Genomic DNA, 57479 nt, shown 5'->3' on the forward strand with positions numbered 1-57479 from the left:
TTCATTAAACAGCCTGGTAAAAGGAGACTTTTCACTTGTGGGCCGCAATGAAGATGCGATTGAGTTTAGAGATGTTAAGAAGTATTTCCTAAATGATATAGACACCTATAAAATTGTATTTATAGATGGTAAATACAGTTCGTATTTATCTGAAACCACACACGACGGGGTAGATGTATGTTTGTTAAGCGCAGCGCTTACCAAGCCTAAGTACAAGCCGGTAATCGATAAATACTTCGACAAAATTGTCAAAAAGGATAGTCTTACTTCGTTGAATACGGCTTTTGCCCGTGAAGGTGCATATATCTATGTGCCAAAGGGTAAAACGGTAAGTAAGCCTATTCAGATCGTACATTTTGCGACTGGTCTTGAGTCCAGCTTAATGCTTCAACCGCGCAACCTGGTTGTTGTTGAAGAAAACGCTGAAGTTCAAATCATTGAGCGTCACCAAAGCCTAAACAGCAATGCGGTATTTACCAATTCGGTAACCGAGATTTATGCGGCAGATCACGCTCGTGTAGATTATTACAAGATCCAAAACGATAAGGAAGCAGCCTCGTTGATAGACAATACACATATTGATCAGCAAACATCTTCTGAAGTTGCAGTACATACCTTTTCGTTTGGAGGAAAGCTTACCCGTAATAACCTGAATTTTTATCAGAACGGAGAGCATAACAATTCGATCTTAAAAGGGGTTACCATTATTGAAGATAAGCAGCACGTAGATCACAATACCTTGGTTCACCATAAGCAACCCAACTGCGAAAGTCATCAGGATTATAAGGGAATTTTTGACGATCGCGCAACCGGTGTTTTTAACGGTAAAGTAGTAGTTGATTCAGTCGCCCAAAAGATCAATGCGTATCAGTCTAACAACAATATTTTGGTTAGCGACAAGGCTTCGATCAACTCTAAGCCGCAGCTTGAGATTTTTGCGGATGACGTACGTTGCTCGCACGGATGTACCATCGGTCAGCTTGATGAAGACGCACTTTTCTATATGAAAACACGGGGAATTGGTGAGAAAGAAGGTCGTGCCCTATTGATGTATGCCTTTGCCAATAACGTATTAGAAAGCGTTAAAATCCCTCAGCTTAAGTCGCGCATCACCAAACTTATCGCCAACAAACTTGGAGTAAATCTGGGGTTTGAAGTTTAGAACACAAAGCTTCATTTTTCTTTAACGATCAAAAATTACTCAAATGGCTTCTGTAGACAGCTCTTTAACTCTTGATGTGGAACAAATCCGAAACGATTTTCCCATTCTAAAGCGAAAGGTTAACGACAAGCCTTTGGTGTATTTTGACAATGCGGCAACATCCCAAACGCCTCAGCAGGTTATTGATGTTATTGTTGACTATTACAGCCGCTACAATGCAAACATTCACCGTGGCGTGCACGCGCTTTCTCAGGAAGCAACTGATGCCTATGAACAGGCGCGAATCAAGATTCAGAAGCACTTCAATATTCCGAATGCCTATCAAACGCTTTTTACAGCCGGAACCACGCATGGGATTAACATCGTAGCTTCCGGATTTGCTTCGATATTAGAAGCTGGAGACGAAGTAATCGTTTCGGCATTAGAGCACCATTCTAATATTGTGCCCTGGCAAATGCTTTGCGAGAAGACCGGAGCGATGCTCAAGGTTATTCCAATGCTTGATAACGGAACGCTCGATATGCAGGCTTTTGATGCCTTACTTTCAGATAAGACCAAACTGGTTTTTGTCAATCACGTGAGTAATGCATTGGGAACTGTAAATCCCATTGAAGAAATAATTAAAAAGACCCACGCCGTAGGCGGAGCCGTTTTGGTTGACGGGGCTCAGGCAGCACCACACATCAAGGCAGATGTGCAGGCGCTTGACGTAGACTTTTATGTGGTTTCAGCTCATAAAATGTGCGGACCCACCGGAGTAGGAATGCTCTATGGTAAAGAAAAATGGCTTGAGAAACTACCCCCATATCAGGGTGGTGGTGAGATGATCGATCAGGTGACTTTTGAAAAAACCACCTACGCCGGTTTACCTCATAAGTTTGAAGCCGGAACTCCAAATATTTGCGGTGGAATTGCCTTTGGCGCAGCTTTAGACTATATGAACGCCATCGGTTTTGAACGTATAGCCGCGTATGAGCACGAGCTGCTCGAGTATGCTACAGCAAAACTGAAGAGCATTGAAGGTTTACGTATTTACGGAGAATCTTCAAAAAAGACAGCGGTCGTTTCTTTCAATATTGAAGGCGTACACCCTTACGATATGGGGACCATTCTCGATAAACTGGGAATTGCAGTTCGTACCGGGCATCATTGCGCGCAACCCATTATGGATTTTTATAAAATTCCGGGGACGGTGCGGGCTTCTTTTGCTTTCTATAATACTAAAGAAGAAATTGACAGCCTTGTTGCCGGCGTGGAGCGTGCCCGCAATATGTTGATATAATTTTAAGTGTTCTCAGTCTGCTATTTCGATGATTACGAGTAATTTCGTAGTAAGTCGTGAGGATGGTATTACCTTGAGGAGTTTCAATAAAACAAAATAATATGAAGGCAATTTGGGCGGTATTGACTGTATTACTGGTGTTTACAGTCTCTTGCAAATCAACCGATAAAAACAGTTTAGGTCCTCAGGGTAGTTTTGAGGTTCAATCCATAAAAAAGGATTCGGTTGCAGATAAAGAAATGACTATTAATTTTAATGCCGAAAATGGTCAGATTAACGGTAAGGGTGTTTGCAACAGCTACAGCTCTACCTACGTGGTAAGCGGCACTAACATTAAGTTTTCGCCGGCTATGTCAACCAAAATGATGTGCCCGGAAGGAACGACTTTAGAGTATAATTTTTTTCAGGCATTACTCAATGCCAGTAGTTATAAACTAAAGCGCGGTAAACTCACATTGTTTGATGCAGACGAAGCCGTTTTACTAACCGCAAGCGAGAATTAAAATACTGCTGTATTGCAGATTTAAAATTGAAATTTGATGAAAAGTATTCCCGAAATACAACAGGAAATAGTAGAAGAGTTTGAGATGTTTGACGACTGGATGCAGCGTTATGAGTATATGATTGAGTTGGGAAAATCGCTGCCACTCATTGACGAGAAGTACAAAACCGAAGAATACATCATTAAAGGTTGTCAGAGTAAGGTTTGGGTTCATGCAGATCTCAACGAGGATAAAATCGAGTTTACGGCAGATAGCGATGCGATTATAACCAAAGGAATTATCGCGATTTTGATCCGTTCTTTTTCTGGTCAACCCCCGCAGGAAATATTAGATGCAGATACCTCATTTATTGATAAAATCGGTTTGAAGGAGCATTTATCACCTACCCGTGCAAACGGTTTGGTGAGTATGATCAAACAAATCAAACTATATGCAGTGGCTTATAAAGCCAAAGCCGAAAATAATTAGGAAATGCAATGGGATAACGGTTTTACACTTACTACAGGTCTTTGTGGACTCGTATTTGTTATAACAGCCGTTGTTTTATACCGGTTTCCGCCTAAAAATATCAACTATTTTTACGGCTACCGAACCGCAAAGTCTATGAAAAGTCAGGAACGCTGGGATTTTGCCCAGAAATTTTCGGCTTTACGAATGCTTGAGGTGGGTATTTTTTTGATTATTTTGACAGGAATTTCAGCTTTTACCGGGATTTTTAATACTAACGGAAAAACAGCTGTTTTTGCTGGTTTGGTTTTAATAGTGCTGGCTGTAGTTTACCTTTTTGTAAGGACTCAAAAAGCAATCGACAAAAAATTTAAAGATTAACGTTATGAGCGAAACTAAAGAAATAGATACTCAGGAACTCGGCGAAAAAGTCGTGCGTGTACTTAAAACCATCTACGATCCGGAGATCCCGGTTGACATTTACGAGTTGGGATTGATTTACGATGTTTTTGTAAACGAAGATTATGAGACCAAAATCCTGATGACCCTTACCACGCCTAACTGTCCGGTTGCAGAAACCCTTCCGGTTGAAGTAGAGGAGAAGGTTAAAACCATTGATATGGTTAAGGACTGTGAGGTCGAAATCACTTTTGACCCACCATGGAGCCAGGATTTGATGAGCGACGAGGCCAAGTTGGAACTGGGCTTGTTGTAATGAACAAAGTATTTGTTTTTTTATTGTTTTGTTTCTCTGGATTTTCAAGCTTAGCACAGCTAAGCTGCGATGATTTTAAAGAAGGAGTTTTCATAACTGAGCAAGAGAGCCCTGTTCAATTTAAAATCGAGATTGTTAGAACGGCCACGTCTCAAACTGAACGAATTATTGAGCCATCCAGAGAATTAATAGAGTCGGGCTATCCCTACCAAAAAGTTTCGCATATCACTTTGAAATGGATTGATGACTGTAGTTATCGTATGATGTATGATAAAGAAAAGGGATCTTTATCTGAAATAGAGCAATTTATTAATGACTCAGGAGGCGCTCTTGTACAATTTACCGATATCGATGGATCCTGTATTTTTTATAAATCTTCCATGAAAATCAATGGAGAATTGGAGTGGATTAGTGGTAAAATGTGTAAGATAAAATAAGGATATGGAAGAAATTGTAAACCGCGTAGCCAATAGCAAGCTTAAAACCTTCAATTTGGAGGATTTATACCCTGCCGGCAAACGCGAACAAATCGACATTTCCCAATGGTTGACCGAAGGTTTTATTTTACGGGAAAAAGACTTTCGCGATAGCTTAAAAAATCACGACTGGTCTGCTTACAGCGACGCTTACGTTGCCTTGCATTGCAGTACCAATGCCATAGTGCCTGCCTGGGCCTATATGCTGGTGACCACTTATTTGCAGCCTGTGGCAAAAAAGGTCGTGGTAGGAAATCTTACCGATTTAGAAACCGTTTTGTATACCGAAAAAATTGAAACACTAGACGTATCGGTTTACCAGGATGAGTATGTGATCGTCAAGGGCTGTTCTAACAGGCCTGTACCTCAAAACGCATATATTTTACTTACCCAAAAGCTTCAGTCTGTTGTAAAAAGTCTGATGTTTGGCGAGGCCTGCTCTTCGGTACCGCTCTATAAATCTAAATAGCACTAATGCAAATGCCCCATAATTTATGGGGCTTATTTATATTTACTTCTTTAACCAACATCTTAAACAATGAAAAAACTAGTTCTATTCGCTTTGGCGATATTGAGCTTTGGCTATGCTCAGGCTCAGGAAAAAACCGAAGAGGAGCTGCGGGAAGAAATGAAGCCTAAAAAGGCCGAGATCTCAAGGCTTCAAAAAGAAGTCAGCGCGCTGCAGTCACAAATTGATAACCTTCCAGGGTGGAAATTTGGTGCGTTTGGTACTGTGGGAGCTAATTTCAGCCGTTTTAACAGCTGGTATTCTCAGGGAACACCTAATGTGTCTTCAGCTAATATTGCTGCGACCATGAACGCGTTTGCTAACAAAAAGGAAGCAAAGTATTTTTGGAGAAATGCCTTAAACCTCAATCTGGGCTGGGTAAAATACGACGACCGCGATGATCCGGATGACGATGACGGCTTCCGCAATGCGACCGATGTGTTTAACATTACTTCGCTTTACGGGTACAAGTTAAGCGAAAAGCTCGCGGTTTCTACTTTAGGCGAATACCGAACAACCATTCTCGATAATTTTAACGATCCCGGCTATCTCGATCTGGGGCTGGGTATGACCTGGACGCCAATAAATAATCTTACGGTTGTGGTACATCCATTAAACTACAACTTTGTGTTTAGTAGTGGTGAAACGGTATACGAGTCTTCTCTGGGTGCTAAAATCGTAGCCGACTATACCCGTCAGATCGGTAAAATTGCTTTTAAATCCAATCTTTCGGCCTTTCAAAGCTATAAAAGCAGCGATTACTCAAACTTTACCTGGATTAATAGTTTTAACTACAAACTGTTCAATCAGATTGGGGTAGGTTTTGAAGTAGGTCTGCGTGGCAACAAGCAGGAAAATCTTGAAAATGCTATTGATGAGTATGAAGCAGATGGTATGGTGGGAACCGAACCAACGTTTGACTCCATTGACAATCAGTTGCAATCCTACTATTTGCTGGGACTCACCTATTCCTTCTAAAAGAAGTGATATAAAAATGAAAAAGCCCGATAGTCAAATACTATCGGGCTTTTTTTGGATTTTGTGTTTCTATTCCTGCTCTTCGCCGGTATACAAATCGTATTCCGGGTACAGGAAATTATTGTACGGAAATCGCGTGATGTGTATCTCCCGAACCCGCTCGTAGACCTTCTTGCGAAAAGCCTCCATATTGTCTTTGTTTAATGCCGAAATAAAAATGGCATCGCCGTTCGCACGCGACATCCAGGTTTGTTTCCAGTCTTCAAGTGTGAAATGCTCTTCGGTACGCTCGGTTACCAGATCATCGTCATCAATGGTTTTGTGCGTAAAGGCATCAATTTTATTGAAGACCATAAGCGTAGGCTTGTCTGCACCTTCGATCTCGTCCATAATTTGATTTACCGAAGCGATATGATCTTCAAACTGCGGATGTGAAATGTCTACCACGTGTAACAGTAAATCAGCCTCACGTACTTCGTCTAGCGTACTTTTAAAGGATTCTACCAGTTGCGTGGGCAACTTGCGTATAAATCCTACCGTGTCGCTCAAGAGGAACGGCAAGTTGCGTATCACCACTTTTCTAACGGTTGTATCAAGCGTTGCAAAGAGTTTGTTTTCGGCAAATACTTCACTCTTACTTATGGTATTCATCAGGGTAGATTTACCCACGTTGGTATAACCTACCAGAGCCACACGTACCAAAGCTCCGCGATTACCGCGTTGTATGGCCTGCTGCTTATCTATTTTTTCGAGTTTCTTCTTCAAAAGCGAGATACGGTCGCGTACGATACGGCGGTCAGTTTCAATCTCGGTTTCACCAGGACCACGCATCCCGATACCCCCACGCTGGCGCTCTAAGTGCGTCCACATCCCGGCCAGTCGAGGCAGCAGGTATTCATATTGCGCCAATTCTACCTGTGTGCGTGCGTAGCTGGTTTGCGCCCGCTGCGCGAAAATATCAAGGATCAGATTAGTACGGTCAATAACCTTACACTTGAGGATCTTTTCGATATTCTTCTGCTGCGCAGGACTCAATTCGTCATCAAAAATCGCTGTGCCCACTTCGTATTGATCTACATACGCACGCACTTCTTCCATCTTACCTGTACCAATAAAAGTCTTGGGATTAGGCGTGTCTAATTTCTGAGTAAAGCGTTTAAGCACTTCCCCGCCCGCAGTGTAAGCCAAAAATTCAAGTTCGTCGAGGTATTCTTTAGATTTTTCCTCGTCCTGATATTGGGTAATGAGACCTATGAGAACGGTCTTTTCGTATTCTATATTCGTTTCTTCAATCATATATGCAAGTAAGTTGCAAAGGTACGGATTTAGAAGCTAAGGGTTTCTTAAATTAAGCCATTCAAAAAAGAACCGAATGCCTCAAAATAATCTCAGTATCGCTTTTTACAACCTCGAAAACCTGTTTGATACCATTAACGATCCCAATATTCTGGATGATGCGTTTACTCCAGATGGAGAATTGGGCTGGAATGCTTCGCGCTACGCGGAAAAGCTTACTAAGTTGTCTCGGGTTATTGCTAAAATCGGAAAGGCTGAAACCGGCACTGCGCCCGCTATTCTGGGTGTGGCAGAGGTCGAAAATAAAAAAGTACTGCGCGATCTCGTTACAACCGAAGCTTTAGAGCATCTGAATTATGATTTTGTACATCACAATTCGCCGGACGAGCGGGGTATAGATACGGCCCTTTTGTACCGGAAGGATGTTTTTGAAGTTTTTGAAAGCCGAAGCTATAGCCTCCATATCAAGAATGACGAAGGCCTTCGTGATTTTACCCGTGATATTTTATACGTTCACGGAAAGCTGGATGGAATCGAAGTTTTTGTTTTGGTCAATCACTGGCCGTCCCGACGGGAAGGTGTTGAACTTTCTAATCCCAAACGCATCGCGGCTGCAAAACGCAACCGGGAAATTATAGCCGAAATCAAAGCCCGGCATCCTGAAGCCCGAATTCTGATTATGGGTGATTTTAATGATGATCCGCAAAGTGAAGCAGTGCGCGAGCACTTGGTATCAACTGATTTTTACAATCCGATGATTTTTTTGCTCACCCGCTATGCCGGGTCGCTTACCCATCGCGGAGACTGGTATTTGTTTGACCAGATTATCCTTTCGCCCAACTGGATGAAAGCGTACGACAACCCTTTGGAATATGTAAAATCGGTCATCTACAACCCCGAATATTTAAAGGAACCGGAGGGCCGCTTTAAAGGCAATCCCTTGCGCACCTTTGCCGGTGATAATTATCTGGGCGGCGCAAGCGATCACTTTCCGGTATATGTGGTGTTTAAGAAGTCTTAGACTTCCTTTTTAAAGAAGATCACAACCGAATCAGCCAGCAAATCGTGAATGGCTCGTCTTTCGGGATTTCCCGAAATTGTAAGTAATGATATCCAGCCTAAAAGTGATTTTAGTACAAAACGCAGCACTGCCAGAAAGATGTTGAGATTCTTCGACGGATTTGAATGTCGCTTAACCCTTAGATCGTTTAGAAAGTGCCCGAGGCTAAAACCAAATACACTGACCATTACAGGCTCGTAAGCCAGAAAGATAAAAACAAAGGCTACTATTTTATAGTAATCAGGAACGCTTTCAAACCTTGAGAATACATCCGTAAACAAGAGCATTAAAAGAATGATAACCACGGCGTCTACAAAGGCTGCCTTAACGCGGTTAGATATATGAGGATATACCTGAATACTCATTTTATCCTGAGGTGCTGCATCCATACTTAATTGGTTTTAGGAGGATTTTTCTTTTTGCCCCCGTCTTTTTTAAGGGTCGGTTTATCGGCTTTTGGTTTTTTTTCGGGCATCGGGCCACGCATATGAATGACGAGACCATTAAGGAAATTACGTAAAAACTGATCGCCGCATTCCACGTATTTCGGGTGGTTTTCGTTCCTGAAAATAGCACCCAACTCGCTTTTGGTTACTGCAAAATCAACCAGGGCGCAAATTTTCACAATATCATCATCCCGCAATTTAAGGGCGACACGTAGTTTTTTAAAAATATCATTATTAGATAAGGCCATGGCTTAATGTATTTAGCTCGTATTATCGATTTCAAATTACCCGGTAAAGGTAGAAATAAAAACTCCTCATTTTCAGAGGAGTTTTTAGGTTGGCTAATAAATACGGGTTGTTTGAAGAGGCGCTGATTGAGATTATCTGCTTCGTTGATATATAGGCACTTTAAGGCCTATATATACATCTGCTCCTTTAGAGCTTTCAGAAATCAAATTTGTAAGAATCGTACTTGAGCCTAAAGTCAAAGGCCCTGCTCTAAGTCCAAATCCCCAGGCAAAACCATCATACTGTCTCATACTTAATGGCATATAAGCACTAAACCATTTACTTTCAAAACGAGGCGAAAGAGTTGCTATATTGGCAATTCTGCTGGCTTGTTGGGATTCAGGTGAAACCAATGATAGTGATGTTTGCAGGTTCAAATAAAATTTATTTTTGAGATGGTAATCTGCTGCAATATGCAAGGCTGTGGGTAAACTGATTTGTGAAGTTTCTACGGTCTCCTGACCATCAAAATTGTCCTGTAATATTTCATCAATATCTTTCTCATTAAACTCAGCTTCAGTAATGACTGTATTGGTAGCAGAATACTTGCCGATAGTGCTTTCATCATAATTTATAGAACCTAAATCTGTAACCGAAAGCCCTAATTTAAGTTTGTACTTATTGAGACCACGATTGCCCAGATTAGCGTTTTCGGGTCGCCATTCATAAACCACTCCAAAGTCTGCCCCAAAACCTGATGATGTATCGGTAAAGTCAAAATCCTCTTCATCTGTTGTCTGCCCGTAGTTTACGTTTCCGTTTACCGTAACATTTGCATTAGTGGAGGAGTACTGGCCTGTAAGATTTGAAGAATTAAAAAATGCACCACCACCACCGGCTAAATACTTTAACGTTGCTCCTCCTTTAAGAAAGTGGGATTCTTTGTCCATTAATACTCTTCCGTAGACTAAACCTACTTCAGCATAGGCGTGTAATGTTCCGTTAAGGTTGTTAAGGTCAAAAGTAAAATCTTCTTCAGAATCAAAATCGTCTGCGATGCGTTGAAAAAGTTCACCGTTTACATTATGTAAATTGTAAATACCACGTACACGTGTGATAAGGCCTATGCTACTTTTTGGATTCAGATTAAACATAAACGAAGGTCCCATTACGTCTACATTTGAATAGAAATTGTTAGAATTTGTAGGATTTAAATCAGCATCTTCTTCAAAATCAAATCCATCGTCGTCGGCATTAAGGCTGCTTGAACTGATGCCCGCATAATCATTGCCAAAGCTGACCCCGGCCGAAACTAAATTGATATCTGCACGCATTCTGGAGTCAAAAACATTTGCAGGGTTATACATGACCCCGTGAATCCCGGAATAGTTATCTATGCGGTGGCCTATATAATTTTGCGCTCTGAGGTTTATAGATAAAGAAATACTAAAAATCGCCAGAAAAAGTAATTTTTGTTTCATAAGCTTAAGTATGTAATTCAAAATTAAAGGTTTGTATCTGAGCTAAAAATACCCAATATCTGGTATTTTAAGATAATCTTAAGAATTTTAAAAGTCATACTTGCGCTCTAGCGCATAACGCAAAAGTTCGCCCTTGCCCTTTAGCTCCAGAATGCGCATCATATTTTTACGATGCGTATCTACAGTGTGTACACCTATAAAAAGTTCGTCTGCAATTTCCCGGGAAGTTTTACCCAGGGCGATGTGCCGCAGAATTTCAACCTGACGTTTGGTAAGCAGCCCGCCTTTTTCGGAAGCGTTGTTTTCAGCCTCAATAAGACTTAAGTCGATTTGAGAATCAAAAAAGGTTTCTCCTGAAGCTACTCTTTGAATGGCCTGTTTTAGGGTTTCAAGGCTTGAATTTTTAAGTACATAGCCCGAAGCGCCGGCATCCAGCATTTGCTTAATGGCTTCGGTCTGATCAAACATGCTAAAGGCGATCACACCGGTATCCGGAAGTTGATTTTTAATATGTTTTGTGGCTTCAATGCCGTCCATTTTTGGCATTCGGATATCGGTTATGACCACATCTGGCTGGTATTTAAGTACCTGAGTAACCAGATCCTCCCCGTCATTTGCGGTGCAAACCAACTTAATTTCTTCCTGCTCGGCCAGTAGTAAGCTGATGCCGTCTATTAGAGATTGATGATCTTCTCCTATTGCTAATTTAATCATAAGGGTAAGTCTATAATTACAGAAGTTCCTTGACCGGGTTCAGATTCTATTTCTAAAGTTCCGTTGAGATGGGCTACGCGTTTATCAATGGCGTTTATACCCATACCTTCACTGCGTTTGCTGATGTGTCTGGGATCAAAGCCCACGCCATCATCTTCAACCATAATATTGAGTGAGTCGCCATGGTTTACCAGATGTATGGTGAGTGTTTTGGCCTGAGCGTGTTTGATCACGTTAGTTATAAGTTCCTGGATGATGCGAAAGAGGCTTAATTCAAGACTGTTTTCGAGGCGGGTGTCCATTCCGTGGGCCTGTACATCTATTTGCAGCCCGTTTAACTGCGAGATTTTGTGCGCCAAATCTTTAAGGGCTTTAAGTAATCCCTGATTGGCAATCACCCCACTGTTCTTGGCGTGTGCAATGGTGCGTACTTTAGCATAAGCCTCATCAAGCAGGGTATTGGTTTTTTGATACAGATCTTCTGAAGGAGCGTTTTTAAGCGCTTCAAAATGCATACGTACATTCGTCATTAAAGCCCCAAGATCATCGTGAAGTTCCCCAGCTATACGAGTACGTTCTTTTTCCTGACCTTCAATCATAGCGTCTATACTGGCAAGTTCCTGATCTTTCAACAGGTTGGCAACTTTTTGGCGTTCCAGGTTTTTTTGCTGTTCTGCCAGTTTGCGCTTCTTTTGACTGTTTTTATAAACGAGAAAACCAATCGTACTGATTATCAGTACGGAAAGAATAAGAACTATTAAGAGGGTTCGCTTTTCTTGTTGTAGCTCCTGATTTTTTCGCTCTTTTTCTTTGGTTTGATACTTTACATTCAGTCTTGAGATTTGCTGCATATTTTCCTCATAATCCAAAAGACTTTTGAGGCGAACTGCTTTTTGTAGTGTCTGGTAGGCTTTGTCATTTTCTCCAAGAAGATTGTAGTTTTTTGAAGAGTAATAATTGATATAATAATTTGCTCGTGTGGTATCTTTACTGTTTTTGTAATAAGTAGAACTATCTATAAATTTTAGAGCAGTTGAATAACGCTCTTCTCGCCGCGCGATTTCAGCTTTGTGTATAAACGATCTAAAAACGATAAACCGAAGAAAGGGTTTTGACCTGCTCAGGTTTATCGCTCGGTCATATAACTCGTCAGCATAATCCAAATCCCCTTCAAATTCAAAATAAACCGCTTTTGAGGATAGGTAATTGGGCTCCAGATTGGGAAAATCTGCCAGACGGGAAATGAGTTTGTCAAAATCACTAAAAAATTCATTTTTAAGAGGCAAACTTAACGATACGTGTTTAAGATTATAGTTGAGCTGATGCATCTTAAGGTAATAGCGGTCCAGATCATCTGAAATCAGATTTTGGTAGGTGTCAAGGTATTCCAGATACTGCTCATTGCTTTGTTCGACCTGAACATTAAAAACTTCAAGAATTGAAATTAAAGCGAATTTCTGCAAGTATAAGATTGAATTTTCCTTGGAGTACAGATATACTGAGTTGAAAAATTCAAAAGACTGTGCAGTATTAGGGTTGCTGTAGATCTTTTGATAGCCTAAAGCTAAATTTACCAAAGCCTCATTAACAGACGATACCTCTTTAGTTCCCTGATCATTAGAAGCAGGTTGATTTTCAGCATAGTACAAGGTTTGTGCTAATTGCTGTGCGGGGCCAACCAAATCATCACGTAATAAGAAAGCATTTTTAGCGGCTTCTTGATATTCCATTTGGAATAAGCTTGAAAAATAGTTTTCCAAAGCGTCATTTCCATAACTCCAGGAACCGCTTAAAAGAATAAGTATACAAAAAAACTTTTTTAAATAAATCAGATGATAAAGTTTTTTGAATTGGGACATCTTTTGCCACCTATAAGACTCTCTTCATCATCAGGCAATGAAGAAGGATTGATTACCCTGTCATGTATTTTTTGTTCGATTTTGATATCATCTTCGTATTCTGTGATTGTAAAACCTTCGCGGTAGTAGTATTCATTATCAAAAATGCCGGTTTCATTCATTTCCTGTTTACTCATAGCCTTTACCTCACGTTTTACGTATAAATAGTTTTTAGGGTATTTTGTAAGATTGAGCTCAGGGAAATTTGTGACATCATATTCATAGCCACCGCCCATAATGCCTACTTTGATTTTAAGCAAGGCACCATCCTTTTCAACATAGTTTTCAGTTTTAAGATCAAGCAGTTGTGCATCCTGAATTTTGAGATCTACGGGGCCTTTGTAATTGAGAATACGAAGTTTTAAGCTTTGAATATGGTAAGCGTTAGAATTCTCCTGACTCTTTTTTGCTTTAAACTTTCCATAAACCATGAAAAAGGTACCATAGAGCTGACTTGAATACAGGGCTTGATAATCTTTATCATTTTCTAAGTTGATGTTATTTATTAATTCTGCCATAATCTGATTTTTGTTAGCTATAATGTTAATAGTTAATACCGTTCTTTAAAATACCCAATACCCGGTATATTTAATGTTGCAGCGTATCTATAGTCATCAATCCCTGAGCCTCTTTGACCTCCTGTTTTAAGTGATCGAGGTAGAGGATGCCGTTTAGATGATCTATTTCGTGCTGAAAAACCACCGCGGTAAAATCTTCAACCATTTCAATCTCGTGCGTGGCATCAGGCTTGTCGTATTCTACCAGAATGGCATAGGCGCGGCTTGAAAGCGTATCGCGCCTGCCGGGAATAGAAAGACAACCTTCGGGGCAATCCTGTTTTTTCTTGGAGTATTGTTTAATTACTGGGTTGATGATGACTTCAAATGGAAATCCCTCTTTGTCAAAACGCTGCACCCACGCGATATTTTTGAGAATACCCACTTGTGGCGCGGCAATGCCGGCACCCAGAGACAGGCTGTCGCGTACCGTGGCGTACATGCGGGCGATGAGGTTTTGAAGCACCGTGTCTTTGGGATCTACCTTTACATATTCGCTGGGGGTGCGCAGCAAAAGGGAATCACTTTCGTTAGTGATTTTAAACACACGCATAGGCGTAAGCGAATCGGCAGCCATAATCAGGTCAATCTGTTCGGCACTGAATTGAGCAGGAATTTCAGGCTGCTGCTTTTTAGTATCACAGGCGAAAAAGCAAACAACAAGCAAGGCAAAAAGTATAGTTTTAGTCAAAATCAGGGAGTTTTAGTTTCTTAAAAGTACCACTTTTACTCCGTATCAGATTTTAATCTGCCGTAATGCTAATATTGTCAAGCTGATAGGTGCCATCTGAAGCCTCAGCACCGCTGCCGGTATATTTAAAAGCGACATAGCCCGTATCTCCGTTTGCGCACGAAAGCTTTACAATCCCCGAACTGTACCAGTCGCCAAAAAAATCCTGATCGCGTATCACAAAGGCATCTCCCAATACAAGCCAGGTTGCCTGCGTAATCCCCTCAGGAGTGCCGTCCCAATCGGTGCTAAACAGTACGTCGAGCTCACTGTTATCGGCAAAACTGCTGCTCGTTTCAAACCGGATTTGCACTTCAGAATAGCTAGTAAGATCAATAGGCGGAGTGATTAGCCAGCCCACACTCAAGGGGTTACCCGATTGATAGGAATCGATTTGTGCTGAAATCCCCTGCGAGGCATTCGTTCCCGTTGCAGTATATGCTTCCCAGGCCTGCGTGCCGTATTCGATAAAGTTCGTCCACCCGTTGCCCGTGATAGACGTATTGCGGGTTTGCGTCTGAAAGTTGTCTTTAAAGATCACCGTACCGCCTTCGGTTTCAGCGAGACCGCACTGCAACTCCGCCGGGTCGCAGCGGTTGGTGCTGGAAAACGAAAGCGCCTCCACGGTATTGATGCGCAAAATGTAAAAATCATCGTAAAAATCGCGGGACAGAATGCCGCTGATGCTGCCGCGACCTTCCGGAAGGGCGACCGATTTGAATTTGGCAAAGGTGCTGGTGCTGACTAAAGTCGTGCCGCGAGGCTCACAGGTTTCAAGCAGGCGTATGCCGTCAAATTCATCAGTAGCTTCACCGGCAAAGGTTTTAGGGCTTTCGCCCAAAACTTCCCGGCGGTTAAACTGCGCATCTTCAAGACTTATGTACAGATTTTCCAGCTCGGGAGAAAAGTTTGCAATTGTAACGGGCAACGGAATTAATTCGGCAACTTCGGTACTTCTAAAAAGCTTTTTAGGAATCAGCGAAGCCGGAATTTCAGTAATCCCGTTCCCGTCACGAATGCCCAGTTGTACCACCCCATTTTCTTCGGCTACCGCCAGACCATCCAGCTTTACGTAGACTTTTCGCCCCGCCTCATAAACGGTATACAAGGCATTTTGATTCAGTTGAAGCGTAATGCCGGCAGTTGGATTTTCAGGAGCATCCTGAATGATGAGTTCGCGGAAAAAATTTCCCGCCACATCGCTGCTCGTGACATAGCCTGTGATGTAAGCATCCGTATCCCGATAGCTGATGACCGGTTCGCTGCTTTGCGCCAGATTGCCTAAAACGGAGGCAATACTCACCGCTGTACCATCCGGTACGATTTCATTTTCGTTAGATTCGGGCACTTCAAACTCGGTTTCCACACAAGCCGTAAAAGCAAGTAGCGTGATGAGCTGGTAAAATATAGGTTTCATCTAGTTAAATTTTATCAGGAATTAGGGTTCAGTTATTTAATTATTTAGGCGGGTAATGACCCTTATTTGCCAAATGCCCATTATGGGCTTTCATAGCTGGTATTATTTTTTAGTTTGTTTGTTAGGCTTTCGCAAAAGCAAAATCTCAAAAGCGTACATATACATTGACATAAAAAGTGGTCCCGTAGCCTGTAAAATAGCGGTTGCCAAAAAGCGGCAACTCCCGGTTGGATTCCTCAAGCAGACTTCGGTAATCGCCCACACGCGAATCTTCAAAACCACCGGTTTTATAACTCGTATTTAAAAGATTATTGACCAGACCAAAAAACCCGATGGTGTAATCCTTTACCCGCCAGGATTTACCACCCACCAGATTTACCAAATTGTACGGTGGTATTTTTTCCTGCTGAAGCAAAACACGGGCTTGTGCGGGATCGTAATCGTTAAAAGGCAGCCCGTCAAAATCGGTACTAAAGGCGCCCGAACGCCGTAAATAGCTCACGTCAATATAGGCTTGTGCAAAGCGGTTGAAACTGGCGCCCAGCCACCAAAAGTCGGGATCGCGATAGTCAAACCCCAGTTGATAGGCCTGCTCCGGGCCGCCGGCAACGTGGTAATTTTTCAGTTTGACGTTGCCATCGCCGAAAACGATGGGTTGCTGCGCAAGCGTTGTGGTATAATAGACCTGAGGGTCTGAGGTGTATTGATAGTTTCCGTAAGCGGCTACGGCTTTAAAAGTTAGCGTGGGTAAAGCTTTGAACTCCACTCCGAACTCTGCTCCCAGATTGCGGCGGTTGATGCCGCTCGTAATTTCCTGAACGAGGGCATTTCCCTGCTCGATTTGCGGAGATTGCAACGAACCGGTGTAGAAAAAAGACAATTCGCTTCCCTGTTTAAAATCGACAAGGTAACCGGTGAGCCTGAGCTTGAGAGACGGACTTCGGTAGATGTAGCTTAGGTCGAGATTGGTGATTTGCTCTGCGGAAGGCTCATCGAGTATGTCGTTGTTTTGCCGGGCATTGGTAAACACGGTAGCGTAGGGCAGTGGTTGGGTGAGCAAACCGGCGTTGAGCAAGGCAAAGTGCTTACCACTGAATTTATAGGTGAGTCCGCCCTTGGCACTTGGCGTGGAAAAATCAACAGCATCGCTTTTGCCTAAAGACCGCTTGCCCGGATAGTATCCGTTTTCATACAAGCCTTCGCGTTGATACCGGGTTTGTTGCAGCTCGATAGCGGCATAGGCGTCTATTCGTTTTAGGGTGGCCTGCAGTTGCACAAAAGCCTGAAGTTCGCTGGCCAGTATCCTGTAATTATACTTGTAGCGGTCGCCTTCCTGCACGAGACGGTTTCGGTTTTGTAGGTCGCTTTGTGCCAGATCTCCACCGGTTGTGGCATCATCTTCGGCAAAACTGTCGATATCCAGCCATACGCTTCCGCCCAGAAGATCGTCGAGCTCGGCGTAGTTTTCACTCTTTAATCGCGTAGCCGAAAGCCGCGCGGTGAGTTTCAGCTTTTGTGATAAATCAGTATTTAAAATCGAAGCGATTTGCAGCATTTGATCCTGATTTACATCATTCTGAATGGCATAAACAGCATTAAGACCGGTTTCTGAAGCGACACGATTTGCGTGATACAAAGCGCCCCAGTCAAGCTGACCATCCCCTACAAATGCCTCGCGGGCGAGATAGGCATTCTGGTAATTGGCCGCAGTGGGATTGGGAAAGCGCAGGAAATAGCCCGGCAAATTCTGATAGTAATTAGGCGCCGGGTTGCGGGCACCTCCCAAAAAAGTTTCTGTGCCATCTTCGGTTTTGACGAGGGTGCTTCCGGTGTTGTCAATACGTGAATTGCTTGTTTTTCCCCATTGATACGCCACACTGGTGGTGAGTGTGTTGCGTGAACTGAACTTCCAATGGTGCGAAAGGATCACGAGGGGTTCGTCAATTTCGCGCAGGCGGGCATTGCGTAGTTTTCCATCCTGATAACCCCAGTTGGGATTGTATTGATTGCCTTTGAGGTCAAGCACTTCCTGAGTGAGCGCAGTGCTTCGACCCCTGCGATTTGGGGTGTAGATGGCAGTCAGGTTAAGGCTGTGCTTTTCGGAAAGCTGTTTTTCAACCGCTGTAAAAAGAGAATTGGCGTCATAAAGCGTTCCCTCAATATACCCTTCATTACCAAATCGGCGCGATGCCAAAATGGAATACGCCCAGCCGTTTTGCGACAAACCGCTGTTGTAACTGGCCATTATACGCCCGGTGTAGCTGCGGTTGGCCTGGGCATAGGAGATACGGCCTCCGCGACCTAAAGCAGTGGCGTTCATATCAAAATGTAAAGTACCTGCCGGACCGCCAAAACTGTAATCGCCGGGCGCGATGCCGGGAGTAAACTCGCGGTTGCGCATCACATCGTTAAGGCCGCCCCAATTGCTCCACTGCGGTCTGCCGGTGCTCAATTTGTTGAGCTTGATCCCGTTGATGAGCACACTGCTATACTGACTGTCGATGCCACGCGGTCTGAAAAAGGTACTGCTAAAATCAAAAGCGGCGGCATTGCCAAAGGCATCATTGGTCGCGCTAAGCAGGGGCGAAAGAATATCGTCGCGCTGCTCTTCGTTGTTGAGTTGCAGGTCTGATAAACTGATTAAGGTAAGGTTTTGATTGGCTTCGGCTAGGTCGATCTCTAACGGAATGTAATCGAGTTCGATACTGCTTCCGGGATTGAGCGCTACCGGTAACTGAAGACTGAGATAACCCGAAGCGCTAAAGTTTAAGTTGTAATCTCCCGCCGGCAATTCGCCCGTAAGTTCAAAACTGCCGGAAGCATCGGTTGTGGTCTCAATCGATGTGCCGTTAAGCTGCACACGTACTTCAGGAATTCCCGCAGCGGTGGTTGCATCTTTCACACTTCCGCGAATGCGAAATTCCTGCCCCTGAGCGAATGAAACGCCCAACAGATACAGGCCAAAAGCCCAAAATTTGTACACACTGAAAAAATTAAATTTTCAAAGGGGGCGTACCGTATCTAAAGTAGAAATTAATGTAACTTCATCAGGCTTATTTAGTTAGAAAATGCAAAAAATTCGATTAAGTGTTTCGGCCCTGCTTTGCTGTATCATGTTTGAGGTGCTTTACGCTCAGGAAAAGCGGGATTTTCAACTGGTCACGATTGCTTTTTACAATCTGGAAAACCTTTTTGATACCGAAAACGACCTGATCACCTTTGACGATGACCGTACCCCTGACGGGAAAGATCACTGGACACCCGAAATCTACGCCGATAAACTCGCTAAAATGGCCGAAGTCCTGCGGCAAATAGGTCCGGATGAGACTACAGACCCTCCCGCGCTTATTGGCGTTGCCGAAATTGAAAACCGAAAAGTGCTGGAGGCGCTGGTCACTCAAAACACCCTGACAGCCTTTGATTACGGGATTGTGCACTACGATTCGCCCGATCGGCGTGGAGTTGATGTGGCTTTGCTGTATCGAAAAAGTCTTTTTAAGCCCTTAAGCAGTAAAGCTTTTGAGTTGCCGCTTTACGATCCTGAAGAAAATAATAAACGTATTTATACACGCGACCAACTTTTGGTTAGCGGAGATTTGGCTGGCGAACGCGTTCATATTCTGGTGAATCACTGGCCTTCGCGAAGTGGCGGCGAGGAGCGCACCCGGCCCAGACGGGAGGCTGCTGCAGCTTTAAACCGAAAAATCATCGATTCAATTTTGATTATAGAGCCTTATGCGAAGCTTGTGAGTATGGGTGATTTAAACGACGATCCAAAAGACGCCAGCCTTAAAAAGGTGTTGAAAACCAAAGGCAAAATCAAGCAAACCGGATTACTTGATCTCTATAATCCGATGGAAGAACTGGCCAAACAAGGTCTGGGCAGTCTGGCCTACCGCGACAGCTGGAATTTATTTGATCAGATCATTCTGAGCGCGGCCTGGCTGGGGCGGGATTATTCCGGGTTTAGTTTTTACAAAGCGGGTATTTTCAACAGGAAATTTTTGCAAACCCCATCGGGAACTTATAAAGGTTATCCCTTTCGCAGTTTCGCCAACGGAAGCTATACCGGCGGATACAGCGATCATTTTCCGGTTTATGCGTGTTTTGTGAGGGAGGTTAGGGAGTAGCGTTAGTGTCCTCTTCTTCAGGATTGGTCGCTAATTCGAGCGCTTTTTTTTTATCGGCCTCCAGTTGCTTTTCTTTTTCGCGTAAAGCTTCCATCTCTTCGGTATGGGCGAGTTTAGCGTGCGAACTGGGAACGATTCGATGTTTTTTAACGATGGCATACTGCACGGTAATTTCGGCACCAAAAAACAAAATGAGACAGGTATAATTTACCCAAAGCAGCACTAAAACTATAGAAGCCGCACCGCCGTATACAGATGCGGGATTGCTGCTCGAAAAATAAATGCCTAACAATTGCTCACCGATTAAGAACAGGATTGCGGTAATGCTCGCGCCCAGGATGGTGGTTTTGTATCCCATTTTTACATCGGGCAAAATTTTAAACATCGCGGCAAAGAGTGCGGCGATGAAAAGGAACGATACCAAAAACCGCAGAATATCAGCAAAAATTACGGTCACCTGAGGGGCGAAATTGCTGAGGTATTCGGTAAGAATGTTGAGCAGTACGGTGACCACAAATGCGACCAGCAACATAAAGCCGAGAACGAGCACCATCCCAAAAGCAATAGCCCGGTTGATGAGCATACGTTTGAAGTTTTGCTTTTTTTCGGTCACATTCCAGATGGTATTCATGGTCTTTTTCATCTGGAAGAACACTCCGGTAGCACCATAAATCAGTGCGGCAATGCTGATGATGAGCGTTACCCAGTTGTCGTTTTGCAGGGTTACGTTGCTTATCATCTCTTCAATAGATTTTGCGACTTCGGGCGAGATAAAACGTGCAATCTCGTCGTGAATGCGGCCCTGTACGGCTTCGGCACCTATAAAAGCGCTTGCGATTGAGGTCACGATCATCAAGAGAGAGGGTAGTGAAAACAGCGTGTAGTAGGCAATTATGGCGCTTTGGGCAAAAGGATCATTACGGTCCCAGGCCATATAGGTCTCCTTAAGAAACTTAAAAAGGTCTTTTGCGTTTTTGGTAATACGACCGGTTAAACTACTCATCACCCAGGTAAGGTATTAAGATGTAATCCAGCTCGTCAACACCTTCGATGCTTAACGTAAGTTCGTCTGTACGGTCAGGATATCTGCGTAACAGTGTTGGGATCACATTGCCGTTGTAATTGGCAGGAAGTTCTTTTTGGGTTTCCTGAAACTGCCGATCACAGGCCGCCGCGATTTTAGCATAATCATTCAGGCTGATATTGATTTCCTGATGATAACCTTCATCATCAATACCGTCAATGGTATCATCTTCAGAAACCGGATCGTAAATAAATTTGTTTTGGCTGATGGAATAGGTGTTGCCTTTCGTGTCGATATAGGTGTACGTAGGAGCGTTAGGCAAAGTTTTTTTGGTAGTGGTAAGGCCGGGTGTAGCTCCACAGCCGGTAAGAAAAACCAGAATAAAAAAACCGAAATAAAATTTTGCTGCAGTACTCACGTTGTCTAGGGCTTAAGTGTCGAAATTACGAAAGCAGCCGCAGCAAATTCGGGCGTTTAGGCTTAGTTTAACGTTTTTGGAGTCAACTTTCAGAAATAATTGTAGTTTTGACAAATTTGAAAAAATACCCCTTAAATGTCAGACTTTTGGTTCTACTTCAAAATTGGTCTTGAGCACGTGCTCGACTATAAAGCTTACGATCACGTTCTTTTCCTCATTGTACTAACCGTTCCTTATGTATTTAAAGACTGGAAGCGTGTATTTTTACTGGTAACGCTGTTTACCCTGGGTCATACGGTATCCTTACTATTGGCTACTTACGGTGTGGTGAGCGTAAACCGAAGCGTTATTGAATTCCTCATACCGGTCACCATTTTTGTAGCGGCATTGTATAATGTGTTTACCGCCGGGAAGGGTGCCAATAAAGACAAGTTGGGCGTATTGCTGATTACCGCACTATTCTTCGGTCTTATTCACGGTTTGGGATTCTCTTCGTTTTTTATACAACTTACGGCGCATTTATCAAGCCGATTGCTTCCGCTAGCCGAGTTTGCACTGGGTATTGAAGCGGCTCAGATCATTATCGTACTCATTGTACTCATTTTGGGTTTCCTGGGGCAGACCATTTTTCGGTTTTCAAGACGCGACTGGATGCTTTTCATTTCAGCGGTGGTAATTGGGATGGTAATACCTATGTTAATAGCGAATTATCCGTGGTAAACCCTGTTTTTTGGGATGAGAAGCAGACTAAGTTTTTTATCTTCGCAAACTCAAAGAATCGCACACATGTAGTGCCGGTATCTTAAACTCTATGCCTTCAATCACAAAAGACAAACAGCTCAAATACGATATTGCTTACTTACGTATGGCGCGCGAATGGGCGAAGCTTTCCTATTGTCAGCGTAAGCAGGTTGGGGCATTGATTGTGAAAGATAAAATGATTATTTCAGACGGGTACAACGGTACGCCTACCGGTTTTGAAAACATCTGTGAAGATGACGAAGGCTATACCAAGTGGTATGTGCTTCACGCTGAAGCTAATGCGATTTTAAAAGTCGCATCATCTACCCAGTCCTGTAATGGTGCAACCCTGTACATTACGCTTTCGCCGTGTACCGAATGCAGCAAACTGGTGCATCAGGCCGGGATCAAACGGGTGGTCTATAATGTAGGTTACAAAGATCCCAGTGGGATTGATTTTTTACGAAAAGCGGGAGTTGAAGTGGTGTGTATAGAAAACATTGACACCTAATGGGAGGTTATCAAAAAAAATACCTGCCCATATTTTTCTGCATCGCGGTAGTGATAGGTATTGCTATAGGCAGTAAACTCAATTATGGCGCTGCATCTTCCACGATTTTAGGGGGAAATTCAAAAAAGGAAAAACTCAACCGCCTCATTGACTACATCGATTATGAGTATGTAGACCCCATTAATACAGACAGTATTGTTGACGTTACCGTAAACGGAATATTAGAAAATCTCGATCCGCATTCGGTATATATTCCCCCAAGTGAACTTCAGGAAATCACCGAAAGTATGAAGGGTGATTTTGTAGGCATAGGGGTGAGTTTTTACGATTATAAAGATACTATTACCGTAACGCGTGCTTTACCCGGCGGTCCCAGCGAAAAGGTGGGCATACGAGGCGGAGACCGTATCATTGCTGCTGACGGCAAGTCACTTACCGGTCGCACGGTTTTAGGGGATACCGTTGTGAGTCAGTTAAAAGGTAAAGCAGGCACTGTGGTTAATCTTACGGTGCGCAGACCGGGGAATGACAATTTGCTCAATTTTAAAGTAAAACGGGATGTGGTGCCGCTTAAAAGTGTAGATGCATCGTATATGCTCACCGATACCCTGGGTTATATTAAGATCAATCGCTTCGCGGAAAGTACTCCGGATGAATTTCATACCGCATTGCAGAATTTAAAACGAAAGGGCGCCAGAGAACTGGTTTTAGATTTACGCGGAAATCCGGGCGGGTATATTTCGGCTGCAGAAAAAGTAGCTGATGAATTTCTGGAAGAAGACAAACTCATTTTATTCACCAAAAATAAAACCGGAAAGATCGAAAATACCTTTGCTACAGACGACGGCGATTTCGAAAACGGTCAGGTCTATGTGCTGATTAATGAGAACTCGGCTTCTGCCAGTGAGATTGTAGCCGGAGCTCTGCAAGATAACGACCGCGGAGTGATTGTGGGAAGAAGGTCTTTTGGCAAGGGACTCGTACAGCGTGAGATGGATTTAGGTGACGGTAGTGCCGTGCGTCTTACGATTGCCCGTTATTACACGCCTACCGGAAGAAGCATACAGCGCCCTTATGATGAGGGTAATCAGGCGTATTATGAAGATTACCTGAAGCGCTATAAAAATGGGGAAATGCAAAGTGTAGACAGCATCAGCACAGCCGATAGTCTTCGCTATGTCACTCCCAAAGGCAAGGTGGTTTACGGCGGTGGCGGTATCATCCCAGATGTATTCATTCCGAAGGATACTAATTACGAAAAGGAAGCCATTATTTATGCCTTACGCTCAGGGGCTATGTCACGCTTTGTGTTTGAATTGCTAGAGAAGCGCCGCGTGTATTACAACAGCTTATCTTACGAGAGTTTTGAGCAGGAAGTGGAGATTAGCGATGCGGATATCAACGCGTTTGTAGGATATCTTAACGCCCGAAATCTAAAAATCAGGATAAAAGACTATAAAAACGATTTAAAGCGTTATCTTAAAGCCGTGATGGCGCAACAGCTTTTTGGAAATACTATTTTTGAAAAGCTCATTAATGAGGAAGATCCTGCCATCGCAAAAATTAAGGAGTTAAGCCGTAGTTGATATGATCATCATCGCATCTATTTTCGTTTTTTGCATCGCTGCAGTATTTCGATTGCTTGATAACAGTGCGGGCATTCTCATCTCAAACGGAATTTCGGTAAGTCCGTTTTACCTTTCGCGAAAGGAGATTAAAGAGCAGATGAAAAAAATTCGCGATAAGCCTCTACGGAGAAAGCTGAAGCGTACCTTGCTCTTTCAGCGACTTCATAAGCTGTTTCTTTTGCTTGCCCTGGCTACTTTTATTGCGGGTATTGTCTACGAATTTATCAACCCTACGCTGGTTTCCCTCTTATAAATTACGATTTCCCGGAACGGGCCTTACGACTTTTTTCAGCGATTTTACGGGAGATCATCAGGATAAGAACGAGTAATGCTGCACAAAGACAGGCGATCACCGAAATTACGGCGACCATACTGTTTCCCTCAAAAGGTGCTGCGTAGTCAATTTTGGTAAGGTTAAAAATCATCAGTGCACTGGCAAGTCCCAGAAAAATATAAAGCGCTATTTTCATCTGTTTAAAATTTTGTCATCCGCAGATAATCACATTTTGTATTATCTGGTCGGATCTGGTTTCTAAATGCCCATTGCGGGCTTTATAATTTAGCCTGAATTACAACCGGAAGATACAGGAGGCTTAGAACAATCCCTGAATATTGGTTGTAAACAGCTTTACAGCCATCGCCAGCAAAATTACGCCAAAGATTTTGCGTATAATGCTAATTCCCTGTTTTCCCAGAATTTTCCCAATTTTACCCGAAGCTTTCAGTACGAGATACACAAACAGAATGTTGATGATGATCGCAACAATAATGTTTTCAACTTCATATTCTGCGCGTAGCGAAAGCAGAGAGGTCATCGTCCCGGCACCTGCTACCAGCGGAAAAGCCAGAGGTACCACACTGGCGGTTTTGGGGGCATCGTCCTTATAGAGTTGAATACCTAGAATCATTTCGAGGGCGATGAAAAAGATGATAAAGGCACCCGCAACTGCAAACGAGTTCACGTCTATACCTATCAGATTCAGGATTTCTTTACCAATAAACAGAAACATGACCATCAGAGCCGCCGCCACAATAGATGCTTTTTCACTCTGAATATGGCCTACTTTTTCGCGTAAGCCAATGATAATAGGGATACTGCCTATGATGTCAATAATGGCAAACAAAATCATGGTTGCCGTTGCGATTTCTTTAATGTCGAAGTTCATACTTGTGCTTCTTTTTTTGAGGGCGCAAAATTACAGCTATTTCTTTGAATATTAATCAGTTTTGGGTCTAGATTTAACATAGACTTAATGTGGTGATTTTATACCTGAGCACTTATAGTTGCAGCCGGTAAAATGCTCTTTTAGGATGGTGCAGACTTAAGCCCTAAGTCTTAGAGGTATTCTCGCCTAAAACGTATCTTTGTCGCATGTTTCAGATAGATAAAACCATAGTTTCAGAAGAGGTTATACAGAAGGATTTTGTGTGTAATCTTTCAGCCTGTAAAGGTGAATGTTGTATTGCGGGGGAAGCAGGAGCGCCTCTGGAGCCCGATGAGGTCGCTATTTTAAAGGATATTTATCCTAAGGTGAAGCCTTTTTTAAGACCCGAAGGGATTAAAGCCATTGAAGAACAGGGCACGCACATCAAAACCGATCTTGACGAACTCGAAACTCCGCTGGTAAACGGGGCAGAGTGCGCCTACGTTACCTTTACTAAAGATGGCGTGGCTTCCTGCGGTATCGAAGATGCGTATAATGCCGGTGAGGTAGATTTTAGAAAACCCATTTCCTGTCATTTATATCCCGTGCGTTTGCAGGAGTATTCCAAATTTACCGCGGTAAATTACCACAAATGGCCTATCTGCGACGATGCATGCACACTGGGTAAAGAATTGCAGGTGCCGGTTTATAAGTTTACTAAAGATGCTCTGATCCGTAAGTTTGGCGAAGCATGGTACGAGGAACTGGAAGCGGTGGCTGAACATTTCAGAAAAGAAGATGCAGAGTAAACTTCCGGGCGATCAGGCTTCCATATTTGCTGAAATGACCGGCCTTGCTGTTGAGCATAACGCGCTCAACCTGTCTCAGGGCTTTCCCGGCTTCTCACCAGATACAAAATTGATTGATTTGGTAAGCCAGGCTATGCGAGACGGCCACAATCAATACGCCCCGCCTGCGGGTCATTTACGCTTACGCGAAAAGATTAGCGAACTTATAGCTGATTTACGTGGGAAGACTTACGATCCCGAAAATGAAATCAACCTGACTGTAGGTGCTTCGGAAGCGCTTTATGTTGCGATTACAGCATTTGTACATCCCGGAGATGAAGTCATCGTGCTCAAACCTGCTTTTGACAGTTATGAGCCTACCATCAAGTTGCAGGGAGCCACTCCGGTTACCGTGCAACTGGAAGCGCCTTACCTACAAATCGATTGGAATGCCGTTGCCAATGCTGTCACCTCAAAAACCCGAATGATCATCATCAACAATCCGCATAACCCAAGCGGAATGGTCTTTAAAGACTCTGACTTAAAGCAGTTGGAAGCGATTGTTAGGGATACTGACATTTTGATTTTAAGCGACGAGGTGTATGAGCATATGGTTTTTGACGGAAGAGTTTACCGGAGTGCAGCTTACTATCCCGGCATTGCCGAGCGGGCGTTGATCACGGCCTCTTTTGGAAAAACCTTTCATACTACTGGTTGGAAAATGGGGTATTGTCTGGCGCCAAAAGACTTGATGCGGGAATTTAGAAAAGTGCATCAGAATCTGGTTTTCAGCATTCACCATCCCACCCAAATCGCCTTAGCGCAATACCTGGAAGAACCAAAGCATTATTTGGGCTTATCAAAGTTTTATCAGACTAAGCGGGATACGTTTCTAAATGCATTAAATCAAAGCCGCTTTACCTGGACTCCGGCAGAAGGAGCGTACTTTCAAATTATGGACTACAGCGCGATTACCGATGAACCCGCAGTGGATTTTGCCAAACGCCTAACTCGCGAACATAAACTGGCGAGTATACCGGTTTCGGTATTTAATGTTAATCACCGGGACGATCATCTACTTCGTTTTTGTTTTGCCAAAAAGGAAAAAGACTTGCTAAAAGCCGCAGAAATTTTAAATTCGATCTAGCAAACGGTCTCCTGATCCAAATGATAGCATAGCCCGAAGCGTCGGGGTCCTAAACTTTAGGTTTTTAGAGAAATAATGTAAATACAAATTGGCCTCATAGTTCAACGGATAGAATAGAAGTTTCCTAAACTTTAGATCCAGGTTCGATTCCTGGTGAGGCTACAACGATCCAGATTCCCCTCCCTACGCTTCGGGATTTCGGGGCTGGTGAGGCTGCAATAACTTCTCTTAAAATGACTCATCCTGATTGATGCCGGATATATGAAGCTTCAATCAGAACGAATAAAAAACAACTCCTGTCTCATGAAGAGATGAAGGTTTTAGTTTTTAAAACTGTGTTTAAATAATTCCGGATTAATTACCAGCATCGCCCAGCCCCAGTTGTTGGTATTATCGGCAGTCGTTCCACCTTTAATGAGGCTCATGCTTTCTGAAGCAAACATGTGTGAATACCCCAATTGCAGCTTTACGTTTTTAAGAAGCGGTTGGGTGTAAACCAGATCAATTTCGGTCCCCAGATACGAATCGGCATCATTAGCAAGCGTTGCATTAGCGGCAAAATAATGACCGGCGAGTATCAGATTAGACTGTTCTCCGGTTTGAAAGGTAGCACTCGCGTGCAAATCGTTTAAACCTACCGAATTGGCATGATTGCCCACATAAAAGTAGTCCATCAGACCATTAAATTTGTGGTTGGTACCATACAGCGGGAAGAAAGAACGACGGTCGGTACTGCCCTGATCTGAGCCACTCAGCAATTCGGCACCTATCCCAAGAGTCGTTTTTCCGGTCTTATAAGCTGCATCAAGTGCAAGCTGATAGGCAGACAGGCTTTGATCCATGGGATAGGCATCACCAAATTGATAGTAAGCACTTCCGGTTATAGCCAACGCTTGTATAGGAAAACTGAAATAGGTACCCAGGGTATGGGTATAGTAAACGCCATCGGGCTGGGTGCGATCGGTATCACTAAACCCCTGAAAACCGGTGTTAAGAGCCAGAATGCTTAAGCTCGATTTTTCCCAGCTTTTCTTAAAATAGGCGTATTGAAGACTTTTGTAGGTAAAGTAACCGGGAACATCATAGACGTTGCCCAGAAAAGGTTCGCCCTGCTGACTAAAGGCAAAGCCCAGATCAAGCATAAGACCATCTTTTTTATACTTTAATAATGCGGCATCGTGAAAACGTCCCTGCATCGCCCAGTCGAGTCCGCCAAAAATGCGCTGGTCGTCATAAGAAATTACCTGCCGGCCCAGTTTAGTCGACCAGTTGGTCCCCAGTTTTAGTTCTGCCCAGGCCTGAAAAAGCATAAAGGAGTCGTTGCCGTCTGATGGCAAAATCTGGCGGGTATCGCCCCAGGTGCTCACATCCTGAAAAGCCACAAAGAGTTTAAGGGCTTCTGCGTCATAGCTGAAGTTAAGCCGCGCACGTTGTCTTACAAAAGCTGCGGGCTCGGCATCGTCTGGAAAAAGGCTTCCAAAACCATGTCGGTATTCAAAGCGCTGCCTCAAATCGGCGTCCAGTTTAAATTCCTGTGCAGTCAGGCTTATGGGGCTTAGACATAAAAAGAAGAATACAAGTTTTAATGTTCTCATGGCTTTCAGGTGTTTTTGTGCGACCAAAGATATTCAAGAAATCAAATATTAAGTATATATACTTAATAAAATGTTCTATCAAACCGTATTTTTATGAAAACACCTAAATAAAGACTAATTGATTACGTATATAAACGTATTAATACGTAGTTTTTTATATATTTACAATATAACTTTTAAGTAGTATCGTCATGAAGATTCCCAAACTTGTATTAATTGGTGCCGGTCCCGGTGATCCCGAACTCATTACCTTAAAAGCCGTTAAGGCGCTCAAAGAGGCAGCAGTGATCCTCTACGATGCCCTGGTAAATCCGGAGCTTTTAGACTATGCAAAACCCGAAGCCGAACTCATTTTTGTAGGTAAACGCAAGGGATGTTATGCCTATGCTCAGGATCAGATACACGAACTTATTGTGCAACGCGCTTATGCCAAAGGGCTGGTGGTGCGCTTAAAAGGAGGTGATCCTTTTGTATTTGGAAGAGGTTCTGAGGAGCAGGAGTTTGCTTTACAACACAAGTTAGAGGTCGAAGTTATACCTGGCATATCTTCAAGTATGGCGGTACCGGCGCTTCAGAATATTCCGCTTACGCAACGCGGGCAGGCCGAAAGCTTCTGGGTAATTACCGGAACCACGCGGGACCATCGGCTTTCTGACGATATCAGGCTGGCCGCAAAAAGCAATGCCACGGTAATTGTGCTTATGGGCACAGCCAAACTCGATGAGATTGTTACGGTTTTTAAAGCGGAAGGCAAGCATGATCTGCCGGTTGCCATCATTCAAAACGGAACCCGAAAAGACGAACGGGTGGGTATAGGAACTGTACAAACCATCGCCGAAGTTTATCAAAATCTAAAGTTGGGTAATCCTGCAATCATTGTTTTGGGGCATGTAGTTGCCCACCGGGCTAAACTTCAAAACCTGCTTCAGGAGCAGGAGTTGAGCGTGCAGGTTTAGAGAGCTTCGGTCAGCTGGGTGATTTTTACAAAACCATCCTTTGGCCCTTCACATAGCGAACACCGGTAATCTTCGGGCAACGACTCAAATGCTACGCCGGGCTTTATATTTTGCAACGCATCTCCATAGCGCACATCGTAAAGCGTCATACACGCATTGCACTGGTAAACCTCGACTTCAGTTTTAGGCTTTTCATCTGTAATTTCAGGTTTTTCGGTACGTGTGGTGTTGCCCAGATTTTCAAAGTAAAGCCGGCTCAGTTCCATAAGCAAACCAGGCAATTCTGCCTGATCCACATCCTGAACGTAAACGACGTATTCACGGGTATTGGGATCAAAATCCCGCGCATAGGTGATGTTAAAGGTATCGCGGTAGGCAAAGTCTGCCGGGATGTTTTCAGCTTTATTGACTTCAATAACAATCGAGGTAAAGTAGTATTTACTACTTAGGTATTCGGTTATGCCAAAGGTCAATCCGTAGGTGCTGATGTCATTTTTGTTGAATTCGTTGACCAAAAATTCCTTCAGCCGAAGGGCTTTATCATTGGCCACAGGCACATGCCAGTTAAGCTCAAGCATACTGTGGCGTACATTTATACCGAAAAGACCCAGAAATTTTTCCCATTTCAGCTTATCCTCTGCAGGAATTCCTTTTACAATAAAGGATTTAAAGGGAGTAAGCGAGATTTTACCTATTTGAGATTCGGTACATAAATCGCAAAGGGCTTTTAAAAAAGCGATATCATAGCGGTTATTTCTCCAGTACAAACCCAGCCAGTAATTGCCCGAAGCCAGGCGGTTCATTCCCTCGTAATAGGGAAAGGGCTGAAAGTCTACCTGCAGCGCCTGAGAGATGGTCCTGCTGTTTAGGCTTATCGAATCGATCACCAGATCAAATACCATGGTGGCGTTACCGGGTTCTTCGCGCAGCAGTTTTTCTATAGTCAGAGCTATGCGGGCCAGATCCCAGCTGTAAATCAAAACCGGGTATAGTTGCTGTTCTTCCCAGTGCGGTAACCTGAGATACAGGTACCAATAATCTTCGTGTTCTGAAGCTATAAAATTAAGATGCCCCGTAAACAGCGGAACGAGCCTTTGCCTGGCGTCGGTGATATTGATCTTAAGTTTTGGGGTGTCCTGAAACTGCTCCAGAATATACAAATACCGGTCTGCGGTAAGCCAGGCTGTGCTGCCAAAAATTCCGCTTGAGACATACGAAGACACAATGTTTTCAACACCTTCACTGTGTGCGGGTACGACTTCCAGATTTTCAGTTTTGAAATCTTTTTTTTGATCTTCGCTCAGAAACAGAATGTCCTGCCGAGAGCCAAAGGCAATTGTAGATAAGCCGTTGCGCTCTGCCACTTCAAGAATGCTTTTCAATTCACCCGGGGCAAGCACCCCGCCTTTTACGATGACTCTGGAATAGTTTTTCATGACACAGATTGGGTTGATTCGGTTAAGAGTTCGCGAACTTCTGTCTTGCAGCTTCCGCAGCCCAGACCGGCGCCGGTTTTGTTGCAAAGTGCCGTAAAATCGGTACAGCCGCCTGCGATGGCATCGGCGATATTGCCGGCTCCCACCTGACTGCACGAGCACACCAGGCGACCCAGAACGGGAGCTTGTTTGGCACTGCCGCGCAGCAATTGATCGCGTTTTTCAGCAAGTTCAATTTTGCTGTCAATCAGGTTTTTAAATTCGGCAAATTCTTTCTTATCCCCCATAAGCACAGCACCTACCAGCAAATCGTCTTTGATAATGCACTTTTTGTAATAATTGCGGGCCACATCCATAAAAATCACCTCCTCATAATCGGGGTCGTTTTTAGGGATGCTGATATTGCCAATGCTGCAGAGATCAAGATCTTCAAATTTCAGTATGTTCATAGGCACCGAACCTTCATAGGAAGTGCTGATATCACCGGATAAGTAATTGGCCAGGATTGCTGCCTGCTCTTCGGCAGCAGCGGTGATCCCAAAAGTCTGATTGCGAAACTCGGCTATTTCGCCCAGTGCAAAAACCGAAGGATCTGAGGTTTGCAAAAATTCATTGACCTTCACGCCCCGTCCCATAACAAGACCGGCTTTGCGGGCAATCTCAATATTGGGCTGGGTGCCAATGGCATAGACAATGGCGTGTGCTTCGATCAACTTACCGCTCTTTAGGGTAACCTCGATGGTTTTGGGTTCGTCACCCGGAAAAACGGTGCTTACCTCGTTGTCAAAATAGACCGATATACCGCGCCGCTGCACATCAATCGCCAACAAGCGACTGGCAACGGTGTCAAGCTGGCGTTCCATCAGGTAGGAGGAGCGTTGCACGATGGTAATGTTTACCTGTTTATGTCTTAATGAGGCTGCTAGTTCGAGCCCAAGGAGGCCGCCTCCTACAATGACCACACGCTGCTGCTCCGGAGGAATGCCCGTTTGTGCCAGATAATCCTTAAAACGGTCGGCATCTTCCTTATCGCGCATCGTAAAGCGACCTTCCAGATCCAAGCGTGCGTCAGGCGGAACAAAAGCACGGCTTCCGGTAGCCAGGATAAGTTTGTCATAGGTGTGGTAAATGCCGCGACTGTCTTTTAGGGTTCGGGATTTCCGGTCAATGTGTACGACCGGGTTTCCGGAATGGATTTTAATGTTCAGGGCTTTGAGCTGATGACTTTTGGCCTTGAGGAGTTTTTCCCAATTGAGTGCTTCGGTGATATATTCGGGCAGTAAAACACGGTTGTAAAACGGATGCTCTTCCTTCGAAAAAACACTGATTTGATCGTCTTTATTCAGGTCGCGGTAATTCTGTACAAACCGAAACGCTGCGGCTCCCGAGCCCACCACCACAATTTTCTCCGGTTTCTTTTGGTGCCTGGCAACCTTAACCGCTGTAAACTTAAAATCGGGTTCCTTGCTCTGTGGGTCAACCATATTCTGAGTCAGGTTGTTGGTGCGGTTGAGGCTCGAGTTGAGCTTTTTACCCCAATGCATTGGTAAAAATACAACTCCCTTACGTATGCTGTCGGTAAGCCAGGCGGTCACCCGTACGTTACCGTTCTCGCTGCTCACTTCGCAGAGATTGCCTTCGCGTATGTTGAGGGCGAAAGCATCAGCGGGATGAATTTCAAGCACGGGTTTGGGATAATGGGTACGTAAGCGGGAAACCTTGCCCGTTTTGGTCATCGTATGCCATTGATCGCGCACCCTTCCGGTGGTAAGTATAAACGGAAAAGCCGCGCTGGGTTTTATCGAACGGTTCGTTACCGTTGCCGGAATATTAAAAACGGCCTTCTGTGAAGGGGTGTAAAACTTGCGGTCTTCAAAAAGGCGCGGAGTCCCGGGATGGCGGTATTCATTTACGGGCCACTGAAAGCTGCCTTCGGTTTTAAGACGGTCGTAATTGAGATACGAAATGTCGATACTGGTACCACGGGTCATGGTGCAGTATTCCTGGTAAATCTCTTCGGTATTGTAAAAATTAAAACCTCTGAAGCCCATTTTTTGGGCGAAATCACATAAGATTTCTACATCAGGACGGGCTTCTCCCGGCGCATTGACTGCTTTGGGTAAATAGGTGATGCGCCGTTCAGAATTGGTCATGGTGCCTTCTTTTTCGAGCCAGCCTGCCGCCGGAAGCACCAGGTCTGCATAGGCCAGCGTATCAGAACGGTTAGAGATATCCTGAACGACTACAAAGCGGGCATTTTTCAGGGCTTTTTCTACCCGGTTTACATCGGGCAGGCTTACTGCAGGATTGGTGCAGATGATCCAAATAGCTTTGAGTTTTCCCGTTTCGAGCTCTTCAAACATTTGAGTAGCGGTGTAGCCGGGTTTGGGTGAGATAGACTCTACTCCCCAAAATTGTGCGACCTCACTCCGGTGCTCGGGGTTCATAAGGTCTTTGTGTACCGCCAGCAGATTGGCCATTCCGCCCACTTCACGGCCACCCATGGCGTTGGGTTGCCCGGTTAGGGAAAAAGGTCCGCAACCGGGTTTTCCTACCTGTCCGGTGATGAGGGAGAGGTTAAGCAAAGCGAAATTTTTATTGGTTCCTACCACGCTTTGGTTAAGGCCCATCGCCCACATACTGATGAATCCTTTGGAGATTCCAATCCAGTCTGCGGCTTTTTTAATGTCTGCCATAGGAACGCCACAGAGTTTTGAGGCTTCCCGAAGCGACAACTTGTTTACCTGCTCTTTGTATTGATTAAAGCCTTCGGTATGGTTGTTTATAAAGTCTTTGTCAATCAGTCCCTGCTGAAGCAGGCGCCTGCCTATCGCATTGTATAAAATGATGTCTGTGCCCGGTATGAGCTGCAGGTGCAAATCTGCGGCTGCAGCCGTATCGGTACGTCGCGGGTCTACTGCGATAACCCGCACATCGGGATTTTTCTCTTTGTGCTGCTCAAGCCTGCGGTAGAGAATGGGATGGCAATAAGCCGGGTTAGCACCGGTTATCAAAAAGCAATCGGCCAGTTCAATATCTGCATACGAAATAGGTACAGAATCTTCCCCGAAGGTTTTTTTATAGCCCACAACCGCGCTGCTCATACACAGCCTGGAGTTAGTGTCAATATTGTTTGTGCCCAGAAATCCCTTGACTAATTTGTTTGCGATGTAATATTCTTCGGTAAGGCACTGTCCCGAAACGTAGAAGCCCACACTATCGGGCCCGTGTTTTTCGATAATGCTTTTAAAAACCTGAGCGGCACGGTCCAGAGCGGTGTCCCAGTCTACGCGCTCCAGCGGGTGTGAGCGGCTCCAGCGCATCTGTGGGTACAGCAACCGGTCTGAAGTATCATTTACCACATAATGCAGGTTGCGGCCTTTAGAGCAAAGCATCCCGCGGTTTACAGGATGATCGGGATCACCGTCTACCTGAATGCGGTTTTTGGCGTCTTTGGTGATGAGCAGACCGCAGCCCACGCCGCAATACGAACAGGTAGATTTTAAGACTTTTTCGGGCATGGTTTGTGTACTTACAGGATATTTATAGAGCCTGAAGGCTTCAGCAGCAGCTTTTCGCTTTGCCTGCTGAAGCCCCCGGCCAACTCTAAGTTTATTGTTTTTTCCAGATAATCAAAGCAGCAGATTGTGATTTACGAAAAATGGAATCTGATTCAGAAAAAATGCAGAAAACGGATTTTAAGCAGGTGAATTTTATGCATTTGATGGCACTAACTGCTCGGGTAAATCGTAGCTGAGATCTTCGGCTGCAGATTTTTCGTCAGCGGTTGAAAAGCGTATGGCAAGTGCCAAAACTCCGGCTAGAAATACTAAAATACCAATGAGAAAGTAACCGCTTGATACGGCTGTGGCTGCTGCTTCTGCCTGAGCCAGTTTTACCACTTCTTCAGCTGCACCGGCATTGGCATTTATGGCTGCCTGCTCAGCCACGGCGGCTTTCGATTTTAAGAGCAGGGCGGCGAGAAATGCACCTACGTTACCCCCGGAACCAACAATACCTGAAATAGAACCTATAGCTTTTTTGTTGATAAACGGAACTACCGAGAAGGTTGCTCCTTCAGCCATTTGTACCGAAAGACTAAAGGCTACCAAAAAGACAATACCCACAATTAAACTTGTGATGGCCGAAAAGGTAACCAGCATAACTCCCTCCAGGGCAAGAATAGCAACCAAAAAGAGCACCCGGCCGCGCAATCCCTTCAGCTTACCAAATTTATCTCCAAAATAGCCTCCCAACGTACGGGCAAATAAATTCATCAGAGCAAAGGAAAGCACGATATTACCGGCGGTGATACGATCAAGGCTGAAGGTGTTTTGAAGGTAGTCATCCATAGTCCCGTAAACGGTTAATTCGATGCCAAAACAGGCGGCATAAACCACAAAGAGAATCCACACCCGGTAATCTTTTAAAGCTTCCATAAAGCCTACTTCGTCCTTTTTACCGGCTTTTACTTTTTTACCGGCTGCGCGGAGTTCGCTAAAATTACCTTCGGGCGTATCCTGAGTAAAGAAATAATACACAATGCCCATCAGGAAGCAGATAATTCCTGCGATGATAAGCGAGTACCTCCAGGCATCTGCTTCAGCAACACCCATACCGATCACGGCAGCTGCAATAAGCGGCATCCCCAGACGGTTTGCACCACCACCCAGATTACCCCAGCCTGCCGAAGTGGCGTTGGCGGTTCCTACGATGTTAGAGGCAAACATAAGCGAGGTATGTACCTGTGTGATTACAAAGCTGGCGCCGATAAAGCCTATAAATAACCGGCAGATTAAAAACTGAAGCGGAGTTTGTACCAGCCCGCACAGGATAACGGGTATTGAACCCAGCAGGAGCAACCATGTATAGCACAATCTAGGGCCGTATTTGTCGCAAAGTTTACCTATTAGCAAACGGGCAAATACAGTACCTGCAACGGCCAGAATCACAGAATTCCATTTTTGATTGGGAGAAAGCCCCAGATCCCGCACGACATCGGGCATAAAAGGAACAATACCAAACCATGCGAAGAAGCATAAAAAGAATGCCACCGAAGTAATCCAAAACGTTCGCATAGGAACGCTGGTAAAATCTTTCAAATTAAGGCGGGTTGCCTTTGCGGAAGTGAATGTACGTGTCATAATTAAGTGTTTATACTTACAAAAGTAAGTAGTAATACTTAATTATAATACGTAGTCTTGAAGAAATACGAATATTAAAATTTCAATCCGTTTTATTATCAATTTCTGAAAATGCAGATTGAAATAGTTAGAGATTTACATCAAATTGAATTCGGAAGCCTTGTTTGCCAGCTCCATAAGATTCTTAACCTCAAGCTTTTTCATCAAATTGAAGCGGTGAACTTCTGCCGTACGCTTACTGATGTTGAGGTCTTCGCCAATTTCCTTGTTGCTTTTGCCTTCAAGTACCAGTCCAAGGATCTGGTGCTCGCGTTTGGTAAGGCTGTAGGCATCAACAATAGAGGCTTTGGGTTTTTGAACCGGAGCTGCGGCCTTGCCGGTCACAAAATTGTTGATGATGATAGAAGACAGCTCCCCGGCAAAATACTTATCCCCCTGTTGTAAGGTGTGCAGGGCTTTTAAAAATTCCTCCTTGCTCGAACCTTTTAGCAAATACCCGTCTGCACCGGCCTGTATAGACTGTAGCACATACTCCTCACTTTCATGCATAGAAAGCACCAGGGTTTTGAGATCAAGTCCCTCATCGCGCAGTTGCTGCACGACTTCAATACCGTTAAGCCCGGGCATTCGGATGTCGACAATAAGTAAATCGGGTTTTTGCTTGCGTACGACTTCGATGGCTTCCCTGCCGTCTGAAGCTTCATCAATTACCAGAATATCCTGCTGGTCTTCAAGCAGTGCTTTAATGCCGTCGCGTACCAGGACGTGGTCGTCTGCAAGTACGACTTTGAGCTTCTCGGTTTCCATATTGAGCGTTTAATCTATGGGGATGTTGAGCACAATGCGTGTTCCCTTTCCCGGCTCCGAATTTACGAAAAGTCTTCCGTTAATGTAGTTCATACGCTCGTGCATAAAGGTCATACCCATTCCGCCGCCTTCGCGGTTCTCAAGGTCAATTCCGGAAGGGTCAAAACCTTTGCCGTCGTCGTCTATGGTAATGCTGAGCATGCTTTTGCTGTGCCTTACGCTTACCATAATAATTTTAGAGCCTGCGTATTTTAAGGCGTTGTTGATTGCTTCCTGGGTAATGCGGTAGGTGTTAATCTCTACCAGACTGTCTAGCCTCAGGTTAAAATCGGTCTTGTTGTGCAATTGGATGTGCTTGCCGGTGAGGTTGCTGAGTTCTTTTGTGAGTTTTGCCAAAGCGGGAATAAGCCCATGGTCTGTAAGCTCAGGCGGAGTAAGGTTAAACGTGGCGGTGCGTATGCCTTTAATAATATCCAGCGAAAGGTTTTTAAGATGGGTGATTTTGGCCTGTGCCTTTTCAGGGTCTTTAAGGTCTATGCTTTCGAGTGTAAATTTAAGCCCCGTAAGCATCTGGCCAATGCCGTCGTGCAGATCACGCGCAATGCGGTTTTGCTCACGCTCCTGGTTTTCTATGATTTGGCGCGAAACGTTTTTCTGCTGGCTGATGCGCTCTTCAAAGTGGGATTTGGTAAGCCGTTCAATCTCATCATGTGCCTCTTTTCGCTTGGTGATGTCTATAAAAATGATGAGTAACTGATGATTTTCTTTATGTTTTAAAAACGGAAGCAATGACATTTCAAAATAACGGCGGTTCCCTTCTTTTGGGGTGGCGCTGATCTCTCCCTGCCAGCCGGTGCGTTTGTGTTCGTTTAAAAGTTGCTCCAGACGCTGCTTTTCGGGCTCGTGGGTAGAGATAACATCAGAAAGTCTGGATTGAGTTTCGAGATTTTTGGGTTTAAAGAGTTTGATAAAGGGGTCGCCCGCGTGCAGAATGTTTCCGTTGAGGTCTGTGCGTACAAAAAACAGGGTACGGTCCATCGCCTGGCTTAGTGCCTGGTATTCCCAAAGTAATTTTTCTTTAGATTCGGCTAAAGCGTCGGCGTCACGGGCCATTTTTTGAGCCTTTCGCTCTGCGGTAATAAGATCAAACATCCCGGTGCGTACCGCTTTCGCCGTAGGCCAAAAAATAAAAATGAATTCAGCCAAAAGAAGCAGTAAGGTAAGTCCCATTAGCAGGACCTCAAGGGTGCGCAACCGCTCAATCTTGGCATCGGCCTCATATTGGTATTGATTTACAATACGGTCCATCAGCCTTAAAAACGGGGCTTCATTGGCCAAAATGGTGTTTAAAGCGCTGAGACTGGTTACATCTGTAGTATTTTCTGCGGAAAGCAATTGTGCCGAAGCTGCGTAGACCGACTCAAAATACGGATTGATCTGATCAAAAAGCTGGTTGATGCGGGCTGTATTGACTGCCGGAATATGCAGGCTGTCACTGCCGTTTTGCAGCGCGAGATGGCTGTTGTGCCAAAGCGTGCGGGTGGCGCTCAGACTATCTTGCAGGGCCTGAATCTTCGCGCTGTCACTGGGGCGGGTGAGGAGCAGGGCTTCTTTGGTAATCTTTTGACTCAGCATACGCTGGCGCCCTGCGATGTTGATGACGGTAGAGTCTGCCGTTTGATCGTTTAAAAATTTACGAACCAAAACCTGGCTTGCCACTACCGATAGCGCAATAAGGCTTAGTGCGATGATGTAAAGCTTCCGGAGTTTGGAAAAGGTTTTTTGGTCTAATGTGGCCATCTGCAATTTTTAAGTCAGGGCCTTGGTTACGAGTTCGCGGGTCTTTGGACTTAGGTCAAGGGAAAGCGCGGCTTTGTGCCCTGCCTCAGACATTTTGGCCCAGGTTTTCTGGAGGATGTCAATGACTTTTTCTTCCGGATGCCCTTTGGCAAAATCTTCAAAATAATAGTCCAGAAAAACCAGACAGATTACGTCTTCAAGTTTTTGAGAATCCTCATCTTTTTTGAGCAGTTTCTTGCGGATCAAAAAGGCCACGCGATCCCGGAATTCTTCAGTAAAACCAAGGTTTTCAAGAATACCCGTGGTGATAGAGGCGTGCATCTTTTTGAGGTCTTCGCGCCATTTGAGATATCCGGTACGATTCATAGGATAAGAGTCCCGGGGTATCTGCCAGCGGCAAATATGCTGGGCGCGGGCTGCGATTTGCAAGGTTTCAGGAGCCTCGGGATCAAAATCCTGCAAACGTGCGCTCATACGTCTGGAGTAGAGCAGTTCTTTAGGAATTTCCTCTCCGTTTACGAGTTCGTAATTGGGATCTTCTGCGTTTTTAGCGTCTATGGCGGCAAATGCCTGCTCCAATACTGTCATTGGCCTGGTTTATTTATCACTAAAACCAATATACACCATATTATCCTGAATTTTTACGGGATAGGTCGCAATTTGATAGCTTTCGCCATTAAGGTTAGAGCCGTCTTCAAGTGAAAAGGTTTTTTTGTGAAGCGGACAGGCCACTTTGGGTATGCCGTCTGTATCACCGGTCATTCCCCGGGATAAGACCATCTCAAGTTTGTGCGGACACAAATTCTGACAGGCATACCATTTTGAGGTCAGGCTGAAATTGAAAACTGCGATCTGAAGTTTGCCATGTTTTACGCAGGCTCCTCCATTTTCGGGGAAATCTGAAGTATGACCTACCCTGACCCAGCTCGTGGCGGTGTCAGGAAAAACGCTGGTATAGTTATTTAGTAATTCTTCCATGTTAAAAGCTTCAGGTTATTACCAGGGGCGTGGCATTTTTTGATCCCGAAGCGACACAAATTCTACCGTGTCGTCTACGTCGTCTGAGTTTACAAAATGTTTAAATCGGGAGGCCAGTTTAGGATCTTCAATAGCCTGTTTCCACTCGCATTCGTATTTGTTTACAAGTCCCTGCATTTCGGTTTCGAGTTCTTCGGCGATGCCCAGACTGTCTTCAATAACTACCTGTTTCAGATACTCGATACCTCCGTCCAGTTTTTCAAGCCAGGGTGCTGTGCGCACTAAAGGACCTGACGTGCGTATGTAAAACATCAGGAAGCGATCAAGATATTTAATGCAGGTTGCATCATCCAGTTGCTCGGCCAGTAAAATGGCGTGTTTGGGAGTTGCCCCGCCATTACCGCATACGTAGAGATTCCATCCACCATCTACCGCAATGAGTCCAAAATCCTTGCCCCGGGCTTCGGCGCACTCGCGAATACAACCGCTTACGCCGCCTTTCAGTTTGTGCGGGGAGCGTAAGCCACGATAGCGGTTTTCAATCTCGATAGCAAAGGAGACCGACTCGTGCATACCGTAACGGCACCAGGTTGAGCCTACACAACTTTTAACCGTACGCAGCGATTTTCCGTAGGCGTGACCACTCTCAAAGCCGGCGTCAATAAGTTCTTTCCAGATCAGCGGAAGCTCGTGAAGGCGCGCTCCAAAGAGGTCAATACGCTGACCGCCCGTAATTTTGGTGTACAGGTTGTATTTTTTGGCTACTTCACCCAAAACGATGAGTTTCTCGGGGCTGATCTCGCCACCGGCAACACGTGGAACTACCGAGTAGGTCCCGTTACGCTGTATATTGGCCAGAAAACGGTCGTTAGAATCCTGAATTACCGGTTGTTTATTTGCCGTATCCATATAAACACTCGAGAAGATCGAGGCTATTACGGGTTTGCAAATTTCGCAACCGCAACCGCTACCCAGACGGGCAAGGGCCTCTTCGAAGGTCTTGATTAGTTTGATTTTGATCAGATCATAAAGCTCTTGGCGGTTGTATTTAAAATGCTCGCAAACGGTATCTTTTACTTCTTTACCCAAAGCCTTAAGGGTCTCATTGACGAGGTCGACAACCATAGGCTTGCAGCCACCGCATCCGGTGGTGGCTTTGGTGCATTTTATTACGTCTTTAAGATCAGAGCAGGTACCTTCTTCAATACTCTTGCATATACTTCCTTTTGAAACGCTTTCGCAGGAACAAATCTGAGCGGTATCGGGCAAATCGAGCACGCTGCCTAGGATATTGCTGTCTCCACCCCGGGAACCTAAAATAAGATCTTCGGGATTTAGGGGCAGCTTCATCGCATTATAGTAAATCTGAAACAGGCTGTTATAATCGGAAGAGTCACCCACCAGAATACCACCGTACAAACGGGAACCATCGCGGGCAACATTGATGCGTTTATAAATGCCGTTGCGTTTGTTAACATAGGTGATAGCTGCTACTTCTTCATTTTCTATAAAAGGATCTCCAAAGCTTGCCACTTCGGTGCCTATAAGCTTAAGCTGGGTAGACATATCAATTGAGGCAGCCATACTTTTGCTGCCGTCTGTAAGTTGGTGTACTGCAACATCGGCCATTTCATATCCGGGAGCAACCAGCCCGTAAATACCATCATTATACAGGGCTACTTCGCCTATTGCATATACGTGTGAATCTGAGGTTTGCATTTTTTCATTGACTACAATGCCACCCCTTGGGCCAACCTGAATCCCACAGGCACGTGCCAGTTCATCTCTGGGACGTATTCCTGCTGAAATGATTAGCATATCTACATCCAGATGGGTGTCATCTGCAAATTCCATACGTTCTATGGCTTCGTCCCCGGCAATTTGCTGGGTGGCTTTACTGAGGTGAATGCCTATACCCAGACTTTCTATTTTAGCCTGAAGTATCGCGCTTGCGGCATCGTCCAGTTGGCGTGGCATCAGGCGTGGTGCAAACTCAATCACATGGGCCTCAAGCCCCAGTTCTTTAGCGGCATTTGCGGCCTCAAGACCTAAAAGTCCACCCCCAAGAACAGCCGCTTTAGCACCCGACTTAAGTTTGGCAGCGTAGGCCTTCATCGCATCGAGATCTTCAATGGTACGGTACACAAACACGCCCTTTTTATCTGCTCCTTTTATGGGTGGAACAAATGGCGCTGAGCCTGTGGCCAGGATTAGGTTGTCGTATTCATATACGGCCTGCTTGTGAGTCGTTACCGTTTTAGCCTCCAGATCAATGGCGGTAACCAGTTCTGAGGTGTGAAGTGCAATCCCTTTAGAGGCATACCAATCCCTGCCGGCGAGGAGGAGCTGGTCTGCGGTTTTATCACTAAAATATTCACTAAGGTGAACCCGGTCGTAAGCAGGACGCGGCTCTTCTCCAAAAACAACGACCTGAAAGGCCTCAAAATCAGGATGTGCAGCTAGTTTTTCGCAAAACTTATACCCTACCATTCCATTACCAATAACGATGACTTTTTTCATGAGCTACGTATTTAAAGTTCAAATATAAGTATAAATACTTATTTTAGTACGTATTGATTTCTAAAAAATTACGGACAGGTTTTACAGAATTGATAAGAAATCGGTCTGTAATTGAGTTTTTGGTGGAAGTATACCGCTTGAGGGCCTTATCTACTTAATTTGAAAACCTTCAGTTATAAGCACAAAGCTTCTAAGGGTTAAAAATAGCAGCTGTATTTTCCGGGTAAAATTTACCCGATACGCATAGCAATTACCCGGTTGATTATTCGGTATGGAAATGAGAATTTTTTTTAAATATATGATAGTCAGTATTTTATTCTAAATTTCAAATTCTTGCGATCTTTTGGAGGAATAGTTGCTAACTAATGAGAAACTTAAATCTCTAGTAATGGCTAAGTCTTTAAATACCGCCCGTCGTATTAATACCATTTTGGCACTGGCTGTGGTTTTTCTGCTCGTTTTGGCTACAAATCGCATTGATCAGCATCACTTTAAAACCGCTCAGGCCAACATGAATGAGGTGTTTGAAGACCGGGTGCTGGTGCAGGATTACATTTTTTCAATTTCGCGGGAATTGCATACCAGGCAAATGAAACTCTACGGTGCTGTGCTGCAAACCACGAATTCAGGTTCTGAACAAACAGAGAACGTTTCTCAGATTCTTTCCAAATTTGAAGCGACCAAGCTTACACCGGCCGAATACAATCTGCTTAAACAGTTTAAAAGCGATTTCAGTACTCTGGAAGGGCTTGATCGAAACCCTTCAACACAGACTGATGTTCAACTCCGGAAACGAAAAAGTGACCAACTCGCTGCCCTTCAGCAAAATTTGCTGGAGCTGAGTGAAATTCAGGTACGCGAAAGCAGGCGTCTTACCCGAGAGTCCCAAAAATCCCTTGATGTAAGTAATCTGCTGGCGAACTTGGAGATTTTCTTTTTGATCGTCATCGGGATCGCCCTGCAGGTACTTATTTTTTATAAATCGAAAAAGCTCGCGAAACAAAGCGCTGCTTAGGATAGGAGCACACGGGTATTTTAAGGCTAAAGTTTTGGTCTTACACAAACAGGATGTTTAACTTAGACGATCTCTAAGATCGGCTTATGAACAGCATAGAAGCAGCTTTGAAAGAACGTATAAAAGAATTGACCTGCCTGTATGAGGTTTCTTCCATTTTGGTAAATGCTGATGAGACCAATCACGAGGAAACCTACAGCAGTATTGCGCAAAGTATCAAGATTGGATTTCAATATCCGGAAGATACCGAAGTGGTCATTGAACAGGGGACGTTTTCCGTAAAGACCGGAAGCATAAAAACCGATAAAAAGCTCAGCAGCGCCATTCAGCTTTTTAAAAAACAGGCCGGTTCCATCTGTGTATATCTCAACAAAACCGAACTTGATTTTTTACCGGAAGAGCAGCCGCTTATAGACAACATTGCTTTAAAAATAGGTGACTATCTCGAGCGTTTGGCGATCAAACAAAACGAGTTGCTGCTGCGGCAGCAGATGGAGCACGCAGACCGGCTTACGATTATTGGCGAACTCACCGCCGGTATTGCACACGAGTTAAATACGCCGCTTGCAAATATTCTGGGCTTCGCCGAATTGTTACGCGATAACCTGAGTGATCACGATCCTGCTGTTTCCGACGTAGATAAAATCATCAAAAACGCTATGTTTTCGCGTGAGGTGGTCAAAAAACTGATGTTTTTTGCGCACGCCATTCCACAGGAAAAAAGGGAAGTGAACATTATCCCGGTAGTACGGGATGCACTCGATTTGCTCGATGCCGCTTTTAAGAAAGAACAGGTGCGATATGATTTTTATGCAGAACAGGACCCCATTAAGCTCAAGGTAGATGCGGTGCAACTGACTCAAATAATCATAAATTTGGTGATTAACGCGATCTACTTTTCCCCTAAAAAAGGCCTTGTGGGCATTAAGATTACACAGCAGGATGAAGACGTGGTCTTTGAAATCAGCGATGAAGGACCGGGGCTCAGCCCGGAAGCGCTGGAGAAAGTTTTTCAGCCGTTTTTTACCACCAAGCCCACGGGTGAAGGCTCAGGTCTTGGTTTAAGTGTGGTGCACGGGATTGTAACCAGCCATAACGGAAGTATAACGGCTCAAAACAGGCCAGATCAGGGTGCGCTTTTTACCGTGCGCCTGCCCAAAGACGAATATGCAATTAAATAAAGAAAACATATTAATTGTAGACGATGATCTGCATATTTTAGAACTGATTCAGCGGCATCTGCACCGCTGGAATTACCATACCTATCGTGCAGTTTCGGTTAAGGAAGCGGTGAATATTCTTAGGGATTCGCAGGTCGATTTGTTGATCACCGATTTAAAAATGCCGCAGATTGACGGCTTTGAACTCATCAAATTTGTTTCTGAGCATTATCCCGATTTGCCCAAGCTTATCGTAACCGGTTTTCCTTCGGTACAGGATTCCCTCAAGGCTATTAAGTCTGGCGTGGCCGAATATCTGACGAAGCCTTTTACACGCGACGAACTCGAAGAGGCCGTTACCAAAGCACTTTCGGCTTCCCGTGCAAAACCTAAAAAACCAACTCAACCGGTGCAGCGCGATGCGTATGGCGAAATCATTGGTTCTTCAGAAGAAATGAACGAGGTTCTTGAGGTGATCGACCGGGTTAAAGACAATAAGGCTACGCTCTACATTAGTGGCGAAAGCGGCACCGGAAAAGAACTGGTTGCCCGTGCCGTACATTATCAGGGTAAGTTTGCCGCGGCTCCCTTTGTGCCCGTGAATTGCGGTGGAATCCCAGAGACTTTACTGGAGGCTGAATTGTTCGGCTACAAAAAAGGAGCCTTTACCGGGGCAGAAAAAGATCGTAAAGGCGCATTTCAGTCCGCACAGGGTGGGACTATTTTTTTAGATGAAATCGGGAACGCTTCATTGGCTGTACAGGCTCGTTTGCTAAGGGTCTTACAGGAAAAGGAGGTGACTCCACTGGGTTCGCACAAACCCGAAAAAATTGATGTACGGGTCATCGCGGCTACAAATAATGATCTGGCCGAGATGATCAGAAAGGAAACCTTCCGGGAAGATTTGTATTACCGCCTGAGTGTGGTGGAGATTCATATTCCGTCCCTGCGCAAACGCATGACAGACCTGCCGCTACTGGTAGATAAGTTTTTGCTCAAATACGGTTTAGAATACAAAGACCGTTACCTGAAAATAGAACCCGAAGCCTTAGAAGTGCTGAAACGCTATTCCTGGCCGGGCAACATCAGGGAGCTTGAGAATGTGGTGCAGCGCGCGGTGATTATGTGTGATAAAAGCATACAGGTTAAAGACCTTCCCGATCATTTAAAGTATGCTATTGATATGCCGGAAGATACACTTACCTCTCTCGCTGAAATGGAGCATAAGTACATCAAAAAAGTGCTTCGGGCTACCGGAAACAACAAAACCAAAGCTGCAGAAATTCTTCAGATCACCCGAAAAACACTACGCGAAAAGCTTAAGGATTAGCGGGTAATTCTTACCCGGCCGGATCTTTTTTACGCACATGCTGTAAATTCTGTTTTCAGCTTATTTAAAAATAAGTTGCTGAAATTCAATAATTTATAATTTTATTCGGCTAAATGGCCCAGGTAGTGGCATACGGCTTGCTCTTTAGATGGTATTACATCTAGTAAGTAACCTTAAAAAAATAGTCGTATGAAAACATTTATAGCAATTGCCGCAATGGCACTGGGATTAACAACTCTACAGGCACAAAACACGTGTGAAACTCCGCAATTAAAAGCAGGCGATGTGATTAAGATCGCAAGCCCTTCGCACGCTACCTACTCGCACATCAACTTCCCCAAAAGTAATTTTATCATCAAGCGAGGGGGAATAGCCAATCATAAATCGCTAATCAACAAAGAGGTTGAGGTAACCGAAGTAAAAATGGAAAACGGATGCGTTGCTCAGATCGAAGTAAAACTCAAGGACGGCAAGAAGTTTTTTAATGTGGTGCGTGAGGTAAGCATCGATGTGGAAGATGCCCTGGCTGCCGGAGAAATCAGGCTATTAAAATCCTAACGAAAATTGGTGACGTAAAGTGATTAGTTCTTTGCGTATAATAGAAACCCGCTAATATTAGGTAATTAGCGGGTTTTCTTGTTTTATAGCATTTACTCTTTTAATCTTCGGGCTACATACCCGCGAATAACTTCGGTTGTTATACCAAAGGCAACATGCGCTATCAGTTCATTAATCTGAACGTTCAGGGGTATATCTGTGGGTTTATCTTTTAGTCCTAATAGAGGCAGCGAGGTCTCGTGGGTACCTATCCAGGTTGTAGCACCGTATGCAGCGCCTTCAAGAATACTTATTTCACCTTTATCCCTTTTGGCATAGCCGTAAGTAGCACCCAGACTGGCTCCAAAAGGTATGTTTACCAGTTGTTCTGCCAGTTCGTGATTGGTCTCACTGATGCGCTCACCGGTGAGTTTTACCGAAAGATCATCTACCAGCTTGACCTGAGCAGAGCGTGTATTGGGTTTACGCACAGGTAATACTTTTTCAATGGCGGTTTTAACCAGTGTGCCTGCCAGCCCGCCTAAAACTCCCGAAATTAAGCCTCGGGTAACGTTTGAGGAGAACGAATCTTTTTCTAACCAGGCTTCTACAGCATTACTCATAGTATTGAATTTTGATTTAAATTTATAAAGAGATGCGGTAGTAGTGTGCTGGTTTAACAGCTCTTTCACAGCAAATTATTTTAACATTTTAGAGGCAGTGTCTTTTTTAAAATTAGCTTTACTTATGTATTTAATGTTTTAGCATAAACTAAGTCTATTGCTTAATTCAAATATGTAATCTGAATGCGTATTAAAATTGCAAACTTAAAAGTATATTGCTCGATACAGATTTAATTTAAGGGATGTCGCACAACCGCCTTTAAACAAAATTGAATTACATCTAACCCTATGTCTATGAATTCTGAAACGCTCTTTAATGCCATACGCTCAGGTGATGGTGCACAGATCAACCAAATTTTAGAAGATCAGCCTCAACTTGTTGATGCTGTTGATCAACGCGGATCGAGTCCGCTTTTGCTGGCAAGTTATTACGGGCATCGGGATTTATGTGAACTATTAATTGCGCGTGGGGCCAAGATAAATGCCAAAGATGCCAGTGGTAACACGGCACTTATGGGGGTTTGTTTTAAGGGGTATACTCATGTGGCCCAATTGCTGGTAGAAAAAGGTGCTGATGTTAATGTTCAAAATTTTAACGGGGCCACGGCGCTTATTTATGCAGCCACGTTTAACCAGAAAGAATTAGTTGAATTGTTATTATCCTATAATGCAGACGTAAATCTCAAAGATGGTCGGGGGCTAAAAGCCGTTGATCACGCACGTATGCAGGGACTTAACCAGATCGAAAAAATTTTAGAAGATGCCTCGTGATCCTCTAGATCAACTACATAGTATTCGTTTTAGAAAACCGGGCATTGGCTCAAAATCTGTACTCAACCCTGATCAGGAAAAGGATTTTTCAAGATTTTTGATCAACGCCTTAGGTCCTGATGTGTTTGTAATAAGCACCGGTCTGGGTCTCGATGTTTATTATACTTATAAACAGAATTGCTCTGCATTTATCACTAAAAACCTTTGGCTTTTTCAGGAAACACAAGAGAACAATAGACCTGTAATGCTTACTGAAGAAAACCACGGTCGGGATGTGTTGAACTATTTCGGTACCGTCGTAAATACGTTGGTTTCTTATCCGCTGTTATTGCTATCTTGTTGTAAGAAGTTTATGAAGCAATACCACGGGATCCCACATAAATCAAGATTACATATCTTATTATATTCTTCCTTTCAGTATCATTTGCACGGCCTAATTACAGATGCTAAGGTGCCTTATGTGGAAAAAATCAAAAAGCTTTTAAACGAATCTGATGCTTTAGATTTTGAGAAGTTTGGTGACCATGAAAAACTGGTCAATCAGTATCGAAAATCACAAAACCTCAACTAACGGGTAAGATCTTTAAGGCGTTTGGGCTTTTTGAGGCGATTTAAGATTTTCAGAAATGCCAATGCCGTGATATAAGCATCTCCAATGGCCTTATGACGGTCTGTACGTGCTATATTAAGTTCTTCGCAAAGCTCATCTAGAGAATAGACCTTGTCGGGATTGGTAATGTTGACCAGATGCACGGTGCGTTTAAATAAAACACCGGTATCGATGGTTCGGTTTTTCAATTTGGGAGCCCCAAGTCTTTTTAGCGCATAATTGATTATTCCTACGTCAAAACCTATATGATGTCCTACCAGAACTGAATTCCCAATGTAACTGAGAAATTGCTTTACAGCTTCTTCTTCGCTGATTTTTTGGTATTTACTGTTTTCTTTCAGAATTCCGTGTATAGCGACTGCTTCTTTGTTGAAAACCTGCTGTTCTACATAAAGCTCAAGACTGTTTGACAGGTTTATGCGGTTACCCTGTAGTTCTACAGCGCCCAGACTCAACATGCGATCAGTTTGCTTGTGGATTCCTGTAGTTTCGGTATCAAAAACAACAAAACGCGCGTCTTCAATCGCCGGTTCTTCGAAACCTGTAAACAGGACCGCATAGTCTTTGTAAAACTGAGGCGGTTCGGGTCTTTTGGTAAAAAAAGGAATTCTCATTTCTTAGTGCAATCAAGTTTTACAGCTTCGGGATTATTTGAGCTGGTAGCGTACAGTCAGAATTTCCTGAATATCCTGAATGGGTTTAAAACAGCGTTTCAGTTTTAATTTTTCGGCTTTGCTTAATGTTGCCAGTTCAATAAAGCGACCGGAATCCCCGTGCAAGATACCTTGCTTGGTACGAAACTTCAGCAAGGCTTTAAAGGCATACGAACAGCTTTCATAAATCTCCTTATTATTGGTTTCAATTTCTGCAAGGCGTTCAAATCGTGCAGCTGTATTGTTAATGTTGCGTAATTTGTGGTGCAGGCTCAATACGCGTGCGGCATCTATAAGTGGCATCAAAGCGCGGGACTTTATGTCAAAGAAATCTTTATGCTCACCGTCTTCCTCAACCAGAAACTGCCTGAAAAACCCTAGAGGCGAAGGGCTGCGTATCGCATCTTTGGCCATAACCCGATAAAACATGTTGTTCTGGTCAAGAGTATCTAAAATATTATCTGAAAGGCTGGTGACGAGTTCGGTGTCACCATAAACATAGCTGTAATCAAAAAATATTGCTGAAAGCAACTGACTTTCAGGCGTAGGGTCTTTAATCCAGATGTCGTATTGATTTTTCCACTCCTGAAGCGACTGGCACCAGCGCGGGTTACTGGCCATCATGTCTGCCGGGCAGTAATCATAACCTATTTTGTGCAGGGCACGGGTGATGTGACGTGCCAGTTTAATAAAGTAATTTTGAGTAGCCTCGTAATCTTCAGGAGCTACATTTTCAAATACGATGGCATGATCCTGATCAGTAAGTAAGAGTTGCTCTTTACGCCCCTGACTTCCCAATGCCAGCCAAGCAAATTTACATGGAGGGGAAACATCCATTTTTTTGAGTGCAAGCTCAATGACGCGAACGGTTATGGCGTAGTTGATCTCGTTAAGAATATTGAGTATCTGGGACAGCGGAAGGTTTTGGCTCAAATATTTTTTGAGCAATTGGGAGACTTTAAGCCGCACATTGCGCAATCGTTTTGTTCGTTTGGCCAGCTTAACTTCCTTCATCAATACCACCGGATTATTTGCAAAAGAAACCACGATATCGTGCTCGGTGATCAATCCCAGTAAATCAGAATCGGGAGTGCCATCTTCGGTAATGCAGAGATGGCTGATGTCGTTTTTGAGCATAATCAGCTGAGCCTGAGCGATGGTAGGATCTTTATGAAAACAGCGAACCGGTCGGGTCATAATTTTGGTTACCGAATCACTTATTTGGAAGGCACCCGTTGCAATTTTATCGCGTAAATCTTTGTTGGTAATGATACCTTTAGGCTTGTTTTCTTCGGTGACGATGATAGAGCCTACGTTACGGTGACTCATTTTGGAAGCCGCGACTTTAATTAGTGTATCAGGCGTACAGGTAAGTATGTTTTTAGAATATTTTGCTTTTTGAAGATCGAAAATTTCGCTGTTGCGTTCTACAGAATATTCGGTAAATAATTTCCCGCTTTCTTCAAGCGAGTAGGGGTCCTGAACGTTTGACGCAAAAGAGGCGATAAGAAAATTACTAACCTCTTTATGTTCTAAGGCAATAGGCAGAAATAGTTCAATGGGAATTCCGTATAAAATAGTCTCTTCATTTGCCGAAGCAGATAGTTCGTAGTCTTCTTTGGTAATTAAAGGACGCAGGCCAAACAGATCGCCTTCGTCACAAATATCAACGATTTTGGGCTCCTGATTTTCGGTACGGTACAGGCGTACTGCGCCATCTTTGACCACATAAAAAACGCCTGTATTCTTCTCCCGTTCCTTAAATATCGGCTTGTCTTTTTCATAATACAAAACCTGTACTTCTCCCGAAATTTTAAGCAAACTTGAAGAACTCAAAAACTGGAAAGGCGGGTAATCTTTTAAAAAATCGGCTACGCGTTCTGCAATGGTATTTTTCATCAATTTCAGGCTTAATTTAGATTACGGCGTTCAATAAAAAAGCGTTTTAAAAGCGTTTCGGCTTCAGCTTCGAGCACACCACCGGTATAGACCGTTTTAGGATGTAACTGAGTGCCCATCTTTATAAATCCGCGATTAGGGTCTGGCGCGGCATAGACCACACGCGCCAGTTGGCTCCAGTAAAGGGCGCCGGCACACATCTGGCAGGGCTCTAATGTAACATATAGGGTGCAGTCGCGCAGGTATTTTCCGCCCAGATAATTAGCAGCGGCGGTAATCGCCTGCATTTCGGCATGTGCAGTAACATCATTGAGGCGCTCGGTAAGATTGTGAGCCCGGGCAATAATGGTATTATTGATGACGATCACGGCTCCGACCGGTATTTCACCCTGATCAAAAGCAGCCTCAGCTTCCTGCAGAGCGCGTTTCATAAAATAGGTATCGTCAAAAGGATCTAATAAAGCCATTTAAATTTTTATTAGGATTATTGAAATACGGCGGTTTGTTAGGACAAGATATAAAGTTTTAAGGATTCATTTTAGGGCGTACCGACTAAATATTTCGGCTAACTTTGCCTTATGAAGTATCCCTTGCTAGAAACCATAGATTTTCCTTCAGATTTACGTGAACTTCCTGTTGATAAGCTCGAAGCTCTTGCTGCCGAAATGCGCCGGTTTATCATTGAAGCCGTTGCTGCAAAAGAGGGGCATCTGGGTGCGAGTCTGGGTGTGGTAGAACTTACATTGGCTTTGCATTATGCGTTTAATACGCCTTATGACAAGCTCATTTGGGATGTGGGTCACCAGGCATACGGGCACAAGATCATAACCGGAAGGCGCAGCGTTTTTGATACCAACAGACAGTTTAAGGGCATTAGCGGATTTCCGAAAATGGCCGAAAGCGAATACGATGCTTTTGGTACCGGTCACAGTAGTACTTCGATCTCCGCAGCATTGGGAATGGCAATCGCTTCAAGATTACAGGGCGATACAAAAAGAGAGCACATTGCGGTTATTGGAGATGCGTCTATCGCCAGCGGAATGGCCTTTGAAGCCCTCAACCACGCAGGGGACAGCAAAGCCAATATTCTGGTGATTCTAAACGATAATGCGATAGGAATTGACCCCAGTGTGGGCGCTTTAAAAAATTACCTGACTCAGGTTAAGACCGGAAGTCAGCGCAGTGTAAACATTTTTGAGGCATTAAATTTCAGGTATTTTGGTCCGGTTGACGGGCACGATATCGATAAGCTGCTGGAGATTTTTAAAACCCTAAAAAAGATCGAAGGGCCAAAATTTCTTCATGTGATTACCACAAAGGGAAAAGGTTTGAAGCAGGCAGAACGGGATCAGGTAAAGTACCACGCTCCCGGAAAATTTGACGCCCTAACCGGCGAGTTGAGTCCGGCTAAAGAAGCACCACAGCCTCCCAAATATCAGGATGTTTTTGGCTTAACTCTGGTTGAGCTGGCAAAAAAGAATCCAAAAATTGTCGGGATTACACCGGCAATGCCTACGGGGAGTTCTATGAAATATATGATGCAGGCTTTCCCTGAAAGAGCTTTTGATGTGGGAATTGCTGAGCAACATGCGGTAACCCTGGCAGCAGGAATCGCAGCTTCGGGAGGTATAGCTTTTTGTGCTGTGTATTCGACTTTTTTGCAGCGAGCGTATGACCAGTTGATTCACGATGTAGCCCTTCAAAAATTGCCGGTGGTGTTTTGTATAGACCGCGCCGGACTCGTAGGGGAAGACGGGGCAACCCATCATGGAGTATTTGATTTGGCCTACTTGAGGTGTATTCCTAATCTTATAATTTACGCTCCGCGAAATGAAGAAAGCCTGCGCAACATTATGTTTACGGCTCAGGAAGGTCTCGATTTGCCGATTGCCATACGTTATCCTCGCGGAAGAGGTACCGTCATTGACTGGAAAAAACCTTTTGAAAAGATAGAATTAGGCAAAGCCGAAAAACTCACCGAAGGCGATCGGCTAGCCTTGATTGTGACGGGCCATTTTACCGAGAAGGCTTTAAAACTCGCAAAGATCTTCAGCGGAAGCATTGCAGTGTATTATTTCGGATTTATAAAGCCTTTGGATACCGAAACGCTTCAGGACGTTTTCAGCACCTATGACAAAATCCTTACCCTTGAAGACGGAGTTGTCAAAGGCGGTCTGGCTAGTGCTATAGCCGAAATAGCATTGTCTTCGAATTATAAAGGCAAAATTATCAGCCTTGGTATCCCTGACGAATTTATGGAGCAGGGAAGTACTGAAGAGCTTTATCAATCTATAGGGTTAACGGATGCTCAACTTCAATCCACAATCCACGAGTTATTAGCAGAATAACTTAGTTAATGATGAGCTTCCTGCTTGCAGAAACTTTATCATTCTTAACCTGCAGGATATAAACGCCTTGTGATAATGATGAGGTATTGATTTCAATCTGATCAGACAGCACGTGTTTTTGAGTCAGGACTTTGCGACCACTAAGATCAAAAACCGTGATGTTTCCTTCTCCGAAATTGCCATTGATAAATACATTAACCTGACCTCTGGAAGGATTTGGAAACAGGAAAAAAGCTTCACCTATATCCTCAATTTCACCAAGACTAAGTGTACAATTTCCCTGAAACTCTTCAGGTACATCAAAATTTTCTATTTGGTCTAAACGAGATGTGGCTTCGCCCTGACTTGCGTTCACACCAAGCCCTCTGCGCGCAAATGCTTTCCAGATAAGACATGCGTGTTTTCCATCATAAAGAACTTCATCTGCAGCGAGAATGGCGTCACGACCATCTACAAAACCAGGTTGGCAGGGTTGCATTTTCATAGCTTGCATTACTAATTTTAAGGAGATGGTATTTCCGCCTTCACTCAAATAAACATCATTAGTAAACCCGTAAATATCTATAAGATCCCAGGTTAAATCCCAAAGCATGGAAGCCCAAACACTTCCTACGCCGTGTGGTGCTGAAAATTGAGTGTTATCATTAGTGTCGCCATAAGTTACCGGGTTTACAGATAAATCGGTACTATAGGGGAAGGGTCTTATACCGATTGTCTCATTTTCTCCCTGAACCACATAATTTCCAATTGGGCGTGACTGCTCAGGAGTATCTGAATCCTGCATAGTAAGGAGTAATCCTAAATAATCAGACCAGCCTTCTCCCATCTGTTCGGTATAAGTGATAGCAATACAATTGCCATCGTCATCACGCCGGGTACAGGTTTCTAAGCAATCAACCGTGTCTGGACCTCCTGTAAGACGCATAGAGACCCCGTGACCGTATTCGTGAACAATAATTACATTATCCAAGGAACCATCCTTTCTGTAAGGGCCCACATCAAACAGAGATCCATTAATTGTAGTGCTTGCTCTAAGCGCCTCTATGATTTGATCTCCGTCTGCTTTAGAAATCATTATTGAAGGAATGGTTATTTCGGGATCGCTGCCTCCCATCTGGATTATAGGATCATCCACATTGTTGACAATAATTACGGCTAAGGCGCCTGCATTTTGGGCAAGTATCACTTTTTCTGTAAAATTACAGCCACCTCTTCTAAAAACTGCAATTTTATTGTTTAGTGCTGAAGCATTTGTTAGGGGATCACAACCATCAAAAGCATCTGCAGATTCACCGCTATTATCATCTCTGCCTAAGACTAACGCTGCATTAATAGCTGCTTGAGGAAGTGAAGGTCCAAAGTCTGCGGGATAACCTGTATAGGGGCCTGCCAGTGCAGCGGGGCTGCTAATTGTTAGGGGTTGACCGGCATCACCAACAGCCGACCATAAAAACATTCTCATTATTGCAATGTCACCATCGGGATCAGTACCAAATGTTGCATTATTGAAGCCATTAATATCCTGGCCCGATGCAAAAACAGGGTCGCCATCACCTATCGTTTCTGTATTTCCGTTGACTACTTCTGTGCGGCCTCTCCCATAATTGTTAGCCTGAAAGTTTCCGCCGGCTTCGTCAAACCCATAAAAATAAAGGATGTCGTGAACCTTATTATTAATGAAAAAGAGATTAGTGAGCGATGCATCGGTGTATTCCTGAGGTTGAGAGTCTGCCGCAAACGGGAAATCAAAATTTAAATCAGCACCGCCATTTGGAGAGTCGCCTATTGAAAAGTCAGGTTCTAATAGAAATGCATACACATTATTGCCTCTTGTGATGGTGTAATCAGCGCCCTCTTCACCATCGTCATCATGCCAGCCAAAAGGAGAAGCGGTCAGATTTTGAGGCTCAGTAACAACCTGTTGATTGCCTTCCGCCGGACTTTCTAATGGCAGCGGGAAAACCAGATAGCGCTCTCCGGCAAGCAGCGAGTTTGCATTTGAGGATTTTGAAGTGTTAAGGCTAAGTTTTCTGGAGTTATTCTTATCTGAATGATGCGCAGTATGATTTCCAAAGTTACACGTAAGGAGGTGATCGTTTAAATTGAGCAAGTTTCCGGTGCCGGCATCAATTAAGGCACTCCACCAATGCTTCCCGTCTGGTGTATGAATGTTGATGGTATAGGCTAATTTAAGCGAGGAATTGTCAGAAGCAAAAAATACTTTTTGAGCAGTAATAGGATCGAGCGATATCCCTGATGGACTTAGTTTGTAAGATTTGTTTTCAACTTGATCAAGTATCTCCAATTTCTTAGCAGAACCTAAACGGAGTTGATTTGAAGCACTCTTAATTGCAGCAACAACACCTCGATCTGTTGTAATTGTTTTCTTTGTTGAAGTAGTCTGAACATAACTGTCTATTGCGTAAACTACTTCTTTATTTTTTAGCGTATATGAACTAACCGCCTTAAATACCGGAAGTCCCTGGTGTATTTGTTGGCCAAATACCTGAACCAAACCATTTGCAGCTGTAGAATAGGAAACGATTTGCCATTCCACATCCTTAGAATTATTTTTTCCCTGATTTTTTTTGAGGTGGTTATCAATTATAGATTTATAGTCCTTTGTTTGGGCATGAGAATAGGAGGCATAGAGAACAGTTCCTATTAAAATAAGAAGGTAGAGGTAATTTTTTTTCATAGCATAGCAATAAGCCTTGTAAATATCTAATATAGAATACTATTCTTATGTGAAGTTTAGATTATTTAACATCCAAACCTTTGATTTTTTTATAGTTCCGTAGGGCTTTGCCATCAGTCATTGTAGAGACGTGCAGGCAAATCTGGATGAGATTTTGATAGAGACTATTTTCCGGATTAAATTCATTAATCAGTAATTTTTGGATTAAGCGGTTGAAATGATTGTCGCTGTCATCAAGGGCTTTACAGCCTGCTTCAAGTAGGGTTGAAAGGATTTCATAACCCGCGATCTCTTTTTCAATTACTTCCCTACTGTTATAAATGCGGTCAATACTCAGATTAATAATATCTGTAATTTGTGCCTGATAGGCACTTTTATCTAATAAGGAATGGTGAAAGTTTCCGGAAAGAATTTCATTTTCGTGCATCATAAACGTTTCCACCGCTTCATTAATTAAGGTATTAATTGCAAGAGCTCGTAAATAGCTAACCCGGTCTGAAGTTTGAGAAAGTGCGTTGTACTTATTGCGGTCTATGGTTTTACCCACTAGTTTTACCATATATTCTAAAGCATACTCTTCAGGTATTAACCCCAAATTAATGCCGTCTTCAAAATCGATAATCGTATAACAAATATCATCTGCTGCCTCAACAAGAAAAGCCAGAGGGTGACGGTACCAACTCAAATCCTGCCCTGTGCCTCGTGGCAACAGGCCTAATTCTGCCGCGACTTCTTCAAAGAAGCCTTTTTCAGACTGAAAGAAACCATATTTCTTATCGCTGATGTCGCCGGTGGGTTTGTGAGGCAGGGATTCTTTGGGGTACTTCATAAATGCTCCAAGTGTCGCGTAGGATAGTCGTAGTCCGCCCGCCGCACCGGGTTTACTTTGGCTTAAAATCTTAAAACCGTTTGCGTTACCTTCAAACTTGATGAGGTCCTGATATTCTTTCGCCGTAAGGCTCTCTTTATACCGCTTTCCATATCCATTTTTAAAGAAATCACCAATGGCTTTTTCGCCACTGTGTCCAAAAGGGGGGTTGCCTATATCGTGGGCAAGAGCGGCCGCGGCTACGATGGCCCCAAAGTCATTAAACTTATAACCATGAATTTGTGAAAGATGCGGATGCTTTTTTAAGATACGCTTGCCCACCATACGTCCTAAAGAGCGA

The 57479-nt window shown here is 44.0% G+C and carries 54 protein-coding genes and 1 tRNA gene (2 of these 55 running past the window's edge); 26 read left to right on the forward strand and 29 right to left on the reverse strand.

What is annotated here, in order from left to right; genetic code table 11:
* The 9 genes from sufD to CJ305_RS02090 form a co-directional block, all read left to right on the forward strand.
* Window positions 1-1162, forward strand: partial view of a Fe-S cluster assembly protein SufD gene (gene sufD, locus CJ305_RS02050; protein ID WP_099644565.1) — the 3' portion only. Its footprint begins 152 nt before the window's first position; 1162 of the gene's 1314 nt are visible here — the last part of the coding sequence; the start codon falls outside the window, past its left edge; the stop codon is at window positions 1160-1162.
* 43 nt (window positions 1163-1205) lie between these two features.
* Window positions 1206-2444 carry an aminotransferase class V-fold PLP-dependent enzyme gene (locus CJ305_RS02055; RefSeq protein WP_099644566.1) on the forward strand — a complete coding sequence of 413 codons (1239 nt, stop codon included), beginning with the start codon at window positions 1206-1208 and terminating at the stop codon, window positions 2442-2444.
* Window positions 2445-2545: 101 nt separating this feature from the next.
* Window positions 2546-2947: an META domain-containing protein gene (locus CJ305_RS02060; protein ID WP_099644567.1), complete on the forward strand. Its 402-nt coding sequence runs from the start codon at window positions 2546-2548 to the stop codon at window positions 2945-2947.
* A gap of 36 nt (window positions 2948-2983) precedes the next feature.
* Window positions 2984-3415, forward strand: coding sequence for a SufE family protein (locus CJ305_RS02065; RefSeq protein WP_099644568.1), 432 nt, complete (start codon window positions 2984-2986; stop codon window positions 3413-3415).
* A gap of 3 nt (window positions 3416-3418) precedes the next feature.
* The gene (locus CJ305_RS02070) at window positions 3419-3775 is read left to right on the forward strand and encodes an SdpI family protein (RefSeq protein WP_099644569.1); all 357 of its coding nucleotides are present in this window, start codon (window positions 3419-3421) and stop codon (window positions 3773-3775) included.
* A 4-nt stretch (window positions 3776-3779) separates the two neighbouring features.
* Window positions 3780-4109, forward strand: a complete 330-nt coding sequence (locus CJ305_RS02075) for a DUF59 domain-containing protein (protein ID WP_099644570.1) — start codon at window positions 3780-3782, stop codon at window positions 4107-4109.
* Complete coding sequence (locus tag CJ305_RS02080; protein WP_143469337.1) at window positions 4055-4546, forward strand: hypothetical protein; 492 nt, start codon at window positions 4055-4057, stop codon at window positions 4544-4546. Before CJ305_RS02075 ends, CJ305_RS02080 begins: the two co-directional genes overlap by 55 nt.
* A 4-nt stretch (window positions 4547-4550) precedes the next feature.
* Window positions 4551-5054: a DUF2480 family protein gene (locus CJ305_RS02085; RefSeq protein WP_099644572.1), complete on the forward strand. Its 504-nt coding sequence runs from the start codon at window positions 4551-4553 to the stop codon at window positions 5052-5054.
* Window positions 5055-5123: 69 nt separating this feature from the next.
* Window positions 5124-6071, forward strand: coding sequence for a DUF3078 domain-containing protein (locus tag CJ305_RS02090; protein ID WP_099644573.1), 948 nt, complete (start codon window positions 5124-5126; stop codon window positions 6069-6071).
* Between the two features lie 69 nt (window positions 6072-6140).
* Here the strand turns inward: CJ305_RS02090 and hflX are convergent, their stop codons facing one another.
* The gene (gene hflX, locus CJ305_RS02095; RefSeq protein WP_099644574.1) at window positions 6141-7367 is read right to left on the reverse strand and encodes a GTPase HflX; all 1227 of its coding nucleotides are present in this window, start codon (window positions 7365-7367) and stop codon (window positions 6141-6143) included.
* 76 nt (window positions 7368-7443) lie between these two features.
* Between hflX and CJ305_RS02100 the strand changes: the two genes are divergently transcribed.
* Entirely contained in the window at window positions 7444-8388 is a 945-nt protein-coding gene (locus CJ305_RS02100; protein ID WP_099644575.1) for an endonuclease/exonuclease/phosphatase family protein, read from the forward strand.
* Here the strand turns inward: CJ305_RS02100 and CJ305_RS02105 are convergent.
* The 9 genes from CJ305_RS02105 to CJ305_RS02145 form a co-directional block, all read right to left on the reverse strand.
* A complete protein-coding gene (locus tag CJ305_RS02105) occupies window positions 8385-8816 on the reverse strand; it encodes an RDD family protein (protein WP_099644576.1) in 432 nt (143 codons plus the stop codon). The genes CJ305_RS02100 and CJ305_RS02105 overlap by 4 nt on opposite strands.
* 2 nt (window positions 8817-8818) lie before the next feature.
* Window positions 8819-9121: a DUF1456 family protein gene (locus CJ305_RS02110; protein WP_099644577.1), complete on the reverse strand. Its 303-nt coding sequence runs from the start codon at window positions 9119-9121 to the stop codon at window positions 8819-8821.
* Window positions 9122-9253: 132 nt separating this feature from the next.
* The gene (locus CJ305_RS02115) at window positions 9254-10582 is read right to left on the reverse strand and encodes a DUF5723 family protein (RefSeq protein ID WP_099644578.1); all 1329 of its coding nucleotides are present in this window, start codon (window positions 10580-10582) and stop codon (window positions 9254-9256) included.
* An 87-nt stretch (window positions 10583-10669) separates the two neighbouring features.
* Entirely contained in the window at window positions 10670-11296 is a 627-nt protein-coding gene (locus CJ305_RS02120; RefSeq protein WP_099644579.1) for a response regulator, read from the reverse strand.
* Complete coding sequence (locus tag CJ305_RS02125) at window positions 11293-13026, reverse strand: sensor histidine kinase (RefSeq protein WP_189319362.1); 1734 nt, start codon at window positions 13024-13026, stop codon at window positions 11293-11295. Before CJ305_RS02125 ends, CJ305_RS02120 begins: the two co-directional genes overlap by 4 nt.
* 98 nt (window positions 13027-13124) lie before the next feature.
* Window positions 13125-13712, reverse strand: a complete 588-nt coding sequence (locus tag CJ305_RS02130) for a hypothetical protein (RefSeq protein WP_099644581.1) — start codon at window positions 13710-13712, stop codon at window positions 13125-13127.
* 70 nt (window positions 13713-13782) lie between these two features.
* Complete coding sequence (locus CJ305_RS02135; protein WP_099644582.1) at window positions 13783-14442, reverse strand: peptide deformylase; 660 nt, start codon at window positions 14440-14442, stop codon at window positions 13783-13785.
* Between the two features lie 52 nt (window positions 14443-14494).
* Entirely contained in the window at window positions 14495-15898 is a 1404-nt protein-coding gene (locus CJ305_RS02140) for a DUF5689 domain-containing protein (protein WP_099644583.1), read from the reverse strand.
* Between the two features lie 145 nt (window positions 15899-16043).
* Window positions 16044-18881: a TonB-dependent receptor gene (locus tag CJ305_RS02145; RefSeq protein ID WP_099644584.1), complete on the reverse strand. Its 2838-nt coding sequence runs from the start codon at window positions 18879-18881 to the stop codon at window positions 16044-16046.
* Between the two features lie 85 nt (window positions 18882-18966).
* Between CJ305_RS02145 and CJ305_RS02150 the strand changes: the two genes are divergently transcribed.
* Window positions 18967-20028 (forward strand): endonuclease/exonuclease/phosphatase family protein, encoded by a 1062-nt coding sequence (locus CJ305_RS02150; protein WP_223248780.1) that lies wholly within the window; start codon window positions 18967-18969, stop codon window positions 20026-20028.
* Here CJ305_RS02150 and CJ305_RS02155 read toward each other — a convergent pair.
* Together CJ305_RS02155 and CJ305_RS02160 are read right to left on the reverse strand one after the other, a co-directional pair.
* Entirely contained in the window at window positions 20018-21031 is a 1014-nt protein-coding gene (locus CJ305_RS02155; protein WP_099644586.1) for a YihY/virulence factor BrkB family protein, read from the reverse strand. The two genes, CJ305_RS02150 and CJ305_RS02155, sit on opposite strands and share 11 nt — an antisense overlap.
* On the reverse strand, window positions 21024-21470 hold the full coding sequence (locus tag CJ305_RS02160; RefSeq protein WP_099644587.1) for a hypothetical protein: 447 nt from the start codon (window positions 21468-21470) through the stop codon (window positions 21024-21026). The genes CJ305_RS02155 and CJ305_RS02160 overlap by 8 nt, the downstream gene beginning before the upstream one ends.
* A 135-nt stretch (window positions 21471-21605) precedes the next feature.
* On the opposite strand from CJ305_RS02160, the gene CJ305_RS02165 reads away from it, so the two are divergent.
* The 4 genes from CJ305_RS02165 to CJ305_RS02180 all read left to right on the forward strand — a co-directional run bounded on the left by CJ305_RS02165 (window position 21606) and on the right by CJ305_RS02180 (window position 24603).
* Window positions 21606-22190, forward strand: coding sequence for a HupE/UreJ family protein (locus CJ305_RS02165; RefSeq protein WP_099644588.1), 585 nt, complete (start codon window positions 21606-21608; stop codon window positions 22188-22190).
* 91 nt (window positions 22191-22281) lie between these two features.
* Entirely contained in the window at window positions 22282-22722 is a 441-nt protein-coding gene (locus CJ305_RS02170; protein ID WP_394340038.1) for a deoxycytidylate deaminase, read from the forward strand.
* Window positions 22722-24308 (forward strand): S41 family peptidase, encoded by a 1587-nt coding sequence (locus tag CJ305_RS02175; RefSeq protein ID WP_099644589.1) that lies wholly within the window; start codon window positions 22722-22724, stop codon window positions 24306-24308. Before CJ305_RS02170 ends, CJ305_RS02175 begins: the two co-directional genes overlap by 1 nt.
* Before the next feature lies 1 nt (window position 24309).
* Window positions 24310-24603 carry a hypothetical protein gene (locus CJ305_RS02180; protein ID WP_099644590.1) on the forward strand — a complete coding sequence of 98 codons (294 nt, stop codon included), beginning with the start codon at window positions 24310-24312 and terminating at the stop codon, window positions 24601-24603.
* A gap of 1 nt (window position 24604) precedes the next feature.
* Here CJ305_RS02180 and CJ305_RS02185 read toward each other — a convergent pair whose 3' ends face one another.
* Together CJ305_RS02185 and CJ305_RS02190 are read right to left on the reverse strand one after the other, a co-directional pair.
* On the reverse strand, window positions 24605-24820 hold the full coding sequence (locus CJ305_RS02185; protein ID WP_099644591.1) for a hypothetical protein: 216 nt from the start codon (window positions 24818-24820) through the stop codon (window positions 24605-24607).
* A gap of 123 nt (window positions 24821-24943) precedes the next feature.
* Window positions 24944-25516: a MarC family protein gene (locus CJ305_RS02190; RefSeq protein WP_099644592.1), complete on the reverse strand. Its 573-nt coding sequence runs from the start codon at window positions 25514-25516 to the stop codon at window positions 24944-24946.
* A gap of 206 nt (window positions 25517-25722) precedes the next feature.
* Between CJ305_RS02190 and CJ305_RS02195 the strand changes: the two genes are divergently transcribed.
* The 3 genes from CJ305_RS02195 (at window position 25723) to CJ305_RS02205 (ending at window position 27592) form a co-directional block, all read left to right on the forward strand.
* Window positions 25723-26304 carry a DUF3109 family protein gene (locus CJ305_RS02195; RefSeq protein ID WP_099644593.1) on the forward strand — a complete coding sequence of 194 codons (582 nt, stop codon included), beginning with the start codon at window positions 25723-25725 and terminating at the stop codon, window positions 26302-26304.
* The gene (locus CJ305_RS02200) at window positions 26294-27430 is read left to right on the forward strand and encodes a methionine aminotransferase (RefSeq protein WP_099644594.1); all 1137 of its coding nucleotides are present in this window, start codon (window positions 26294-26296) and stop codon (window positions 27428-27430) included. Before CJ305_RS02195 ends, CJ305_RS02200 begins: the two co-directional genes overlap by 11 nt.
* Window positions 27431-27520: 90 nt before the next feature.
* Window positions 27521-27592: transfer RNA gene (locus CJ305_RS02205), tRNA-Arg, on the forward strand.
* Between the two features lie 158 nt (window positions 27593-27750).
* Here CJ305_RS02205 and CJ305_RS02210 read toward each other — a convergent pair.
* Window positions 27751-29025 carry an alginate export family protein gene (locus tag CJ305_RS02210; protein WP_099644595.1) on the reverse strand — a complete coding sequence of 425 codons (1275 nt, stop codon included), beginning with the start codon at window positions 29023-29025 and terminating at the stop codon, window positions 27751-27753.
* 191 nt (window positions 29026-29216) lie between these two features.
* Here CJ305_RS02210 and cobA point away from each other — a divergent pair, with 191 nt between their 5' ends.
* Window positions 29217-29981 (forward strand): uroporphyrinogen-III C-methyltransferase, encoded by a 765-nt coding sequence (cobA, locus tag CJ305_RS02215; RefSeq protein WP_099644596.1) that lies wholly within the window; start codon window positions 29217-29219, stop codon window positions 29979-29981.
* Here cobA and CJ305_RS02220 read toward each other — a convergent pair.
* The 8 genes from CJ305_RS02220 to nirB form a co-directional block, all read right to left on the reverse strand.
* Window positions 29978-31417, reverse strand: coding sequence for a rubredoxin (locus tag CJ305_RS02220; RefSeq protein ID WP_099644597.1), 1440 nt, complete (start codon window positions 31415-31417; stop codon window positions 29978-29980). The two genes, cobA and CJ305_RS02220, sit on opposite strands and share 4 nt — an antisense overlap.
* A complete protein-coding gene (locus CJ305_RS02225) occupies window positions 31414-34938 on the reverse strand; it encodes a nitrate reductase (RefSeq protein ID WP_099644598.1) in 3525 nt (1174 codons plus the stop codon). Before CJ305_RS02225 ends, CJ305_RS02220 begins: the two co-directional genes overlap by 4 nt.
* Window positions 34939-35130: 192 nt before the next feature.
* The gene (locus CJ305_RS02230; RefSeq protein ID WP_099644599.1) at window positions 35131-36561 is read right to left on the reverse strand and encodes an MFS transporter; all 1431 of its coding nucleotides are present in this window, start codon (window positions 36559-36561) and stop codon (window positions 35131-35133) included.
* Between the two features lie 135 nt (window positions 36562-36696).
* Window positions 36697-37368, reverse strand: a complete 672-nt coding sequence (locus CJ305_RS02235; protein WP_099644600.1) for a response regulator — start codon at window positions 37366-37368, stop codon at window positions 36697-36699.
* A 9-nt stretch (window positions 37369-37377) separates the two neighbouring features.
* Window positions 37378-39168: a sensor histidine kinase gene (locus CJ305_RS02240; protein ID WP_099644601.1), complete on the reverse strand. Its 1791-nt coding sequence runs from the start codon at window positions 39166-39168 to the stop codon at window positions 37378-37380.
* A gap of 9 nt (window positions 39169-39177) precedes the next feature.
* Window positions 39178-39756, reverse strand: a complete 579-nt coding sequence (locus CJ305_RS02245) for a DUF4202 domain-containing protein (protein ID WP_099644602.1) — start codon at window positions 39754-39756, stop codon at window positions 39178-39180.
* Between the two features lie 9 nt (window positions 39757-39765).
* Window positions 39766-40146 carry a nitrite reductase small subunit NirD gene (gene nirD / locus CJ305_RS02250; protein WP_099644603.1) on the reverse strand — a complete coding sequence of 127 codons (381 nt, stop codon included), beginning with the start codon at window positions 40144-40146 and terminating at the stop codon, window positions 39766-39768.
* An 18-nt stretch (window positions 40147-40164) separates the two neighbouring features.
* Entirely contained in the window at window positions 40165-42666 is a 2502-nt protein-coding gene (gene nirB / locus CJ305_RS02255) for a nitrite reductase large subunit NirB (protein ID WP_099644604.1), read from the reverse strand.
* A 388-nt stretch (window positions 42667-43054) separates the two neighbouring features.
* Between nirB and CJ305_RS02260 the strand changes: the two genes are divergently transcribed.
* The 4 genes from CJ305_RS02260 (at window position 43055) to CJ305_RS02275 (ending at window position 46729) form a co-directional block, all read left to right on the forward strand.
* Window positions 43055-43681, forward strand: a complete 627-nt coding sequence (locus CJ305_RS02260) for a hypothetical protein (RefSeq protein ID WP_099644605.1) — start codon at window positions 43055-43057, stop codon at window positions 43679-43681.
* An 86-nt stretch (window positions 43682-43767) separates the two neighbouring features.
* Window positions 43768-44862, forward strand: coding sequence for a sensor histidine kinase (locus CJ305_RS02265; protein WP_099644606.1), 1095 nt, complete (start codon window positions 43768-43770; stop codon window positions 44860-44862).
* Entirely contained in the window at window positions 44849-46171 is a 1323-nt protein-coding gene (locus CJ305_RS02270) for a sigma-54-dependent transcriptional regulator (protein WP_099644607.1), read from the forward strand. The genes CJ305_RS02265 and CJ305_RS02270 overlap by 14 nt, the downstream gene beginning before the upstream one ends.
* 189 nt (window positions 46172-46360) lie before the next feature.
* Entirely contained in the window at window positions 46361-46729 is a 369-nt protein-coding gene (locus tag CJ305_RS02275) for a hypothetical protein (protein WP_099644608.1), read from the forward strand.
* Window positions 46730-46821: 92 nt separating this feature from the next.
* Here CJ305_RS02275 and CJ305_RS02280 read toward each other — a convergent pair whose 3' ends face one another.
* Entirely contained in the window at window positions 46822-47331 is a 510-nt protein-coding gene (locus CJ305_RS02280) for a DUF1440 domain-containing protein (RefSeq protein WP_099644886.1), read from the reverse strand.
* A 294-nt stretch (window positions 47332-47625) separates the two neighbouring features.
* Here CJ305_RS02280 and CJ305_RS02285 point away from each other — a divergent pair, with 294 nt between their 5' ends.
* The gene (locus CJ305_RS02285) at window positions 47626-48102 is read left to right on the forward strand and encodes an ankyrin repeat domain-containing protein (protein ID WP_099644609.1); all 477 of its coding nucleotides are present in this window, start codon (window positions 47626-47628) and stop codon (window positions 48100-48102) included.
* Window positions 48092-48673, forward strand: a complete 582-nt coding sequence (locus tag CJ305_RS02290; RefSeq protein WP_099644610.1) for a hypothetical protein — start codon at window positions 48092-48094, stop codon at window positions 48671-48673. The genes CJ305_RS02285 and CJ305_RS02290 overlap by 11 nt, the downstream gene beginning before the upstream one ends.
* Here CJ305_RS02290 and CJ305_RS02295 read toward each other — a convergent pair.
* The 3 genes from CJ305_RS02295 to CJ305_RS02305 are packed head-to-tail and all read right to left on the reverse strand — an operon-like array spanning window position 48670 to window position 51731.
* Complete coding sequence (locus CJ305_RS02295; RefSeq protein ID WP_099644611.1) at window positions 48670-49326, reverse strand: 3'-5' exonuclease; 657 nt, start codon at window positions 49324-49326, stop codon at window positions 48670-48672. The genes CJ305_RS02290 and CJ305_RS02295 overlap by 4 nt on opposite strands.
* Before the next feature lie 33 nt (window positions 49327-49359).
* Window positions 49360-51264 carry a DUF294 nucleotidyltransferase-like domain-containing protein gene (locus CJ305_RS02300; RefSeq protein ID WP_099644612.1) on the reverse strand — a complete coding sequence of 635 codons (1905 nt, stop codon included), beginning with the start codon at window positions 51262-51264 and terminating at the stop codon, window positions 49360-49362.
* Window positions 51265-51275: 11 nt separating this feature from the next.
* A complete protein-coding gene (locus CJ305_RS02305) occupies window positions 51276-51731 on the reverse strand; it encodes a nucleoside deaminase (protein ID WP_099644613.1) in 456 nt (151 codons plus the stop codon).
* 111 nt (window positions 51732-51842) lie between these two features.
* Here CJ305_RS02305 and CJ305_RS02310 point away from each other — a divergent pair, with 111 nt between their 5' ends.
* Window positions 51843-53612 (forward strand): 1-deoxy-D-xylulose-5-phosphate synthase, encoded by a 1770-nt coding sequence (locus CJ305_RS02310; RefSeq protein ID WP_099644614.1) that lies wholly within the window; start codon window positions 51843-51845, stop codon window positions 53610-53612.
* A gap of 1 nt (window position 53613) precedes the next feature.
* Here CJ305_RS02310 and CJ305_RS02315 read toward each other — a convergent pair whose 3' ends face one another.
* Both CJ305_RS02315 and dgt read right to left on the reverse strand, forming a co-directional pair.
* Window positions 53614-56310 (reverse strand): T9SS-dependent M36 family metallopeptidase, encoded by a 2697-nt coding sequence (locus tag CJ305_RS02315; protein ID WP_099644615.1) that lies wholly within the window; start codon window positions 56308-56310, stop codon window positions 53614-53616.
* Between the two features lie 61 nt (window positions 56311-56371).
* A protein-coding gene (gene dgt / locus CJ305_RS02320; protein WP_099644887.1) for a dGTP triphosphohydrolase crosses the window boundary here: on the reverse strand, window positions 56372-57479 show its 3' portion. The gene runs 224 nt beyond the window's last position; only the last 1108 of its 1332 coding nucleotides appear in the window; its start codon lies off the right edge, out of view — the gene reads right to left on this strand; it ends in the stop codon at window positions 56372-56374.

The organism is Leeuwenhoekiella nanhaiensis, from assembly GCF_002744755.1.
In the GTDB taxonomy this organism is placed as follows: Bacteria; Bacteroidota; Bacteroidia; order Flavobacteriales; family Flavobacteriaceae; genus Leeuwenhoekiella; species Leeuwenhoekiella nanhaiensis.

What these genes read in the sequence shown, in the direction of transcription:
- CJ305_RS02260 (WP_099644605.1), top strand. Translation starts at nt 43,055, where the DNA reads ATGGCTAAGTCTTTAAATACCGCCCGTCGTATTAATACCATTTTGGCA.
- cobA (WP_099644596.1), top strand. Translation starts at nt 29,217, where the DNA reads ATGAAGATTCCCAAACTTGTATTAATTGGTGCCGGTCCCGGTGATCCC.
- CJ305_RS02075 (WP_099644570.1), top strand. Translation starts at nt 3,780, where the DNA reads ATGAGCGAAACTAAAGAAATAGATACTCAGGAACTCGGCGAAAAAGTC.
- CJ305_RS02120 (WP_099644579.1), bottom strand. Translation starts at nt 11,296, where the DNA reads ATGATTAAATTAGCAATAGGAGAAGATCATCAATCTCTAATAGACGGC.
- CJ305_RS02280 (WP_099644886.1), bottom strand. Translation starts at nt 47,331, where the DNA reads ATGAGTAATGCTGTAGAAGCCTGGTTAGAAAAAGATTCGTTCTCCTCA.
- CJ305_RS02245 (WP_099644602.1), bottom strand. Translation starts at nt 39,756, where the DNA reads ATGACAGTATTGGAGCAGGCATTTGCCGCCATAGACGCTAAAAACGCA.
- hflX (WP_099644574.1), bottom strand. Translation starts at nt 7,367, where the DNA reads ATGATTGAAGAAACGAATATAGAATACGAAAAGACCGTTCTCATAGGT.
- CJ305_RS02310 (WP_099644614.1), top strand. Translation starts at nt 51,843, where the DNA reads ATGAAGTATCCCTTGCTAGAAACCATAGATTTTCCTTCAGATTTACGT.
- CJ305_RS02110 (WP_099644577.1), bottom strand. Translation starts at nt 9,121, where the DNA reads ATGGCCTTATCTAATAATGATATTTTTAAAAAACTACGTGTCGCCCTT.
- CJ305_RS02210 (WP_099644595.1), bottom strand. Translation starts at nt 29,025, where the DNA reads ATGAGAACATTAAAACTTGTATTCTTCTTTTTATGTCTAAGCCCCATA.
- CJ305_RS02275 (WP_099644608.1), top strand. Translation starts at nt 46,361, where the DNA reads ATGAAAACATTTATAGCAATTGCCGCAATGGCACTGGGATTAACAACT.
- CJ305_RS02065 (WP_099644568.1), top strand. Translation starts at nt 2,984, where the DNA reads ATGAAAAGTATTCCCGAAATACAACAGGAAATAGTAGAAGAGTTTGAG.
- CJ305_RS02305 (WP_099644613.1), bottom strand. Translation starts at nt 51,731, where the DNA reads ATGGCTTTATTAGATCCTTTTGACGATACCTATTTTATGAAACGCGCT.
- CJ305_RS02175 (WP_099644589.1), top strand. Translation starts at nt 22,722, where the DNA reads ATGGGAGGTTATCAAAAAAAATACCTGCCCATATTTTTCTGCATCGCG.
- CJ305_RS02080 (WP_143469337.1), top strand. Translation starts at nt 4,055, where the DNA reads ATGGAGCCAGGATTTGATGAGCGACGAGGCCAAGTTGGAACTGGGCTT.
- nirD (WP_099644603.1), bottom strand. Translation starts at nt 40,146, where the DNA reads ATGGAAGAATTACTAAATAACTATACCAGCGTTTTTCCTGACACCGCC.
- CJ305_RS02085 (WP_099644572.1), top strand. Translation starts at nt 4,551, where the DNA reads ATGGAAGAAATTGTAAACCGCGTAGCCAATAGCAAGCTTAAAACCTTC.
- CJ305_RS02180 (WP_099644590.1), top strand. Translation starts at nt 24,310, where the DNA reads ATGATCATCATCGCATCTATTTTCGTTTTTTGCATCGCTGCAGTATTT.
- CJ305_RS02090 (WP_099644573.1), top strand. Translation starts at nt 5,124, where the DNA reads ATGAAAAAACTAGTTCTATTCGCTTTGGCGATATTGAGCTTTGGCTAT.
- nirB (WP_099644604.1), bottom strand. Translation starts at nt 42,666, where the DNA reads ATGAAAAAAGTCATCGTTATTGGTAATGGAATGGTAGGGTATAAGTTT.
- CJ305_RS02150 (WP_223248780.1), top strand. Translation starts at nt 18,967, where the DNA reads ATGCAAAAAATTCGATTAAGTGTTTCGGCCCTGCTTTGCTGTATCATG.
- CJ305_RS02070 (WP_099644569.1), top strand. Translation starts at nt 3,419, where the DNA reads ATGCAATGGGATAACGGTTTTACACTTACTACAGGTCTTTGTGGACTC.
- CJ305_RS02225 (WP_099644598.1), bottom strand. Translation starts at nt 34,938, where the DNA reads ATGCCCGAAAAAGTCTTAAAATCTACCTGTTCGTATTGCGGCGTGGGC.
- CJ305_RS02125 (WP_189319362.1), bottom strand. Translation starts at nt 13,026, where the DNA reads ATGGAATATCAAGAAGCCGCTAAAAATGCTTTCTTATTACGTGATGAT.
- CJ305_RS02170 (WP_394340038.1), top strand. Translation starts at nt 22,282, where the DNA reads ATGCCTTCAATCACAAAAGACAAACAGCTCAAATACGATATTGCTTAC.
- CJ305_RS02290 (WP_099644610.1), top strand. Translation starts at nt 48,092, where the DNA reads ATGCCTCGTGATCCTCTAGATCAACTACATAGTATTCGTTTTAGAAAA.
- CJ305_RS02270 (WP_099644607.1), top strand. Translation starts at nt 44,849, where the DNA reads ATGCAATTAAATAAAGAAAACATATTAATTGTAGACGATGATCTGCAT.
- CJ305_RS02200 (WP_099644594.1), top strand. Translation starts at nt 26,294, where the DNA reads ATGCAGAGTAAACTTCCGGGCGATCAGGCTTCCATATTTGCTGAAATG.
- CJ305_RS02315 (WP_099644615.1), bottom strand. Translation starts at nt 56,310, where the DNA reads ATGAAAAAAAATTACCTCTACCTTCTTATTTTAATAGGAACTGTTCTC.
- CJ305_RS02130 (WP_099644581.1), bottom strand. Translation starts at nt 13,712, where the DNA reads ATGGCAGAATTAATAAATAACATCAACTTAGAAAATGATAAAGATTAT.
- CJ305_RS02230 (WP_099644599.1), bottom strand. Translation starts at nt 36,561, where the DNA reads ATGACACGTACATTCACTTCCGCAAAGGCAACCCGCCTTAATTTGAAA.
- CJ305_RS02300 (WP_099644612.1), bottom strand. Translation starts at nt 51,264, where the DNA reads ATGAAAAATACCATTGCAGAACGCGTAGCCGATTTTTTAAAAGATTAC.
- CJ305_RS02195 (WP_099644593.1), top strand. Translation starts at nt 25,723, where the DNA reads ATGTTTCAGATAGATAAAACCATAGTTTCAGAAGAGGTTATACAGAAG.
- CJ305_RS02235 (WP_099644600.1), bottom strand. Translation starts at nt 37,368, where the DNA reads ATGGAAACCGAGAAGCTCAAAGTCGTACTTGCAGACGACCACGTCCTG.
- CJ305_RS02240 (WP_099644601.1), bottom strand. Translation starts at nt 39,168, where the DNA reads ATGGCCACATTAGACCAAAAAACCTTTTCCAAACTCCGGAAGCTTTAC.
- CJ305_RS02115 (WP_099644578.1), bottom strand. Translation starts at nt 10,582, where the DNA reads ATGAAACAAAAATTACTTTTTCTGGCGATTTTTAGTATTTCTTTATCT.
- CJ305_RS02100 (WP_099644575.1), top strand. Translation starts at nt 7,444, where the DNA reads ATGCCTCAAAATAATCTCAGTATCGCTTTTTACAACCTCGAAAACCTG.
- CJ305_RS02285 (WP_099644609.1), top strand. Translation starts at nt 47,626, where the DNA reads ATGAATTCTGAAACGCTCTTTAATGCCATACGCTCAGGTGATGGTGCA.
- CJ305_RS02165 (WP_099644588.1), top strand. Translation starts at nt 21,606, where the DNA reads ATGTCAGACTTTTGGTTCTACTTCAAAATTGGTCTTGAGCACGTGCTC.
- CJ305_RS02185 (WP_099644591.1), bottom strand. Translation starts at nt 24,820, where the DNA reads ATGAAAATAGCGCTTTATATTTTTCTGGGACTTGCCAGTGCACTGATG.
- CJ305_RS02055 (WP_099644566.1), top strand. Translation starts at nt 1,206, where the DNA reads ATGGCTTCTGTAGACAGCTCTTTAACTCTTGATGTGGAACAAATCCGA.
- CJ305_RS02265 (WP_099644606.1), top strand. Translation starts at nt 43,768, where the DNA reads ATGAACAGCATAGAAGCAGCTTTGAAAGAACGTATAAAAGAATTGACC.
- CJ305_RS02140 (WP_099644583.1), bottom strand. Translation starts at nt 15,898, where the DNA reads ATGAAACCTATATTTTACCAGCTCATCACGCTACTTGCTTTTACGGCT.
- CJ305_RS02060 (WP_099644567.1), top strand. Translation starts at nt 2,546, where the DNA reads ATGAAGGCAATTTGGGCGGTATTGACTGTATTACTGGTGTTTACAGTC.
- CJ305_RS02190 (WP_099644592.1), bottom strand. Translation starts at nt 25,516, where the DNA reads ATGAACTTCGACATTAAAGAAATCGCAACGGCAACCATGATTTTGTTT.
- CJ305_RS02220 (WP_099644597.1), bottom strand. Translation starts at nt 31,417, where the DNA reads ATGAAAAACTATTCCAGAGTCATCGTAAAAGGCGGGGTGCTTGCCCCG.
- CJ305_RS02155 (WP_099644586.1), bottom strand. Translation starts at nt 21,031, where the DNA reads ATGAGTAGTTTAACCGGTCGTATTACCAAAAACGCAAAAGACCTTTTT.
- CJ305_RS02295 (WP_099644611.1), bottom strand. Translation starts at nt 49,326, where the DNA reads ATGAGAATTCCTTTTTTTACCAAAAGACCCGAACCGCCTCAGTTTTAC.
- CJ305_RS02105 (WP_099644576.1), bottom strand. Translation starts at nt 8,816, where the DNA reads ATGGATGCAGCACCTCAGGATAAAATGAGTATTCAGGTATATCCTCAT.